The sequence below is a fragment of the Pedobacter sp. ISL-64 genome, assembly GCF_018613605.1.
Lineage (GTDB): Bacteria > Bacteroidota > Bacteroidia > Sphingobacteriales > Sphingobacteriaceae > Pedobacter.
This window is the reverse complement of sequence record NZ_JAGGPU010000002.1, coordinates 1-57,671: the sequence shown is the minus strand read 5'-3', so window position 1 is coordinate 57,671 and position 57,671 is coordinate 1. Positions and strand designations below refer to the sequence as shown.

56 protein-coding genes, 1 tRNA gene and 1 pseudogene are annotated in these 57,671 nt (G+C 40.8%); 12 read left to right on the top strand and 46 right to left on the bottom strand.

The window, feature by feature from the left end; translation table 11 throughout:
• Window positions 1–175: 175 nt before the first annotated feature.
• The 8 genes from J7E57_RS02770 to J7E57_RS02735 form a co-directional block, all read right to left on the bottom strand.
• Complete coding sequence (locus tag J7E57_RS02770) at window positions 176–586, bottom strand: plasmid mobilization protein (RefSeq protein WP_215125077.1); 411 nt, start codon at window positions 584–586, stop codon at window positions 176–178.
• 248 nt (window positions 587–834) lie between these two features.
• Window positions 835–1,107, bottom strand: coding sequence for a hypothetical protein (locus J7E57_RS02765; protein WP_215125076.1), 273 nt, complete (start codon window positions 1,105–1,107; stop codon window positions 835–837).
• Window positions 1,108–1,122: 15 nt separating this feature from the next.
• The gene (locus J7E57_RS02760) at window positions 1,123–2,073 is read right to left on the bottom strand and encodes a toprim domain-containing protein (protein WP_215125075.1); all 951 of its coding nucleotides are present in this window, start codon (window positions 2,071–2,073) and stop codon (window positions 1,123–1,125) included.
• 128 nt (window positions 2,074–2,201) lie between these two features.
• Window positions 2,202–3,026 (bottom strand): hypothetical protein, encoded by an 825-nt coding sequence (locus J7E57_RS02755; protein WP_215125074.1) that lies wholly within the window; start codon window positions 3,024–3,026, stop codon window positions 2,202–2,204.
• Between the two features lie 23 nt (window positions 3,027–3,049).
• The gene (locus tag J7E57_RS02750; RefSeq protein WP_215125073.1) at window positions 3,050–3,325 is read right to left on the bottom strand and encodes a hypothetical protein; all 276 of its coding nucleotides are present in this window, start codon (window positions 3,323–3,325) and stop codon (window positions 3,050–3,052) included.
• A 310-nt stretch (window positions 3,326–3,635) separates the two neighbouring features.
• The gene (locus J7E57_RS02745; protein WP_215125071.1) at window positions 3,636–3,920 is read right to left on the bottom strand and encodes a hypothetical protein; all 285 of its coding nucleotides are present in this window, start codon (window positions 3,918–3,920) and stop codon (window positions 3,636–3,638) included.
• A 273-nt stretch (window positions 3,921–4,193) separates the two neighbouring features.
• Window positions 4,194–5,090, bottom strand: a complete 897-nt coding sequence (locus J7E57_RS02740) for an RteC domain-containing protein (RefSeq protein WP_215125070.1) — start codon at window positions 5,088–5,090, stop codon at window positions 4,194–4,196.
• A gap of 725 nt (window positions 5,091–5,815) precedes the next feature.
• On the bottom strand, window positions 5,816–6,040 hold the full coding sequence (locus J7E57_RS02735) for a hypothetical protein (protein WP_215125069.1): 225 nt from the start codon (window positions 6,038–6,040) through the stop codon (window positions 5,816–5,818).
• 141 nt (window positions 6,041–6,181) lie between these two features.
• Here J7E57_RS02735 and J7E57_RS27220 point away from each other — a divergent pair, with 141 nt between their 5' ends.
• Window positions 6,182–6,421, top strand: coding sequence for a helix-turn-helix domain-containing protein (locus tag J7E57_RS27220; RefSeq protein ID WP_215125067.1), 240 nt, complete (start codon window positions 6,182–6,184; stop codon window positions 6,419–6,421).
• 362 nt (window positions 6,422–6,783) lie between these two features.
• Here J7E57_RS27220 and J7E57_RS02725 read toward each other — a convergent pair whose 3' ends face one another.
• Window positions 6,784–7,449, bottom strand: coding sequence for a GIN domain-containing protein (locus tag J7E57_RS02725; RefSeq protein ID WP_215125065.1), 666 nt, complete (start codon window positions 7,447–7,449; stop codon window positions 6,784–6,786).
• 744 nt (window positions 7,450–8,193) lie between these two features.
• On the opposite strand from J7E57_RS02725, the gene J7E57_RS02720 reads away from it, so the two are divergent.
• Window positions 8,194–8,682 carry a hypothetical protein gene (locus J7E57_RS02720; RefSeq protein ID WP_215125063.1) on the top strand — a complete coding sequence of 163 codons (489 nt, stop codon included), beginning with the start codon at window positions 8,194–8,196 and terminating at the stop codon, window positions 8,680–8,682.
• Here J7E57_RS02720 and J7E57_RS02715 read toward each other — a convergent pair.
• Window positions 8,675–9,403: a LytR/AlgR family response regulator transcription factor gene (locus tag J7E57_RS02715; RefSeq protein WP_215125061.1), complete on the bottom strand. Its 729-nt coding sequence runs from the start codon at window positions 9,401–9,403 to the stop codon at window positions 8,675–8,677. The genes J7E57_RS02720 and J7E57_RS02715 overlap by 8 nt on opposite strands.
• 188 nt (window positions 9,404–9,591) lie before the next feature.
• Between J7E57_RS02715 and J7E57_RS02710 the strand changes: the two genes are divergently transcribed.
• From J7E57_RS02710 to J7E57_RS02685, 6 genes are all read left to right on the top strand, one after another.
• Window positions 9,592–10,629 carry a sensor histidine kinase gene (locus tag J7E57_RS02710; RefSeq protein WP_215125059.1) on the top strand — a complete coding sequence of 346 codons (1,038 nt, stop codon included), beginning with the start codon at window positions 9,592–9,594 and terminating at the stop codon, window positions 10,627–10,629.
• A gap of 124 nt (window positions 10,630–10,753) precedes the next feature.
• Window positions 10,754–11,011: a hypothetical protein gene (locus J7E57_RS02705; protein ID WP_215125057.1), complete on the top strand. Its 258-nt coding sequence runs from the start codon at window positions 10,754–10,756 to the stop codon at window positions 11,009–11,011.
• Between the two features lie 242 nt (window positions 11,012–11,253).
• Window positions 11,254–11,769, top strand: coding sequence for a hypothetical protein (locus J7E57_RS02700; protein WP_215125055.1), 516 nt, complete (start codon window positions 11,254–11,256; stop codon window positions 11,767–11,769).
• A gap of 297 nt (window positions 11,770–12,066) precedes the next feature.
• Window positions 12,067–12,864 (top strand): hypothetical protein, encoded by a 798-nt coding sequence (locus J7E57_RS02695; protein ID WP_215125053.1) that lies wholly within the window; start codon window positions 12,067–12,069, stop codon window positions 12,862–12,864.
• Between the two features lie 399 nt (window positions 12,865–13,263).
• Window positions 13,264–13,947: a hypothetical protein gene (locus J7E57_RS02690; protein WP_215125051.1), complete on the top strand. Its 684-nt coding sequence runs from the start codon at window positions 13,264–13,266 to the stop codon at window positions 13,945–13,947.
• Between the two features lie 63 nt (window positions 13,948–14,010).
• The gene (locus J7E57_RS02685) at window positions 14,011–14,307 is read left to right on the top strand and encodes an HU family DNA-binding protein (protein WP_215125049.1); all 297 of its coding nucleotides are present in this window, start codon (window positions 14,011–14,013) and stop codon (window positions 14,305–14,307) included.
• Window positions 14,308–14,311: 4 nt separating this feature from the next.
• Here J7E57_RS02685 and J7E57_RS02680 read toward each other — a convergent pair whose 3' ends face one another.
• The 7 genes from J7E57_RS02680 to J7E57_RS02650 all read right to left on the bottom strand — a co-directional run bounded on the left by J7E57_RS02680 (window position 14,312) and on the right by J7E57_RS02650 (window position 17,248).
• Entirely contained in the window at window positions 14,312–14,605 is a 294-nt protein-coding gene (locus J7E57_RS02680) for a hypothetical protein (protein ID WP_215125047.1), read from the bottom strand.
• Window positions 14,606–14,617: 12 nt separating this feature from the next.
• Complete coding sequence (locus J7E57_RS02675) at window positions 14,618–14,767, bottom strand: hypothetical protein (protein WP_215125045.1); 150 nt, start codon at window positions 14,765–14,767, stop codon at window positions 14,618–14,620.
• A gap of 28 nt (window positions 14,768–14,795) precedes the next feature.
• Window positions 14,796–15,470: a hypothetical protein gene (locus J7E57_RS02670; RefSeq protein WP_215125043.1), complete on the bottom strand. Its 675-nt coding sequence runs from the start codon at window positions 15,468–15,470 to the stop codon at window positions 14,796–14,798.
• Between the two features lie 11 nt (window positions 15,471–15,481).
• Window positions 15,482–15,676: a hypothetical protein gene (locus J7E57_RS02665; RefSeq protein WP_215125041.1), complete on the bottom strand. Its 195-nt coding sequence runs from the start codon at window positions 15,674–15,676 to the stop codon at window positions 15,482–15,484.
• A 36-nt stretch (window positions 15,677–15,712) separates the two neighbouring features.
• Window positions 15,713–16,102 carry a hypothetical protein gene (locus J7E57_RS02660; protein WP_215125040.1) on the bottom strand — a complete coding sequence of 130 codons (390 nt, stop codon included), beginning with the start codon at window positions 16,100–16,102 and terminating at the stop codon, window positions 15,713–15,715.
• A 203-nt stretch (window positions 16,103–16,305) separates the two neighbouring features.
• Entirely contained in the window at window positions 16,306–16,602 is a 297-nt protein-coding gene (locus tag J7E57_RS02655) for a hypothetical protein (protein ID WP_215125039.1), read from the bottom strand.
• A gap of 109 nt (window positions 16,603–16,711) precedes the next feature.
• Window positions 16,712–17,248 (bottom strand): hypothetical protein, encoded by a 537-nt coding sequence (locus tag J7E57_RS02650; protein ID WP_215125038.1) that lies wholly within the window; start codon window positions 17,246–17,248, stop codon window positions 16,712–16,714.
• 746 nt (window positions 17,249–17,994) lie between these two features.
• On the opposite strand from J7E57_RS02650, the gene J7E57_RS02645 reads away from it, so the two are divergent.
• Genes J7E57_RS02645 through J7E57_RS02635 form a run of 3 tightly spaced genes read left to right on the top strand, consistent with a single transcriptional unit; the run spans window position 17,995 to window position 23,778 of the window.
• Window positions 17,995–19,224: a TlpA family protein disulfide reductase gene (locus tag J7E57_RS02645; RefSeq protein WP_215125037.1), complete on the top strand. Its 1,230-nt coding sequence runs from the start codon at window positions 17,995–17,997 to the stop codon at window positions 19,222–19,224.
• A 7-nt stretch (window positions 19,225–19,231) separates the two neighbouring features.
• Window positions 19,232–22,420 carry a SusC/RagA family TonB-linked outer membrane protein gene (locus J7E57_RS02640; protein ID WP_215125036.1) on the top strand — a complete coding sequence of 1,063 codons (3,189 nt, stop codon included), beginning with the start codon at window positions 19,232–19,234 and terminating at the stop codon, window positions 22,418–22,420.
• A gap of 11 nt (window positions 22,421–22,431) precedes the next feature.
• Complete coding sequence (locus J7E57_RS02635; protein WP_215125035.1) at window positions 22,432–23,778, top strand: RagB/SusD family nutrient uptake outer membrane protein; 1,347 nt, start codon at window positions 22,432–22,434, stop codon at window positions 23,776–23,778.
• A 52-nt stretch (window positions 23,779–23,830) separates the two neighbouring features.
• Here J7E57_RS02635 and J7E57_RS02630 read toward each other — a convergent pair whose 3' ends face one another.
• From J7E57_RS02630 to J7E57_RS02610, 5 genes and pseudogenes are all read right to left on the bottom strand, one after another.
• Window positions 23,831–24,196, bottom strand: coding sequence for a hypothetical protein (locus J7E57_RS02630; RefSeq protein WP_215125034.1), 366 nt, complete (start codon window positions 24,194–24,196; stop codon window positions 23,831–23,833).
• A 170-nt stretch (window positions 24,197–24,366) separates the two neighbouring features.
• Window positions 24,367–24,606: a hypothetical protein gene (locus tag J7E57_RS02625; RefSeq protein WP_215125033.1), complete on the bottom strand. Its 240-nt coding sequence runs from the start codon at window positions 24,604–24,606 to the stop codon at window positions 24,367–24,369.
• 190 nt (window positions 24,607–24,796) lie between these two features.
• Entirely contained in the window at window positions 24,797–25,408 is a 612-nt protein-coding gene (locus tag J7E57_RS02620) for a Crp/Fnr family transcriptional regulator (RefSeq protein WP_215125032.1), read from the bottom strand.
• A 568-nt stretch (window positions 25,409–25,976) separates the two neighbouring features.
• A complete protein-coding gene (locus tag J7E57_RS02615) occupies window positions 25,977–26,561 on the bottom strand; it encodes a TetR/AcrR family transcriptional regulator (protein WP_251029773.1) in 585 nt (194 codons plus the stop codon).
• Between the two features lie 134 nt (window positions 26,562–26,695).
• Window positions 26,696–27,541, bottom strand: a pseudogene (locus J7E57_RS02610) (aminotransferase class I/II-fold pyridoxal phosphate-dependent enzyme); the annotation flags it as partial.
• A 284-nt stretch (window positions 27,542–27,825) separates the two neighbouring features.
• On the opposite strand from J7E57_RS02610, the gene J7E57_RS02605 reads away from it, so the two are divergent.
• The gene (locus tag J7E57_RS02605) at window positions 27,826–28,743 is read left to right on the top strand and encodes a helix-turn-helix transcriptional regulator (RefSeq protein ID WP_215125030.1); all 918 of its coding nucleotides are present in this window, start codon (window positions 27,826–27,828) and stop codon (window positions 28,741–28,743) included.
• A gap of 514 nt (window positions 28,744–29,257) precedes the next feature.
• Here the strand turns inward: J7E57_RS02605 and J7E57_RS02600 are convergent.
• From J7E57_RS02600 to J7E57_RS02485, 24 genes are all read right to left on the bottom strand, one after another.
• The gene (locus J7E57_RS02600; protein WP_215125029.1) at window positions 29,258–30,805 is read right to left on the bottom strand and encodes a DHA2 family efflux MFS transporter permease subunit; all 1,548 of its coding nucleotides are present in this window, start codon (window positions 30,803–30,805) and stop codon (window positions 29,258–29,260) included.
• Between the two features lie 27 nt (window positions 30,806–30,832).
• Complete coding sequence (locus J7E57_RS02595) at window positions 30,833–31,423, bottom strand: TetR/AcrR family transcriptional regulator (RefSeq protein WP_215125028.1); 591 nt, start codon at window positions 31,421–31,423, stop codon at window positions 30,833–30,835.
• A gap of 63 nt (window positions 31,424–31,486) precedes the next feature.
• Window positions 31,487–32,356 (bottom strand): NmrA family NAD(P)-binding protein, encoded by an 870-nt coding sequence (locus tag J7E57_RS02590; RefSeq protein ID WP_215125027.1) that lies wholly within the window; start codon window positions 32,354–32,356, stop codon window positions 31,487–31,489.
• Window positions 32,357–32,370: 14 nt separating this feature from the next.
• Window positions 32,371–32,781: a DinB family protein gene (locus J7E57_RS02585; RefSeq protein ID WP_215125026.1), complete on the bottom strand. Its 411-nt coding sequence runs from the start codon at window positions 32,779–32,781 to the stop codon at window positions 32,371–32,373.
• A gap of 17 nt (window positions 32,782–32,798) precedes the next feature.
• Window positions 32,799–33,674, bottom strand: a complete 876-nt coding sequence (locus J7E57_RS02580) for an NmrA family NAD(P)-binding protein (RefSeq protein WP_215125025.1) — start codon at window positions 33,672–33,674, stop codon at window positions 32,799–32,801.
• Between the two features lie 12 nt (window positions 33,675–33,686).
• Window positions 33,687–34,151, bottom strand: coding sequence for a DUF1304 family protein (locus J7E57_RS02575; protein ID WP_215125024.1), 465 nt, complete (start codon window positions 34,149–34,151; stop codon window positions 33,687–33,689).
• Window positions 34,152–34,158: 7 nt separating this feature from the next.
• The gene (locus tag J7E57_RS02570; RefSeq protein WP_215125023.1) at window positions 34,159–34,650 is read right to left on the bottom strand and encodes a DUF302 domain-containing protein; all 492 of its coding nucleotides are present in this window, start codon (window positions 34,648–34,650) and stop codon (window positions 34,159–34,161) included.
• Complete coding sequence (locus J7E57_RS02565) at window positions 34,640–35,347, bottom strand: hypothetical protein (RefSeq protein WP_215125022.1); 708 nt, start codon at window positions 35,345–35,347, stop codon at window positions 34,640–34,642. Before J7E57_RS02565 ends, J7E57_RS02570 begins: the two co-directional genes overlap by 11 nt.
• Before the next feature lie 18 nt (window positions 35,348–35,365).
• On the bottom strand, window positions 35,366–36,169 hold the full coding sequence (locus J7E57_RS02560) for a class I SAM-dependent methyltransferase (RefSeq protein WP_215125021.1): 804 nt from the start codon (window positions 36,167–36,169) through the stop codon (window positions 35,366–35,368).
• Between the two features lie 29 nt (window positions 36,170–36,198).
• Entirely contained in the window at window positions 36,199–36,960 is a 762-nt protein-coding gene (locus tag J7E57_RS02555; protein WP_251029771.1) for an alpha/beta fold hydrolase, read from the bottom strand.
• 127 nt (window positions 36,961–37,087) lie between these two features.
• Window positions 37,088–37,675: a TetR/AcrR family transcriptional regulator gene (locus J7E57_RS02550; protein ID WP_215125019.1), complete on the bottom strand. Its 588-nt coding sequence runs from the start codon at window positions 37,673–37,675 to the stop codon at window positions 37,088–37,090.
• Window positions 37,676–38,308: 633 nt separating this feature from the next.
• On the bottom strand, window positions 38,309–39,610 hold the full coding sequence (locus J7E57_RS02545; RefSeq protein WP_215125018.1) for a site-specific integrase: 1,302 nt from the start codon (window positions 39,608–39,610) through the stop codon (window positions 38,309–38,311).
• 336 nt (window positions 39,611–39,946) lie between these two features.
• Entirely contained in the window at window positions 39,947–41,242 is a 1,296-nt protein-coding gene (locus tag J7E57_RS02540) for a phage integrase SAM-like domain-containing protein (protein WP_215125017.1), read from the bottom strand.
• A 98-nt stretch (window positions 41,243–41,340) separates the two neighbouring features.
• Window positions 41,341–42,618 (bottom strand): site-specific integrase, encoded by a 1,278-nt coding sequence (locus J7E57_RS02535; protein ID WP_215125016.1) that lies wholly within the window; start codon window positions 42,616–42,618, stop codon window positions 41,341–41,343.
• Window positions 42,619–42,858: 240 nt separating this feature from the next.
• Window positions 42,859–42,932 (bottom strand) — tRNA-Asn (locus J7E57_RS02530).
• A gap of 195 nt (window positions 42,933–43,127) precedes the next feature.
• Window positions 43,128–44,696 carry a SusD/RagB family nutrient-binding outer membrane lipoprotein gene (locus J7E57_RS02525; RefSeq protein ID WP_215125015.1) on the bottom strand — a complete coding sequence of 523 codons (1,569 nt, stop codon included), beginning with the start codon at window positions 44,694–44,696 and terminating at the stop codon, window positions 43,128–43,130.
• A gap of 18 nt (window positions 44,697–44,714) precedes the next feature.
• A complete protein-coding gene (locus tag J7E57_RS02520; RefSeq protein WP_215125014.1) occupies window positions 44,715–47,942 on the bottom strand; it encodes a SusC/RagA family TonB-linked outer membrane protein in 3,228 nt (1,075 codons plus the stop codon).
• Between the two features lie 105 nt (window positions 47,943–48,047).
• Window positions 48,048–49,208: a TIGR03364 family FAD-dependent oxidoreductase gene (locus J7E57_RS02515; protein ID WP_215125013.1), complete on the bottom strand. Its 1,161-nt coding sequence runs from the start codon at window positions 49,206–49,208 to the stop codon at window positions 48,048–48,050.
• A 191-nt stretch (window positions 49,209–49,399) separates the two neighbouring features.
• Window positions 49,400–50,719: a DUF5690 family protein gene (locus J7E57_RS02510; RefSeq protein ID WP_215125012.1), complete on the bottom strand. Its 1,320-nt coding sequence runs from the start codon at window positions 50,717–50,719 to the stop codon at window positions 49,400–49,402.
• 264 nt (window positions 50,720–50,983) lie between these two features.
• Window positions 50,984–51,628 (bottom strand): alkaline phosphatase, encoded by a 645-nt coding sequence (locus tag J7E57_RS02505; RefSeq protein WP_251029770.1) that lies wholly within the window; start codon window positions 51,626–51,628, stop codon window positions 50,984–50,986.
• Between the two features lie 225 nt (window positions 51,629–51,853).
• Window positions 51,854–52,423, bottom strand: coding sequence for a helix-turn-helix domain-containing protein (locus J7E57_RS02500; RefSeq protein ID WP_029279156.1), 570 nt, complete (start codon window positions 52,421–52,423; stop codon window positions 51,854–51,856).
• Window positions 52,424–52,563: 140 nt separating this feature from the next.
• Window positions 52,564–52,722 (bottom strand): hypothetical protein, encoded by a 159-nt coding sequence (locus J7E57_RS02495; protein ID WP_167346157.1) that lies wholly within the window; start codon window positions 52,720–52,722, stop codon window positions 52,564–52,566.
• A 414-nt stretch (window positions 52,723–53,136) separates the two neighbouring features.
• A complete protein-coding gene (locus tag J7E57_RS02490) occupies window positions 53,137–56,388 on the bottom strand; it encodes a TonB-dependent receptor (RefSeq protein ID WP_215125011.1) in 3,252 nt (1,083 codons plus the stop codon).
• A gap of 392 nt (window positions 56,389–56,780) precedes the next feature.
• Entirely contained in the window at window positions 56,781–57,350 is a 570-nt protein-coding gene (locus J7E57_RS02485; RefSeq protein ID WP_215125010.1) for a DUF4256 domain-containing protein, read from the bottom strand.
• Window positions 57,351–57,671 lie beyond the last annotated feature (321 nt).

The window sequence follows — 57,671 nt, the reverse complement described above, 5'->3', positions numbered from 1 at the left end:
ATTTAATGTTATGTAGCCTTGTTGCTGTATAGCCGGGCAGCTATGTAACTATGGCGCTAGGTAGCACTATAGCTATAGTGCCATGGAGCAATGTGTCTATATTGCCCTATAGTAACACGGCTCCATAGCTATATAGCCACATGGATCTATTGTTATATAGCTATATATCGATAGATCACCTGCCAAGAGTCCTGATGATTTTTCTCAGGGTAATCTCCAGGGCGGTCTGACCAGTAATGTAGTCTTGAAAAAGGAGGTTGAACCGCTCGGTCACCGCAGGGGAAAGAATGCCTTTTTTATTTAAAATGTTGGCATAACGGGCCAGCTGATTGATGTTATTGCCGGCCCGGCCAATTTCGGTACCGATCTCATCTAGCTCCCTTATCATTTCTTTCGCGTTTACCATGATAAGGGGAAGGTTATCCAGTAACCTTGAGCGGATGAGATCAGCACGGCTGATCCCTAATTCCTTTTCCAGATCGAGAATCCTCCGGTATTCCTCTTCGGTAAACCGGGCGTCGATCTTTCTGATCTTCTTTCCTTCCAACAAACGAGGCCGCCCTCTAAATTTTATTTTATCCTTCATAAAAGAGGAAATGAGTTGCGAATTTCCGATACTTCCTTAGCCTGACCATAGGAAGGTTAAGGCAAGATTCTTTTTGGTAGACTGAAAAAGAGCGAAGCGATTTTTTGTCGGACAAAAAGACATCTTGCCAGGAAAAAAACCATAATATATCCGCAGGAAAAATAAGTGCGGGCAGCACTATCCATCCAAGTCAAGACGCTGCTTCAACTGCTTTGACTGTTCCCGCAGGATCCGGTCATTGCATACTTTCACAAAATCCACAGGTATAGTCTTCTTATGAAAGCCTCCCTCGCGGTAAATGTCGCCGTTCCGGTCAGGGCGATTACCCCGGAGGGCTTTATGATCCGTTCATAGATTTTCCATAGCGAAGGCAGATCGATGATGTCATCCCAGGTATTTATGGTCGTCCCATAAGGCAGGTCGCAGAGAATAAAATCAATGCTCTGATCAGGGAAGTCAGCCATTACCAAAAGGCAATCTCCTTCTATCACCTTGTTGAGGTATTGCAGGATTGGTTTCATAAAGAATAAGTTGAGTTATCGTGCGAGACGGTTTTTGACATTTGAGGTATCAGGAATGCCTATCGAAAGCTCCTGGTTAATCGTATGCGGCCCTAACTGCCCGGCCATTCCTTTGAGCAGCTTACATCCAGTTAAAGGAACCGGGGTTCCCTGGACCACCATTAATTCAGGTGTCATTGTTATTTTATCGTTATAATCCTTAAAGCCGAAATAGTAAAAAGAACAGTCTTTTGCCCAGGGAATCGCTTTGCGTATATCCTTTGTGCTTTTTATGCCCGGTCCGTCGTTATCAAAGAAGATCTCGATTTTTGGAATATTCCGGAGATCGTCTATCGCCCTTGCCAGAAGCGACAGCGAATTTAAAACAATAACCGTTGGCGCTTCCCGGCGATGATTCTCTTTCAGCCAGCTCAGAAAATCCATATAGCCTTCGAAAAGGACTGCATGCCCAGGATTTCCGGGAATGATGGACAACCCTTTGGCACCAATGCTACTTTTAAACCCTTTAGTGTTAGCGAATTCCCAGTTCCCAAACTCGTTCATCCAGCCAACCGCAAAAAAACAGCCATTGCCATCGGGCATGTCCCGGCGGCGGTAATAAACTTCAACAACATGGCCAGCGGCTATTTCCAGGATCCCCCTTCTTCTTAAGTACTGCGTGAGCACGAAGTGGGAACCGAGTGGCCTGGTCCTGACCAGTTCAAATTTAAAGGCTGCTTCATCAGCAGGAGAAGTAGCTTTCTCTGATAGATAATAATTTGTTACCGGCACCCGGTCCATACTGTTTATCTCGCGTATTTTATTCAGCACTTCTACGAAGGATAAGCGCGGCCAATAGGCCACTGCTAACTGGACAATTCCACCACCGCTGATCCCGGTTTCACCAGCACCACCACGGTCCAGCCATTTACCACCGGCATCCCATACGGTAAATGAGGGTGTGTTTTTATTAGTTTCACGAAGCATACTATGGTAGAAATGCTCCTTACCGCTTTTATAGACTGGATGGTGGCCAAGACAGGCCAGGAATCCAACGATAGAAATTTCTTCCAGGGTGGACATATTCACGAAATCAGACATATCAGAATGAATTATTAGGAGACGGTCTTTTGGATAGAGGCTAAAAACTCATCTGCGAGATGGTCTTTACTGAAATAAACCGCTACCTCAGCAAATTTCGTAGCCCTGCATTTTGCGGCCTGGATAAATTCTGGTGAGTTCATTACCAGTATATTTGCACCGGAGCCTCTGTTTGCGTATATCCAGCTAAGGTAATCTGTATATTCCTCGAACAGGACAAGGCTGCTTTGACTTCCAGGAATGAAAGACATTCCCTTACGTCCCAGGCACCCGGAATAGTTCCGGCTCCTAACTTCCCAGCCACCATTTTCGTTCTGCCAGCCTGCAGCGAAGAAATCCTTGCGTCTTTGCTTCTCATCAACGACATAGTAACAAATCTCCTGGAGCTGTCCGAGTGCGATCTCCCAGATACCTTGTGATTGCAGGTATGCGGTAATCCCGGAATTGCAGCCCAGCGGCCGTGTCTCCGCAATATGATAATAGGGAATTTTTATTGCCCTGCGCTTCCTGAGGTTTTCCCTAGCCCTTGACATTTGGACATCAGGTTCCGACAGACAAAGCAGCGAAATCTTTTCCAGTACCTGTTGCTGATCAAGGCCTACCCAATAGGCCATGCCAAAATCAATGATATCACCGCTTTTTTTGGTTAAGTGGTCAAACCATATATCCAGGCGGGTATTGATTGTAAAGGATGGCTTTATTTCCGAAGCCCGGAGTACATTCAGATAAAGCGCCTCATCTGAACTGGTTTTTAAAGGCTTAAATCCCAGCCGCGCCAATAGGTTGCCAAGCCGAACCTGTTCCCGGAGGGATTCGGCACTTAAGATATTCGGAGTCATAATCGTATGTATTTAGTTTAGATTTATAAATAGCGCATAGCGTCCAGCGACTTGCGGATTGCTTCCGCCTCCAGACGGTCGATGCGCCAGGTTGCCGAGTGGTCGCCGTCTTTTCGCGCGGTGATGAAGCCCTGCTGAATCCAGCGTTCAATATTCTTCCTGCCGTAAAGACGGAAGGCTTCCGATTTATTCAGGTAGGGTTTTAGCTTGCCGGTCTTGGCAAGCGCAAGTTCTGCCCCGATTTCTGCCGCACCACTTAAGAGCAGGCTGAGCTGATGATGAGTCAGTAAAATGTTCATGGTGAAAAAAACTATGGGAAAGAAGCAAAAAGAAGCTTTTGCTTAATCAGGACTGGCAATGGGTAACGAACCCAGGCAATTCTCTTTTGCCAGTTAATAAGTCGGGACTACCTGCGTCAGATCCTACGATCCGGGCTGTCGCCTGCCAATGCGCTTTCAGTTATTGGTGCTTGATCTTATCCATGGCCCAAACCGTTTAAAACAGCCGGGCTATGGATAGATACCTAACCTCACCTTCGCAAAATTTTCCGTGGTCACGGAATAATGCCTTGTCCCCATACGTCAAAGATCAATCGTGTAAGCGCATAGCTTACCCATGCCTCTCTGCCACCGGCAGATAGGTTATTCTGTTACTGGAGGCCGCTACGGCTTCTAGTTGCTGGTACTCGATACATTTTTTGATTGGTTTACCATCCTGTGTTGCCATATTGATCAGCCCTTCGCTAATCCAGCGGTCAACGTCGCTGCGCCCGTACAACCGGTAAGCCTGGGCTTTGGTCAGGTACTGGCTCAGGACACCGTTTTGAGACAGCGCCTTTTGGGCCCCGTCACTGGCGGCATTTTTCAGCAGGGGAATCAGTTCCTTTAGTTTCATAGGTCAAAAGGAGCTGAGGTGAAATGGTAAACCTTGCGGAAAGGGAAATATGAGCACGATGCTTCTTGCCCAGGAAAACTGGCTGGCCTGTTAAGGCAGAAAGGAAAAGAGGGGAAGTTAAATTGCAGTTTCATAACCTTGTCCGTTTGCCCAGCACACCATGTGAAGGACAACGGGACAAAGTTTCAAAGGATCTCAAATTTTGATTGACAACCTGTTGGGTCGGTCCCCAAAGTTTTTTTTAAAAACAGCTTAAACGCGGCTGAAATGGGGTTAATTCTCGCGGTTTTTTTTCGCCTGCCGCTTTTTACGTTTCAGATCGTCTTCATTTTCAAGCCTGATATTGATGGACTCGCGCATCCGGTCAATGTATTTGGTGGTATTTATACGGTCTCTCCGGGCAATTTCAGTCCACCGCCGATAAGCCCGTCCAATGTTGATCTCCAGGGTATTCTCCAGCCATCTGACGATTTCTGAAATCGTCGCATTCCCGCTATTGATCTGACCTGTGAGCCAGATGCCATAGGCTAACTCGACCAGATTGATAGATTCCCCTGTCCATTTGAGGCCGGCAGCAGGACCGGGTTGTGCATTGGGCGAGTGGATGACAATTTCGGGACTGTCCAAATGTTGTATCCGTCGGATTATCTCCTGCTGAAACAGTTCATAAGCGCGGATCTTAGCAAACAGATAGTCCTGGCTGGTGGAAAATTCGGGGTCGTCCTCAGGGAGGTCGGGTATTAGCAGACTTGGAACTTCCATGCCTCTTTTGAAATATAACCCATCCAGCTCTGTTGCTCCTAAGCGGTAATACTGATAGTGAAATGCAACACGCTGAAAGAACCGCTGGACTGCCTTGAGTTCGTCCCGATAAAACTTGCGTAAGGTATCTTTATCCCCTGCGGGCACACTTGTGACCATACCATACCATTCCAGGTAATAAAGCTTTAGCGCATAAAACTTCGGCTTAACGTGCTTAAAGAAATATATCTGCTCCGATTCGTTCTTAAACGGAGTTTCATGGACGTAAGCTTTTAGCCTGGACAAGGCAGATCGGATTACATTCAGAATATTGTAGAGTATTTTAACCTGCTCATTTTCTTGATCTTTAATTTTTTTAATTTCATCCTGGAGATTTACATAAAGCTCCTCAGTCATGGTTTCTAACATAATATAAAAGTGTTTAAATGGATCCCGCTGCCTGCCGGCTATCCGGCAACTTCGACTACACGGGAGATAGGTAGCTGTCGTTCATTCTCCTCCGATCTGTTTATAGTTTTGAATAATTTCAGGTCAAAATTAGTGGAGGTGAAATGCAGCGGAAATACCCAAATCGGGTATTGTTGATACCTAAATAGTAGAACTTTTCGTGACAAACCACAAAAAAACAGGTAGTTATGATATTTTCCAGTTAATTGGGAGCGGTAAAGGAATTTAAAACAGGCTCAGCCTCTAGATTTGCTGATGACTACCAAAGTATTATAAAAATGCAGATTTAATTGTCGGGCTTCCCGCTTGAGATGCATGAGGTAGAGCTCACGAGAATGTTTATCATTTATGGCGATGTGGCCACTTTTAAGGTTATTTGTGACCGCATCACAAAAAACGCAAGGGATATGGATTTGTGGAGATGGGCAGCGCTGAGGCAGCAGAAAAACCGATCCTGGATTTAATGTAACACGCTGATGGGGAATGCGAACTGTGTTCGGCACATTAATCAAAAGAATGCGGATATGCCGTCAGGCAAACGCTTACCGGCAAAGGCTGCCCATGGGGAGGAAATAAAAGATAAAGACAGCCATTCTGGGCAATGTCCCAAAAGACCACGGATAAAGAGATCAGGAGAACAGCTAATAATGACGCAAATCGCTCTAGTACAACATGACCTTGTCACGTCATTTGTCCGCGGAATTAAGCTGTGACAGCTGATAAACATCCTCAACCATGGTCATTAATTTTACCTTAAAACATTCAAACCCTGAAAGGTCAAGGTCCGATATCCCTTTGCCCCGGTCAAAATATGCGAATATTAACCATTTAAACAGTTCTTCTTCAACTGGTTTGAACGGCTCATCGCCGAACAGATCTTCTATTTTTCGCTCTATGTCAGCTTTTGCCATACTCATGAAATAAAAAATGATATATATTTGATTAGAGTTCCATCACGTTTTGCATATAAACCAAAGCTAGCAATTGTTGTGTTATGGCACAACAATTTTGATGTTTTAATATTACAATTTTCCTAATCATTCACTAAAGAAATGATTAGGGATAAAGAAACAGAAATATTGTTAGACTTCGGCAAACGTCTTAAAGAATTAAGGATATCCAAGAACCTGAGTCTCCGCAAGATGGCTTTACTATGCAACGTCGAGTACGCGGATATCCAACGCTATGAAAAAGGCAAATTGAACATCACGCTTCTTTCATTGGCAGAACTTGCAAAGGCTCTTGAGGTTGAGCCTAAAGATCTGCTCGACTTCTCTACTCAAAATTCCTGACCCAACAGATCATAATCTTCAATCTGCTCAGATAATCGATCAATTCAAGACAGGGGGTTCGTAGAGCAAAATCTTATTTATTCCGCTGTTTTAGGTGATGGACTAATGTTGAAATACGCAGTCGGTCGTCGGGGTCATCTTTTCTATCAATAAAAGCTCGTGCTCAATATCCACATACATCCCGTTGTTCCCCTGATACTGATAAGGCGTATCTTTTTTTACTTCAATAAATTTTGACTTTTTCACATCAGTAAATCTACCATTGGGCAGGTAATAGCTATTATATGTTTTGGGTATGTGAGATGAGGCTACCTTGTTAGAACAAACAAATAGACCGCTGCCTCTTTAAGGATTTCAATCAACTACTTTTTAATTACACGCCCAGAGCCTGAATAAGCAGTAGTTAAATGGGGATTTCCAAAATAATAGACATTTCCACTACCCGAAATTTGTGCGTTTAGTTTATCAGTAACTGAAGTGGTGATATTCCCACTTCCAGAAATCTTAAATTCAGCATTTTTAACCAGAATTTTTTCAATATTTAAATTGCCCGATCCCTCAATTTCTGCTTCAACCTTGTTGGCTTTTAATGTTCCACTAAAAGTTATATTGCCAGCTCCATAAGTGTATGCTGTAAATTTCTCTTGATCTGCAAAATCGCCAGAAATTTCGTAAGATGATGCTCCATTCGTTTTAACGCTAGTTAAACCAGGCATGGTGATGTAAATGTGAATATCATCGTTATTCACATTTACATCTCTGTATTTCAGCAGCAGCTCGTCTCCCACTACTTTAGTTTCAAATTTTGCAATTAAATTATCAGAGCCTTTTAATTCTACTTTAAAATCATTTCCATGGGAGATAAATACCGGCGAAGCACCAGCAACATTAACCGATTTAAACGGCCCGGTTGTTCTAATTTCTGTTATCTGATTGCCGCTGACCGTTATGCGTTCCTTGCCACAACTTACAGCAACCGCTGTAAACAAACAAAACAATATTGATTTTACTATCGATTTAATTTTCATGCTATAAATTTTAATCTCCAAATCTCAACAATGAAATCACTTATCTCAAAAAAATTAGGTAGACAACCAGAACTACGGGTTGAAATACATTTTTGCGTTATAAACGACCTGAACTATAAGATCAGCAATTTATTTGTGGGCTGTGTTGATTTATCCGAAATCCAAATGAGGCTAAACTGCCTGATGATTTTTAATGCATTCTGTCGACTGACTTAGCTTCCTAGCCAACCTAACGACGCTAGGGGTCTTTAAAAAGTTACGCTAGAGAAAATGATTTTGCTGACATTTCGGGAGCGGTAGTTGAACTTATAGATGACCAGGAGCCACCATGTGACGTACCGTAAGTACAAACAAAGATGGCGGGTTAAATGAGTGGCTTTACAGTTTAACAGGCAGTCATAATGCTTGGTCTCCACTATTTGGCATTCGTCGAAATTTTTGTTTACGGAATTAATTAGTAAATACCTTTGTCGCTAGCATATTGTGTCAAAAAATAAAACTATGAAATCATCACAAGCAGCCACTTACAAAACGAAATGAGCAGAGCTTATGGTCGCTTCATTACCGTTAAAAAACAGTTTATGCAAATGGATGAACCCGATATGATTAAAATAATCATTAACCACACTGGCGCATGAACCGAGCTTGCGAGCTTATGAATGCCATTGAAGGCAATAACTAACGGATGAATATTATTTTAATCATCAAAGGCTCATCTGACAATTAAAACATAAAAATAAACAGATGAAAAATAAGATGAAAATTGCTTTTTTTTACTTATCGATAGCGGTCACTGTTGTGCTGTACCTGTCTTGCAAGCCATCTAGAGGGAATAGTGGTACCCAGTCTGCTTCTTTCGTAAACAAAAAGTGGGAAATGAAAGCGCTTTCGGTTGCTCCAGCAATTGATTGGGATTTAGACGGAAAGAAGGATACTGATATTTTTGCGCTTATGGAAGGGTGTGAGAAAGATGACGTATTAATATTAAAAGACGATAAGATCGTTGTTCGCAATGCAGGAAAAATGAGGTGTGATGAAGAAGAGGCTCAAGAGCACCAAACAGGAATTTGGTCTTATGATGGGGCTAGTAAAAAATTAGTGTTAAAAGAGGATCAGGTAGCTCAGGAATTAACTATTGTAGAAAATAGTGCCAATAAATTAGTTGTAACTTACAAATGGAATGCTACTAATGGCACATTGCATAAAATGACCGTAGTATATTTTACTAGATAATAAGGTACTTTATCGCAGATAAATAGCTACGGCCCACGTTAAATTCAAGCCCATTATCTAACACTAAGAACGTCTTACCAATATCTCGGTATAGCTCTCTTACGCAACTAATATTGACAATAATGGAACGGTGAATGCGTACAAACTTATTTGGATCAAATTTTTGAGAAACAGCACTTATGCCAAATGAACTTAAATATGACATATCTTTTGTAAAGATCTCGGTATAATCGCCATTTGCTTTGAGGTATAAAATATCCTGAACTGCAATGTTCCGAAAGCGTTTTTGATGTTCAATCATGATCCTTTCGGGATAATTATTTTGCATTGTTGCATGGTTAAATGCCAATTGAGGAAGGGCAACAGATTTATTTTCTAAACGGGCCATCGTATGATCGAAACGTTCGCGGGTATATGGCTTCAATAAGTAATCGATGGCATTCGTCTCAAAAGCTTTAATAGCGTATTTATCAAAGGCAGTCGTAAATATCACATTAGGAACGTGGTCTATTTGCTGTAACACTTCAAAGCCGTTAGCGCCAGGCATTTGGATATCTAGAAATATCAAATCAGGTTCTAACATATTGATAAATTTGATGGCTTCTACCCCATTTTGACACTCGCCGGCTACAAAAAAATTAGGATAAGCTTCCAAATATTGTTTAACCAATACTCTCCCATGATCTTCATCATCTATGACCAAAACAGATTTTCTAGACATAACTTAATTTTAGGTAATTGATTGACGAAAGCCAAGATACGCAGAATAGCAGAAATAGCCATCCCTTTCGTTCAACACCAATTAGAACCGTCGAGCAGCGAATTGGATCGACAAACAGAACCCATTAGAATTATGTACATCTGCACAGAAAAATTAATTAAAATTGCATATCGAAATACTATCATATAATGATGTACACTAAACAAAACACTACAAAAAGAGAGGTATTTCTTTTTTCCTTCTGCTTAATAGTAATGAGCATTCTTTATGGAACGCCCAGGCTATTTTCACAAGGATTTAGCAGGGGCTTTCTAATTGAGCTTATTGTAGATTGTTCAATAATGGCAATTGCCTGCTTTCCAATATGGTGGTTACACTTTCGTAAATTAGCTCACCTGCCTATTAAAAGAAGATTTGCACTACATATTTTTACCGCATTTGTCTACTATGCCATTTGGATAGGTTTGTATTATGTATACAATCAAATGGTTGGACTGCCTATTATGAATGGTTCACAGGTTTTTCAGAATATTGGACCCAATCTCTTATTTTACATACAGGTTTTTAGCTCTTTGCATATTGATCTTTTTTTTCGAGAACGAGAAGCTCAGCAAACTCGTGAAAATGAATTACGCCAGTTAGCATATAGGGGCGAGATAAATGCTTTGAAGGCACAAATACAGCCTCATTTTTTGTTTAATACACTCAATAGCATTAGTGCTTCTCTACCGCGGGAGCAAGAACACATTAGGGTTCTTATCGCCCGGTTGGCTGATACTTTTCGCTATGCGCTTCGGTCTACACAACAAGACCTGGTGCCCTTATCACAAGAATTGGATTTCATGAGAACTTACCTTTCGTTGGAGCAGACAAGATTTGGAAAAAGACTTCATTTTACAATCGAAAGTACTCCGGAAACAGACCATGTATTTATCCCTCCTATGCTGCTCCAGCCATTAGTAGAAAATGCAATAAAACATGGCGTAGAGCCTGCAATTGAAGGAGGCACAATCACAATTAAATGTACTTCCAAAAGTGATAAAACTTGCATTCTTATTGAAAATACCGGGCGTCCTTATGCCGGAAAATTGGAAGACTTATTTCTAGGGCAAGGAGTAGGACTTAAAAATACCGCGAAGCGATTAGAAAACCAATTTGCGGAGCCACTACATGTTTCCCTGAACGAAAAGGGTGGACTTGTCATTAATTTCTGCATTCCTTTTTAGCGCATATTATCAATTCAAAATTATCTAGAAAGATTAAACCCTCGTTTTATGTCTTTTAACTCCTTTTAGAGCGGTTGGTAGAAAAAATAGCTCCCTAATGTTGGTCTAACATAGTTTTGACGCTATGAAAAGAATAATGTTGTTGGGCAATACTGTATGGCTCGCGTTGTTAATATTCAGCTTAGCATCGTGCAGTAAAGATAGTGATCCACTTATTAACGAGGAGGAAATTACCTTCAGCTCTATCAATCGCATTCGCAATGAGCATAGCTTTGGCTATAGCGATGAAGAAGCCATGGGCAATGCCTTCCAATTACCAAAAGGTTTACATCTCGCACAACGTCTCTTCATCCATTCGATCCAGCTTGCCTTGACAACGTAGCGTCCATACTATCCGATTACGACACCCCAGATTGGATGATGCCATACAAATGATCTTTTGGACACAGATGGCACGGGGAATTCCATAAGCGATATGGATGTTTTAGGGTGCAGGGCGTAATCGTTGCGCAGGTAAACACCCCATCTATTTGATAAACTACCTGCAGGTGTCTGTATCGTTAAAATTGTGAAAACCAAAAATGAAAATATAAAAAAATAATAATTAAATAAGAGAAAACAACAATGAAAATCACAAGAAAATTGACAATAGCGGTTGCGCTATCTGTGTTCGGAGCATTACCAGCATCTGCTCAAACTTACAAAAAGGGAGACAAATTAGTAAATGCAGGCCTGGGGATAGGTGGTGGTTTTGGAATTCCAATTGGTGTAAGCTATGAGCATGGTTTTACAGATAGAATTAGTGGAGGTGCCTATTTGGGTTACGCGGGTAAAAGCGAGTCATTGGGTGACTGGGGCAAGTGGAAGTATACTTATGTGCTAGCAGCAGCAAGAGCTTCATATCATTTTAAGGTAAATGATGAAAAATTTGACCCTTATTTGGGTGCAGTTTTAGGTTACAACATAGCTTCGGTAAAATGGAAAGGTGAAGAAGCAGCGCCGGCATCTTCGTCAGCAGGAGAGGTGATTTTTGGCGGACATCTTGGGGCTAGGTATTGGTTGGCAGAAAAAGTTGGCATCTTTAGCGAATTGGGTTACGGCGTAGGGCTGTTGAATTTAGGTGTAGCTTTTAAACTATAAATTGATTGGTTTAAGCTCAGTAGAACGTGGCTGCAAAATCATTAAATACCATGGAAATAGCAGTTCAACGTTACTTTTTAAAGTTAAGGCACCTATCGCAAGCCATTAGTTTCTTTCTCGAGTGCCTGGAGCTTGAGGTCGAACAGTTTATCTGATGAAGAGAGTTGTTTACCGATGGAAAAAACCAGGAACATCTTGTTAAATTAATTGGACCGCTGATTTTTGTCGTTTAACGCTGTTTTGAACGGTTCAAATATTTTTTTTATCACAAACAATTTTAGAGTCTATTTTCAAAAAATGAATAAGATAATTTTTTATACTGGGTTAATAATAACCATGTTATTTGGTTTAGCGAGTTGTAAAAAAGGGGAAAAGAATATTCTTAAAGAAGAAGAACTTCCTTTTACCAATATTGGTAGCGTTAGCAATTTGCCGGGTTTTGGTAATGATGATGATATGCCTGAAGGCATTCCATTTGAACTACCAAAAGGATTAAGGTTTGTATCAAGGCCTGATCATCCATTTGACCCTGATTTAAGTAAACTACATGGCAACATGAATACTTTTTATGTTGATGTAAATATAGAGAGAGATAGTAGCTGGAAGGAGGACAAACTTCTGACATTCCCTCCTGGTTTGGTAATGCTTAATGTTTCACCTAGCAGAATTCAAAATGGGATGTTAATGGGTAGGGTAAGAATTAATGTACCGCCCAACGGAAGAGGACCTGGGGGTAAAAAGGACACTTTAACTGTATATTTAGGTGTTGCCTGCATGAATTCTTCCAAAGGTTTACCTTGGGAGGATAATCAGGAACCAGATACCCGTAATTATGTTATTGGAAGGGGTACTCATATCCCGTATGTAGTTGCCACCAATGCCGAAGTTTTAAAGTTTTTGTCATTATTTGAAAATAAACCCCACTTAAATCTTACAAGGCATCAAAATCCTTTGGATGTTTATGATCCTGATTATGTAGAACCCGAATGGATGAAACCCTACAACACCATACAAACCATGTTCTGGAAAATAACCGATGGACAGGGACTGACCGAAGCAGACCTTAGAGAACTACTTGAAGCAATTAAAGAGTAAGTAATTAATTAAGGAATGGTTAAAAATTCTTTTATCGAAGTAAAGTCGAATTATGTTAACCAAAACGGAGGTCAAATGAATATTAATGAAAACACGAGGCTAATCGATTTGAAAGTATAAGATTTATTAACCATAAAGGAGGCAAGCCCACCTACAGTAGTTAACAGGCCTACAGAAGCGTCTCCAGGAGAAGATGAGATTGAGAGTGTATGAGGTAGCTGAGAAAGTTACCGGATATGCTCGGCAAACACTCTACCAGTTGAAATCCGAAGACAAGATTTCATATATAAGATTGCCAAATGGTGGTGTGAGGTTCATAGAAATTGGCTTTTGTAAGGTCAAATATTTAACTAAATTCTTTACTTTTGTTCTAAGCAGTTAGAGTCAATGCTTTAAAGCATGAATAAAATCTATGATAATTTAACCAATAATGGCTTCGCAGATGCAACTTTGCTTTTTGAACCCGCCATTATTGAAAAATTATTAGACGCTCTAGTGGTTGCAGGAGCATTTGATTACGACAAACACCTGGACATTCCGCTCCTGAGCCTATCAGAAGTTAATGTAATTGCTCATTTTGAGCAATTACTTAGCCTAATAAAACGCTATTCCGGCGAAACGATGTTTCCGGTTAAAGCCTTTATTCTTGATAAAACTGCCGAAAGTAACTGGGAAATTCCCTGGCACCAGGACCTGAAAATTGCGGTCAACCAACAGCTGAAAGTACCGGAATATATCAATTGGTCTATTGAAGCCGGAATACCCCATGTCCAGCCACCGGTTGAGGTCATGGAAAAACTAATCACCCTACGTATTCATCTGGACCCCTGTGATGTAGGGAATGCAATCCATATTAGTCCAGGGTCTCATAAAGACGGAATACTTACAATGCATCAAATTCAAGCTTTGCTGAAGAACATTAAACCGGTTATTTACACCGCCGCGAAAGACAGCATCATGCTGATGAAACCACTCGTATTACATTATTCGCCAGCATCGAGTTCTGTTCATCCTCGTCGCATTCTTCAAATTGAATTCGGTTATGACCTTGACAATGGAATTACCTGGCATGGTTTAGATTGATAAAAGTAGTTCCAAACAATTCCTAAAAAACAATAAATATAAATTCAAAAACGAATATTAAATATGACCAAATCAGACATAGTTATCCAGATTACTACAAAAACCGGGATCGACAGAGCAGAAGTTTCACAAATATTAGAAGTCTTTTTTAAAGCAATTAAGAATAATTTAACTGATGGCGAAGCGGTATACGTACGTGGATTTGGCAGTTTTACCGTAAAGAAAAGAGCAGCCAAAACAGGGCGTAACATTTCAAAAAATACCGCGGTACAAATCCCCGAACATTATATCCCCTCGTTTAAGCCTTCAAAGGAATTTGTAGCGCGGGTAAAAACGAACCTTTCAAAGGAGGTAGTTTAAATAATTACAGTTCTACATCATTCCAAGGAAGATAGCCCAGGTTATTGCAGCATTTGGCTACTTCTGCCCCAATATGGCTGGAGACATCACTAACAATCTTCCATTGCACAGCGTATTTATTGTTATAACCTAAATAGATCACCAAGTCTTCAACCCCCCTTTCTCCTGCAAATATTTTATAGAGGTATGTTTGCAGATCGGAGGCCAGCGCAGTCAGCCTGTTGTTCATTAGTCTGTCCACCGCATCTGGGGTTTTTAGCGAGGTATCAAATACAGCAAGGACGGTTATATCTATCATTATCAGTGTTTCCTACTTTTCTTTCTTCACCGTATCAATCTTCTCATAGATCAATCTGCCTATTACCACTTTATTTCCAGAGGTATTAGAAAGGCTTTCAGCAGGTTGAACTTTTGTACTGATCCTTTTCCTTTTTGGCTTATTTTGTTTTGGAGCTTGCATGTTGATTTATACGGGGCAAATATAAAATTTATACATCAAGATCGTACAGGTCATTATGGTCATTTCGGTACCGCATAAATTCGTAAAGCACAAACTCGATGTACTCCGCAGGTGTATTGACAAGCTTCTTTATGGCCTCTATATCATTGTCGTTATATTTGTGGAGTGTCTTCAGGAAAGTACCCTTGCCGATTCTCAAACCAATATCGTCCCTTAACCAATGGTGCAGGCTGGTCTGCCAGTTGTGCAGAGTAGAAGTATATTTATCCAGATCACCAGTCCGATGTAGGTATGCTTTAAAGGGGCGGTCTCGCAATTTTACCCTGATGGCGACAGGCAGCCAGCGCAGGGAGGTCGTATGGAAACCCTGACATTTTACACAATAATACACCCGCCTTTCTTTCCGCCTTTCCACATCAGCAAAAACAAAATTGACCGCAACCAGTTGCAGGGCTGTATTTCTGTTCAGTATCTTCTTGCCGCAGGCGATTTTTAAGTACTCTTCTGGACTGATCTCTGCCCGCTTAATGATCCTTAGCGATACGGTTTCAACATAAGGATTAAAGGTATTGCTTTGCTTCCGGTACATTTTGACATCAAGGGAGTGCTGGCGCATACTGACTACGATACCGAGCTGTTTATTCCGGTTTAGCCGTACCCAAATAAGGGTATCCGCCTTTATCGTAGCATCCCCCAAATCCATTTTGCTATAGTTTAATAAATGATCAGAGATACATCTTTTTCAAATTTTATGACCTGTTTTTCATTCATTCTGGAGATTACAAGGTTGAAAAAATTGTCCTTTTCATCGATCTCTAAAATTACACCCAAATTTACAATAAATGTACCCACTTGGATATCAGAAATCTGTATTTCTTGGAGGTTGTGGAGGTTGTTGGATTGGGGCATAAGCGTTTTTTTATGATAGGTATTATATGGCAATCATCAGTACCCCGGGCTTAGCTCGCCAAGTGCAAATGCGCCTGAAATCTTTCTGTGTTTTGTTAAATATGGATTGAGCTTTCTTAAAACGGTTCTTGCACTGGCTATTACCTTTTTAAAATAATTACTGTAAAAATCATAATCGGGATACTGATCGCCGCCCCTGATGGTATAGCCGTTTTGGGCTAATTCCGTAAGAAGGATTTTAAGTTTTTTAACCCGCTCTATAGCGTTTAGTATATCATCCCGCAGGATAGCAGGTGTTTTTTCATTTACACAAGCGCCTTGGTTTGCAATGCTCCACTTTGCCAGATCGGTAAGGTAGCCTAAATAATCACTCTCCTGCTCTGAACAAATGGCATGGTACAATATGTCATTTTTAAATTGCTCCATAATGGTAGTCAAAAATTTAGAAATGCGCATATCTAGTAGATACCCTGATATTAAAAAAACGGAGGCAAGCCAGAACGACTTTACCCCCGCACTAACGCTCTCTTGGGCAAATTTAACATTTATTCGTCAATAACAATAATTGCGGTTGCGGGTAAAAACACAGTTAATGTTAAAAAACAAAAACACTGCATTTTTGAAGTGCCTTAATATAATATGAATGGTAACACGTGGTCAGCGGCTTGCTTTAAACCGAGACAGGTATTCCGACCATCTGCGGTCAAAGCCAAACGGCCATTGTCATTCCAACGGAAATAGCCCCCTTCCGCTAATTCGTCGCCTATGGTATTAAATTCTTCAGCGGTCAGGTGATATTGATATTTTTTAGTCAGGCCAACCCTCACCACTCCCTCGACCACAATATCGTTTATGCCCGGTTCCTGAATTCGTTTCCGAAGGGAAATGAAGATTTCGTGTTTAATTTGTTCTATGGTTGGCATCATGCAGCTATTTGAGGTTTATTCTTTCCCGTGGATCGTATTTCAATAGCTAATTTAATAGACTTTATGCGTAGTGGCTTTTTGTCGTTTACAATACTGGTTATCTTTGCCTTTAATGTTTCTTGCTGCTCTTATTCTTTTCCAAAAGCCGGAGCCTAGCCTCTTCTTCAGATGTGTTAAGCTCCAAATCCTTGTAAAGAACATTAAATAATGTTCCAGGCTTGGTTTTAGTAGCAAGCTCTATCAAATAGAGTTCATGCGCCAAAGGATTGACTTTATTGTTTTTAATATTTTTGAGACGATACGGTGTTAAACCAGTTTTATCAGCAATTTCTTGTATTGCATCACCTTGGATATATTCAAAGAAACCTTTGAAATCGTCAAACTCTGTTATTTTTGTTTTAGTAATTTCTCTTCTTAATTTCAATTGAGGGTAAACGTTTTCGAGCATTTCTTTTATTTCTATTCCGCCAGCTTTGGCGATCAAAAACAATTTTTGCGCACCTATACTCTTTATTGAGCCTTTTCTTAATTGGCTTAATTCTATAGTCGAAATCCCAGTTTTTGCATGAATATCAATACTCGTTATATCTTTTAATGTGAGAAAAGGTCCAAGATCATTCTTGGGAATATCCAATTTATTTGCCATATGAACCTTAAAGGTAAAGAGCCACATTAGTAGAACTAAGACAAGTTGATTTACTTTGACATTTACTTGCTAATAATTTGCATATATCAAAGTATTTTTACTATATTTGATTTGTCTTCTGTTTTGTAATGCACTGCTTTTTATGCAATTGCAATGCTTATCATTAGATAATAGGTATTAATAAAGAGTCTCGATCACAAATTCCAACGTTTGCAATCAACCGAGACGGTAGATTAATGCCCATGGCAATATTATGCGTACTTTTGTACGACTATAGGTCATGGGCTCTATCGTGAAACCGGGTTGAAGGCGTTGGAACCTTGTGATACGGTGGATCGATAGGGCCCTCTATAGTATGGTACACCTAATGATATATCTGAGACTCGTTGATAAAAGAACGAGTGATGAACAAACTAACTCAAGTTATTTTCTTTAAAAGGATTAAAGTCTTTTTTGAAAAAAGAGAGAATGGTTTGTTTATTTACTTAAATAATGGCATAACATCTTCTGTCAACCCAAAACAAAACCTTAATACCACACACCAATGTCGGTGCCGTTTGATAAAGGTGGTACTGACTAATTTATGTACACCTGTTTTTTCCAAAAAAGAATTGTTCAAATTGATAATAAAATCACCCGTTTAAACGGCAAAATTAATCAGCAGACGGCGCCATATCAAATAGGGAGATGTGCGTCGTCTCGCTTTTTTTTGATCAACTGACCAACTTATTATTTCATAAAAACTAATGAAAAAAATTATACTAACCATAGTACTGGCCACGCTTTGCCTTTTTTTTAGGGCCAAAGCGCAAAGCCAGAACAATAATATAAAGCCTCTAACCATCGGCGACACCATTCCCGAAGCCGTTTGGAGTATGCCCTTACAGGTTGTCAACCATCCAACTGGTAAAAAGACTATTACCCTAAACGACTACAAAGGCAAACTGATCATACTGGACTTTTGGGCGACGTGGTGTAGTGCTTGTATTGGAAATATTCCAAAAACAAGCAGTCTACAAAAAAGATTCACAAATGATTTAGAAATAATCATGGCAACGCGTGAAGACCAAAAAACGGTTCAGGCTTTCGTAGAAAAGATACCAAATCGTACCAATGAAACAACGATAGTGAATGATACGCTTTTTACCAGTTTGTTTCCACATCAAATCATTCCACATTATGTTTGGTTAAGTAAGAGCGGCGTTTATTTAGGTGCAACTGATATTGAAGCATTAAATAATGAGCATATTAATAACCTGTTATTGCATAACAGCAAATTGATCCATCTGAAAAAGGACATGGATTTGTCGATACCTCTTTATGGTAGTCCGGATCTCCCCATTGAACAAACCGTGTTCTATTCCATCCTTGTTAAAGGTTGGAATCCTGGTTTACCATCGGGATCAAGAGATATTATCAACAAAAACAATGTCATCATAGGTAAAATCATGACGAATTCTACCTTTCAGGATATCTATTATAGAATTGCATATGGACTTTTGCAAGAAACCAATACACCAAGCCATCCATCGTCGATTAGGATAAATATTAAAAATGACGACTTGTTCAAAAAGGAATACTTCAATTACGAATACAGGAATATTACGGAATCTCACACCAGCCTTTATCAAGAATTAATTCGGGATTTAGCTAAATATTCTCCTTACCAAGTAACCTTTAAGAAAGAAAATAGAATCATTCTCGCTTTGGTTAGTAAAAGTAATTCACATATGACTGATTCAAAACCGGAAGAGAAGATTAGCATTAATCTGAAAAGGGTTATTGCAAGATTGAATAATCTGTCAAAGGAAATGCCAATAGTTAATGAGACAGGTATAACAGGCGAATTTAACATTAGACTAAGCAAAAGCATAAACAACCTCGACGAGGCAAACAGAGAACTAAGCGATTACGGATTGAAACTAGTTAAGAAATCTCGTAAGATGCACCTATTTGTCCTTACTAAAAAGATTTAGATCAATTATGAGAATTACTATTTACATATTATTAATATTATTTTCGGTATCACTCAATGCCAATTCACAAACGGTACGGGGAAGAGTTACATCAAAAGCCGACAACCTCCCTTTAGCCGGAGTACTGATAACAGTGAAGGACAACATCAACAAATCAGTGACAGACAGCTTTGGACATTTCTCTATAGATCTGGTAGAAGGCGATTATAGTCTAGTCTTACATTTACTTGGCTATAATGACCTTATTGTTAATGTGAAAGTCCCATTAAAAGAAACGCTAGAAGTTCAGTTGGCTTCTCGCATTATGAACCTAAACGAAGTTACTGTTTCTACTGGCTACCAGACCTTATCAAAAGAAAGAGCGACTGGCTCATTTACGGTCATAAATAGGCAGCAATTGGAACAACAGATAAGCACAAATATCCTAGATAGACTGGAAGCAGTAGCTGGCGGTCTAGTGATAAACAAGAGTCAGACGGATCAAGGAGCCATAATGATACGGGGACTTAGTTCTATTGTAGGGCCTAAAAGCCCACTTGTAATCTTAAATAATTTCCCCTACGAGGGTGATTTAGGCAACATAAATCCTAATGATGTGGAGTCGATTAGCATTTTGAAAGACGCTGCAGCGGCATCAATATGGGGAACAAGAGCAGGTAATGGTGTAATTGTTATTACTACAAAAAAAGCCCATTATAATCAGCCACTTAAAGTTAGTCTGTCATCAAATGTCAGCCTACAAGGCAGACCTGACCTATTTTATATGCCTTTAATATCATCCAATGATTTTATAGAGGTGGAAAAAATGCTCTATGGAAAGGGTTACTACAGGAGTAGGATAAATACCTTGGGCAGCCCATTATCACCGGTAGTAGAGATGCTTGTCCGCCATGACAATAATCAACTGTCAGCCGAAGAAATGGAACAGAGAATTGGCTATTTGGAAACCATCGATGTTCGAAATGAATATGATAAACTGGTTTACAAGACAGGTATAAATACCCAACATGCATTAAGCATGTCTGGCGGATCTGAGTACTATAACTGGAGGATAATGGGAGGGTATGATAATAATAGAACTACACTAAAAGAGCAAATGGAGAGAATTACAACGGGTTTCGAAAACAGTATCCATCTCTTTAAGAACCTGACGGTGATTTCCTCATTGAGATACACCCAACAAAATACCGCCATGGGAAAACAGGGTTATGGAAGTTTCGCCTCTGCCTATAACGAACTATACCCATATGCCATCCTACAAAATCCGGACGGCAGTTCAGCCCCATTTTATCAGTATAGACAGCCTTATCTGGAAACTGCTGGAGGGGGAAAGTTGTTGGACTGGAAATATTACCCCCTAGAAGATTACAGGAACCTGGATCAGAAGTCTAGACTGCAGGACATACTTCTCAATCTGGATCTTAACTATAATGTGGGTAATGGAATAAGTATCTCGGCCAAATACCAATATGAAAACCAGAATGTTGAAGGAACTTCACTGAAAGACAAGAACAGTTATTTTGCAAGGGATGTTGTTAATTCGTTTACGCAAATTGACAAAGATGGAAATGTACTATATATAGTTCCTAAAGGAGGCATCCTGGATAAGGATTACTCTCGTACCAACAGTAACCAGATTAGGGGACAGATCAATTTTGACCAGACATTTGGAGATCATGAGCTCCATGCCCTGGCCGGCGCGGAGTTCAGAAACAATGTAAATTCAAGGGCATTGAGCAAAAATTATGGTTTCAATGATGACCTGTTAACTTTTGGAAATGTGGATTTTACAAGAACCTACCCAAACTTTATTACCGGGCGTAACGCATTTGTTCCATCCAGCGGAACCATGTACCAGACCCAATTGTATTACCTGTCCAATTTTTTCAATATGGCGTATACCTACAAGAATAGGTATACACTATCTGCAAGTGCAAGGCAGGATGCAACCAACTTGTTCGGTGTAAATACAAATGATAAGTGGAACCCCTTATGGTCAGCTGGGCTAAGCTGGCAGATTTCAAAGGAAAGCTTTTATAACATCAATTCTTTGCCCTTATTAAAGCTCAGGGCAACCTACGGGTTTAGTGGCAATGCCGATCCATCGAGATCAGCTGTTACCACGATTTTGTATGGGGCCAATTCACCATACACCCAAACCCCCTATGCGACCTTTAGCCAATTCGGCAACCCTGAGTTAAAGTGGGAGACAATCAGGACAATAAATTTCGCTCTGGATTTTGGTTCCAAAAATAGCCGTATAAGTGGAAGTCTTGAATATTTTAAGAAGAAGGGAACTGACCTTTTGGGAAACTCCCCCCTTGATCCTACCACTGGGTCTGGACTCAACCTTCTAAAAAATGCTGCGTCCATGAAGGGCAATGGCGTTGACATAGAAATACGTGCAATAAATTTTAATGGTCGATTTAAATGGTTAACGAATCTGAACTTGAGCCGTTATAAGGATAGAGTAACGGATTATTATCTGAGCTCAATCAGGGCAAGCAATTTCATGACATCTGCGATTGGTATAACCGGAAAAGTCGGATTGCCAGTTTATAGCATTCTTTCCTATAAGTGGGCAGGACTTGATCCTTCCACTGGAGATCCACAGGGATATCTCAATGGAGTAGTAAACAAAAATTACGCAACATTAACGGGAGCAACTGCAACAATTGATGACCTCACCTATTGGGGGTCCGCTATCCCAACCTATTACGGAAATCTTGGAAATACTTTTTCTTGGCAAGGGCTGTCCTTAAGTATAGCACTAAGCTATAAACTCGGATATTTTTTTAGACGACAAAGTATTGAATATAATGGGTTATATACAAACGGCAAAGGCCATAAAGACTTTGCAGAGAGGTGGCAAAATCCTGGAGACGAAAAATGGACAAGTATACCTTCACTGGTCTACCCAGCTCCTACAAACAGGGAAAATTTCTATAAGTATTCCGGCGCCCTGATTGAAAAGGGTGATCATGTTAGGATCCAGTATATTAATATTGAGTACAGCCCGAAATTATCATTCTTGGCCAGACTGAAAATTAGCGATTTCAACTTATATGCCAATATGAGCAACGTCGGCCTGCTATGGACTGCCAATAAGAAGAACATTGATCCTGACTATTCAAGAAATCTAACCTCTCTTCCTCCTTCAAAAACAATCTCTTTAGGCCTAAGGGCTGGATTTTAATTATTAATCAAATGAAGACAGAAAAAAAGATGATAGTGTGCCTAATGGTTTTTTCTTTGGCTATCACAGGATGTAAAAAATACTTGGAAACCAAACCTGACAGCAGGCTTGCCGTACCTGGAACCGCTGAAGACCTACAGGCAATGTTAGATACCTATTATAAGATGAGCGAGCAGGAATCGGCACTAGGAGAAACAAGTGCCGATAATTTTTACCTTACTACAGAACTCTGGAAAGGACTTGCCAGCGAGGATGAAAGAAATCTGTATATCTGGAACAAAAATGTTGTTTTTTCCAACCCTGTCAACGACTGGTATAACCTCTATGAAAAAGTAAACTATGCTAATGCTGTGATTGAGGCTTACGATAAATTTGAACCTTCAGAGAAGTTCAGAAGTAGAGATATACTTGGGCAGGCATTGGTATTCAGGGCATCCGCTTTCTTGAACGGTATGGGCATTTGGGCAAAGGCATATGATCCTGTTACGGCAAGCTCAGATCTTGGAATACCCATCAGGCTGAATACAAATTTTAACGAACCTACCAAAAGATCAAATGTTCAACAATGCTATGATCAAATCATAGACGATCTTAAAAGAGCAGCAGGACTACTGAATATAAAATCTTCCCATGTCATTAGGCCGTCCAAGCCTGCCGCATTCGGTTTCCTGTCAAGAACCTATCTCTTTATGGGTGATTATACAATGGCCGGTAAATATGCAGACTCATGCCTACAGCTAAGAAATGATCTGTTGGATTACAACGAGCTTGATACTTTGGCAGCTTTGCCCTTTTCAAGATTTAATACAGAAGTAGTCTTTGAACTGGCTTCAGGATCGACAACGTCGATATTTGTAGGGAACATAGATAGCACGCTATATTCCGGATACTCCGCCTATGATTTGAGAAGGACTTTATATTTTAAGAAAAACACAGATAATACTTACAAATATAAAGGAAGCTATGAATCGCATAACTCAATGCTGTTCTGGGGAATAGGTACAGATGAAATGTTCCTGACAAGAGCTGAGTGTTTCGCTAGGTTGAACAAAATACAGGAAGCCTTGGCAGACCTTCATCGACTTTTGTCAAATCGCATTGTGAGAAAAAATTATGTTGAATATAGTAATACTGACCAGAAAGAATTGCTAAAAACTGTGTTGTCAGAGCGACGGAAAGAGCTTGTTTTTAGAGGATTGAGATGGTCAGACATCAAACGACTTAACAAGGAAAAACCAGAAATTATCCTGCGTAGGAAATTGGACGGAAGAACTTACGAGCTTTCTCCCAACGATCCTAGATATGCGTTGCCGATTCCGGAAAATGTAATAGAAATTACCGGTATAACCCAAAACTAGAAAAGGTGCAATATCTGCACCTTTTCGTCTAACTAGCATCAGGTCACTAACTTCAGGGTTTTTTGCTTATAGACTGGCTATAAACCTCTGATGGTTCATCGTGAGCTGGTTCAAGAAAGTAAGCTTCTAGATCTGATTCGTTTTCTACATCATCAGGAACGCTGATCTGACATGGCAATGTCGGATTAGGATTTCCACACGTAGAAATTTGACCGGGACTAGGTGTTCTTGTATATTGACTGGCGTCAGTGGCATCGGCCAGATCCGTGCCAATAAAATACCAATTCACAGCGCGTTTGCTTAACAAAGAAGTTTTCTCTTTATTCACTCCGTCTGCTTTAAAGGCAAAAGTTAATATTGTTGTTAATACTAGTGCGATTGCTGCAACCGCACCCATTATTTTTTTTGTTAGTGCCATAAGGCGGTAATATGCACTTTAGGATAAATGCGAACCTTAAATTATACATCTATTTAGGTCAGACGTCTTACCTATATTTTTATTGTCTCATTAGTTGTGTAGTTGTGGATTTTTATGGTCGGCCAAACCAGAAATGCTGCCTACTGTCAGGGGCAATTCAACACACTCTATTAACCGCCGTAACGCTGGAACAGTGCAAATTTACGATCATGAGCGATTCTGTTTCGGGTTCTCTTTCGGGCGTAAGGGCAATTGAAGCCAGTCCGCATTGATATGGTAGTATACCATATCCGATTGGGCAAGTAGGAACTCATGAAACGGATGAACAGCAGTGCCAAATAGGCAAGCATTACCGCTAAGGATATGATCCTGGCAATGTCTGTTATTTTCGCCGCATCTACAATTTTCATGGTAATGATTTAAGTATAACGCCTTTTTCTTTGAGAAACCGGTGACCTGAATGGCTAATTAAAGCTACATTCTTGACTTCTAAATTAAACTACACTTATGTGGTAAAATGATGTAACCTAGGTTGCGAAATAACTTAACAGACATTCATAAAAACATTGACATGAGTTGATTGTAAAAGTGCCACACAGGCTAGAACCCTCTGTTTTCCTTTAATATGCGACTAAGCGACTGCGGCGCAACGTTGATATAGGATGCGATCATTTCTTTGGTGACCTTTTGCTCGATGCCAGGATGACGGAGGAGAAGTTCCTGGTATCTTTCCCAAGCGGATAAACTAACCAGATCATGGCTTCTTTTGATAAAATAGCTTGTATACCTTGAAGCCATACAGGCGGTGAACACGTTTGCATAAGCGAACTGCTCATAGAGCGCAAGCAATTGCTTATGGGAAATGACCCTAAGAATACTCCCTGACATGACCTCTACATTAAGATCAGCGGGTCGCTTTTTAAAGAAGCCTGAAGGGTCGGTAAATATAGAGCCTTCATCCCAAAGAATAACAGTATCCTCTCTGTGCCTTTCAGCGTCGTAATTGTAACCCCTGGCAAGGCCTTCCTCTACAAAATAAATATACTCCGCTTCCTGTCCGGCACTAAATAATAACTGAGTATGCGTATGCTGGCTTGAACCGATAATGCTATCTAAGTATTGTGCCAATCTTATGCGTTCTTGTTCATTCTGAAGTTCAGTCGGGAGATGCTCCATACCAAACAATATGTTATATAATTTTTTGGCTGTCATAGAAATGAGATTAAATGCGCATGGTTGCTTTCCAGTGCTGGTTAAAAATTAAAATGTGATGTAAAATTAGCCGGCCTTCCTGCAACTGTAAATACTCAATTCAGGTAATAGACATTACTAAATAGTGGTATTTTCTATGACAAAACGTGCCTAAAGCCGTTAAATGCCTACAATTTTGCGGAAGGGAAAATATTCTCAGGCTTTATTTGAGATCTCGAAATTATTTTGAACGGTGAAGCAATTTGTCAGATGGAGGTGCAATGGTCGTCATCAAACAACGTTCGCTGGATTTAATAAATGGAATGGACTAAGCAATAGTAATGCAAATCAGACATCTATTACTTAGCCAAAGTTAAATCGGAAAGTGTCGCTTCTTGAGAGCTTAAGGTAAAATAAGCAGGGGAAACTAGAACAGTTAGCCCCCGCAAATTAACGCTCTCGGCACAATTTTACACATAATCGGTAATGGAATAATCATACGTAACCCAGTTAATACCTAAACGTCTCTGTCGTATAAAAACTCTCTAAATCTACATCTCTAATCGCTGGAACTTATTGCAACCGAATATCAGGATTCATAGGTCTTCTTGAGTAACAAGCTAATAGCATTTTTTATCCTTTCCATACCTTCCGGTTTATTTAGGTCTACTTCACAGAATAACACGTCGGTGGATTTTGCATGCAACACTAGGTAATAAATGCCCGCTACAAGTATGGCTGAAACCGCTCTCAGATCAATATTCCTTCCTTCTAGTTCTTTATCAGACAAAGCAAAAAAGAATTTGCTGAGCAGCTCCCTTTCCTCACAAACCTCGGTCATGATCTTGGTTCTTTCACTGATTTGCCAAAGAATAGTTTTTTGCATTTCCTCATTACTGAGAAAATAGTCCAGTTGATTTTGTAAAAGGCAATCTAGGATATTCCTCGTATTATTTCCATTACTTCTTTTTATCATGTCAACGGCATCGCCGGCTGTGGCCAGCCAATAATCCTTACCACGTACATAGGTCTCGATCAGATTCTCGATGGTGTCGAAATACTGTGTGATAAGCCTTCTGCTCAGACCTGCGGCCTGAGCTATATTGGTAGCACTTAGACCGGTATATCCTTTAGTTTTGATAACTACCCCAACGGCATCAATTAGCTTCTGCATAGACCGTTCCTTGTCGTTTGACGGTCCCTGATATCTTTTTTTTGTCATCGTTTCACTTAAATGCCAACTAATTTAAACATTTTTAATTCAGTGACATCATTTTTACCATAATGGTAATTGTGTGAAATACGCCGCTATTCGCCTTTAGCAATTTGTAGCCTCTGATTAACATATTCAAATGCGTTGAGTACCTTGTCTATGTGCTCACGGGTATGGGTAGCCATCAGGCTGGTTCTTATACGGGCATCCTTTCGGGAAACACCCGGATAGACAATGGCATTTACGTACACTCCTGCCTCCAGCAGTAACCTTGCGGCATTTCCGGTCTTATGTGCATTTCCGATTTTAATTGGTATGATCGGCGAGGCGGTTGTGCCGATATCAAGTTTCAGATCCAATAGCCCCTTTTTATAATATGTAACGTTATCAGCTAGTTTGATGCGCCACTCCGGTTCTTCATCTATTAAGTCAATGGCCTTCAGCAAACCAGCTGCGGCAGGCGTTGATGTTGAAGAAAATACCTGTTGGCGTGATTGAAATTTCAAGTAATTAGCGACCTCTGGCTTGGCAATCACAAATCCTCCAATATGCCCGAATGCTTTGCTTAACGTTCCTGAAATAATATCTATTTTATCCAACAAGCTAAAAATCTCAATGGCACCTCTTCCGGTTTGTCCCAGAACTCCGATCCCATGTGCATCATCTACCATTAGAAATGCCCCATATTTTTTGGTCAGCTCGTAAATTTCTTCCATCTTGGACAGGCCACCATCCTGTGAATAAACACCGTCAATGACCACTATGCGCGTAAGGTATTTAGATTGCACGTCAACTAGGGCCCTTTCCAAATGGATGAGGCTGTTATGGGGGAACCGCTTTACATTCGTTTCATACAATCCTTCATACACACTGGCGTGGACGGCCATATCGACAATAGCACAGTCTTCCGCTTTCAGCATAGACAGTAAGGTAGAACTGTTGGCAGTATAGCAAACAAAATCTAACTTCTATGAGCAACGGCTGGGCGACTATGAATACCGAATTTGGTTAACCAAGATCTTTGCTGACTTTCGTAATTGAACCGTCACATTTTTCAATTATCCCATACGCGGGGTATTTACTCGTATCTTTATATGCACATACGTTTAATCTTTTCTTAACATACAGGTAGTCCTGGTTAGCCAATGCATATAAGAAGATTAGGCTTAATTAGTAAAAGCCACCAAACGTATTTATTTATGTATTAGGTAAAAAATATGCGGACATGGCTACACAGATACATATCGTTACCCTCATTTGTATTGGGTTGGAAACCGTTATGCTTATCTGGCAAATTGCGCGTTATTTTTATCGTCCCCAAGATGCTCACCAAGGCAAGTATTGTCTATTGTTGTTTTTGCTGGTACTCTTTAACATCTCTATTGGCTTTTTACCGAATGCAGAAATACAATTCCCAGTACAGGTGCAGATAATGATCACAAATGCCACAGGCTTTTTATTGGCTTCCTACTTCCCGTATTATTTTTACAGGGAATTTGAATTGGTTTCAATCCGCTGGCACGCAACCCGCGGTGTGTTTTTATTCCTACTATTGCCTTACTTATTCTTTTACGTTATCCTGTCTTCGATTAACGGACAACTCGAAAAAGATACCAAATATGGATCAATCATACCTACTGTTTATTTCTTTGTGATTCTATGGGATATCCTGAAGGCAATCAGGCAACGTTATGAACGAAACCGGCAGGACCGCTTCTATGCAGAGGAAATGATGGTTTATTGCGCAGTACTCCCTTGGTCAGGGATGACTTTTCTGAGCTGGTTGCAGGCTGAGCAATTCGCTTTTGTCCTGTGCGCCAATTTAGGTTTCATTATTATCACCTTGCTGTTTTTCGTTAAATCGGCCAGGAGGGCGAGATTGGAATATATGCAAAAGGCCCATATAACAATTGGTAGTACAAGCCTGATGCTATTTTATGCGAACTGCCTGCATTACAATCTCACCAGAACGGAAACACTAATCATACAAAGGCTATATGAAGGAATGACTAATAAAGAGATCGCCGTCAAAATGGACATTTCAGAGGAAACTGTAAAAAAACACATCCAAAATATTTTCCGAAAAACGAAGGTAAAAAACCGTGCTGCGCTGATTCATAAACTGCAAAACAATCAGCGTTGAAGGGGTTAAGTGATTTGAACAAACAGTTGCCGTCTTGCAAGACCAGCTGGCCTTTTTTTTTACTTGAAGCCAGATAAAATTGATTAAAGAACCGGAAGGACTGACTTTTGGTGGTAGATACAAAATAAGGGTGCAAGCTTTCTTATCATCGGAGAGCCATACCTCGCCGAACAGGGAACATACCTCGATGGAGTAGTCCATTAGAGCGCGAGTGCGCTCCGGCTTTTTGGCATCCTGAGGGATAATGTAGTTTACACTCTGGTTGTCCTCAAAGGACTTTGCCAACAGTTCGATAATTAACTGCCGGTCGTCATCATTGCCTTAATCATATTTTAAGAATTAAGTTTGCTATAATTTTATCAGCGTATTTGTTCATTCAATTATTTACATTCAAAATCAATAGAAACTAGACATAAAAATCAAATCTTTCTGTGTAGAATTGGCTAAAGCAATAAGCTAAAAATATCCAGCTATAATCTCCGCCGATTGTTTAATACTGAACTAGCCCATCTCCTTAGTGGTCGGCCGATGCGATCACTATAGGCCCTTTTCTCCTTTTGGCTACCAGTAACAGTAAAGGAATAGCCAAAGCAAAGAAGATTCCAATAAAGAGATATCCGTCAATGTAGCTTAACAGCAAAGAATGCTTTTGTACGGTGTTGTCAATTACTTTCATTGCCCGCCCGTATGCTGCTGATTGGTCGAAACCACGTTGCTGGAATGTTTTCGTTAAATTGTGAATTCTTTCAGTGGCTATGGGATTGTATTCTGTGATGTTGCTGATCAGATCAGTCCGATGGACACCCATCCTTCGAGCTACATAGGTGTTTAGGATCGAAATTCCGAACGAACCACCAAGTTGACGCATCATATTATTCAGTGCGGCTCCCTGAGGCATGTCTTTAGCTTCGAGTGAGGATATTGCCAGTGTGGTCAGCGGGACAGTAAGAAAGGCCATACCTGCCGCGCGGAAAATCAAGGCAATGGAGATGTAAGTGGACGAGGTGTTCAGGCTAATTTGAGACATGGACCAGTTGAAATAAATGAAGCAAATAAATCCAAACAGTACAATTAAAACGGGAGAAACTCCTTTCTGTAAAATCTTGCCAGATAAAACCAGTACAAGAAGGGCAACAAACGAGCCTGGCAGCAGCAATACTCCAGTTTGCGAAGGTGAAAAAGAGAGCAGACGCTGGGAAAGAACCGGAGTGAGGTAAATGGAAGTGAACATCCCAATTCCGGTAATAAAGGTTAATACCGCGGCTATTGCTAGCTCTTTGCTCTTCAGCACCCGCAGATCGACTACAGGGTTACTGACGCGGAGTTCCCAGTATATAAAGCTTGCAAGCGAGATCACTGCAACTACGGTTAGGATTACAATATAACCGGTGTCAAACCAGTCCTCCGCCTGGCCTCTCTCCAAAACGGTTTGCAAAGCGCCTATGCCGGTGGCAAGAAGTCCAATTCCTGTCCAGTCCACTGCTGTTTTCTTACCCTTCAAAACTGGCTCTGGCAACAACATATAACATGAAAATGCTACAAGGACTCCAATAGGCAAATTGATGTAGAAGATCCAGGGCCATGAAGCAAATTCTGTAATGTACCCACCGAGTGTCGGTCCGATGGTTGGTCCAAGGAAGATGCCTACTCCAAAAATGGCGCTGGCAGTAGCTTGCTTTTCTTTCGGGAAGAGTTCATAGACTACAGCTGCTGACACGGAAAGCAAAGCCCCGCCGCCAAGGCCTTGCAGGAACCGAAAGCAGACTAATTCCCAGATATTGGAGGAATTGCCACACATGAAGGAGCAGAAAACGAATAGTACGACTGACCCGATATAATAGTTGCGGCGGCCTAGATTAGTGGTCAAAAAGCTGGTCATGGGGATAATGATCACATTTGCGATGGCATAGGCGGTGATTACCCAAGAGGTATCCTCCAGTGTCGCGCCAAGGTTCCCGCTCATATGAGACAGTGCGACATTTACAATGGATATATCTATAAGTTCCATAATTGCGGCAGCTATTACCGTGAGCAGGAGTATTGTTCTATGTATGGGTTTCATGTAAACTATATATGGGCAATTAGTAAGTTAGTCTAGGTCTGTGATTAGCTTGGTTACAGAATCCATCACCAGCCCTAATTCGCTGGTTTTTCCGGATAACATCGAAACCATTACAGCACCCTCAATGGCGGATATGATGGTTAGCGCAGTCCGTTCGGGATCAATTGCTCTAGCAGAAAACTCCCCTCTCGCTATGCCTCCTTCAATGAAACCGATCAGTTGTTTTTTCCAAACTTCAAGTGCATCTCCGGCCAATTTTTTCAACAGGGGATGCGTGTCATCTGCTTCAATGGCAGTGTTCTGGATAGGGCAACCTCCACTTCGCATCAAATGCTCGAAATATCCCTTATAGTGCTGAGGGTAGGCCAGTAATTTCTCTTTAAAACTGACCTTCGCTTTCAATTTTTTGTTAAAATTGTCCTGCAGCCTCTGATGGTTGAACCGGAAGGCGGCGACCATCACCTCGTCTTTTTTCGCAAAACTACCGTATATGCCTCCTTTGGAAAGGCCGGTTACTTCCATGATGTCACTCATGGTCGTTCCGACATAACCTTTCCTGTTAAATAAGGGTGCCGTTTTCTCAATGATGTATTGACGTGTTCGTTCTGCTTTTGACATATCTATTATAAAAGGATGTTTTGATGACGCCTCAAAATGCCTGAGTAATGGAATTAGTTAGGATTATTTGAAGAGCGCAATGTTTTTCTGAATGTAATCCCTGATGGATATGGGATATTGGCCGGTAATCTGTTCAACGTGTTTGTTCATCCCACCTGATATGCCGCTCTTGAAGTCTTGTGCAACTCCCCCAATGTGCTGTACAAAATATGGAGTAAAATATTGTTTTAAGACTTCTCCGAAAGCGTCTATCTCCATCGGGATATAGGTAATTTTTCTTCCCAATACCTCCGATAACTGTTCTGTAACCTGCTCCTGGGTTAATTCCTCCGGGCCATACAACTCTAACGTCTGTCCGGCAAATGATTCTGGATCGGCAAGAATAGAGGCGATCACCCGGCCGGTATCTTCTCCAGCGATCGGGGCATAAGCGATATCAGTAAACGGAGAGATCAGTCTGTTGTTCCCTTTTATCTCACCGGCGAAATAAGAAAGCCATTCGGCAAATAGTGTTGGGCGTAAATGGGTTACGGGTATTCCTGATTGGTCAAATAAACGTTCGGAGATCCAGTGGTTTTGCGCTGCATGACTAGGGGAATTTCTCCTTGCAGTTCTTTGGGACATGTTTACGATATGACCAACATTTTCTTCTAATGCGGCCTGAATGAAATATGCCGTCGCCTCGATCAAACCCGGAACTTGTATCGGGTAGACAAAATAGGCAGCGCTAATTCCTTTTAAAGCGGCACTTACCGAGTTTAGATCTGATAAGTCGCCTTCCACGATCTCAACTCCCAGGGCGGCAAGTTCAGCAGAACGGGCATCTATTTTATGAACAAGTGCCCTTACAGGGATGTTCAGTTCAACGAGTTTGATGATGGCATTTTTGCCTGTAGCGCCGGTAGCGCCAGTGACTAATACTTTTGTTTCCATGATGGTTTAATTTTTTAAATGGTTAATTGTTGTATAATTTTATCAATAGTCTGGTGGTGAAGGCTTTCGTGGAACAATAGAAACTGTAACCGCTCTTTGCTGACAGTCGCTTCGGGAGCTCCTTTGAAAGTCCGGGCAGTTTTCAACAATGCCTGACTGATCTGAGATATTTCCTGTTCCAGGACAATATGCTCAGGCTTAATGTTCCTGCCGAATTGCGCGATCTCAAAGGGATGTACTGGCCTGCTGTGCGGTGAAAGTTTATACAATATGTTTTCACTTACAACAAGCATGTGACCCATATTCCAGATGATGTTATTCTGATGCCCCGGAGGTACCCAGTTAAGTTGTGCGCCGGTAAGGCTCCGGGTGCGCTCGTTTAGTGATGCTCTGTTTGCCGTTAATGCTGCTAGGTATTGTTCCATGGCCGTTGGTTTATTCTTTAAGCGAATGCTGCTTTGTTTTTATGAATAAATTCTGATATCTCCATTGGTTTCTGTCCGGTTAGGGTTTCCACCAAATCATTCATCCCAGCCGCCCTGCCTTCCTTGAGGTCCTGACCAAGCGATGTCACGTGCTGCAGGAAATAAGGGCCTGCGTTCATAGCCGTTTTAACAATGCCGACGAAGGTATCTGTATCAATTGGGACGTAGGTCACTGTACTCTCCAGCTGCTCGGAAAAGATGGCTGCGATCTCTGCCATATTTAAGATTTTTGGCCCAAACAAATCATAGCTCTTGCCGGCGTGGGGAGCTGGTTCTGCCAATATTGCCGCCACCACACGTCCGATATCTTCGGTAGCTATCGGCGCATATCGGGCATCGCCAAAAGGAAGAAAAAATTTGCGCTGTGAGCTGATCATCGTCGACTGGTATAGGAACCATTCTGCGAACAGGGTTGGGCGCAGCTGCGTTACTGGTACCCCAGACCGTTCGAAGACCCTCTCAGCAATCCAGTGGTTTTGTGCGCCATGACTTCTTACATGACGGTGCGCCCCAAACTGGGAAAGGTTCACAATATGTGCTACACCATTTTCTGCGGCGGCCTGCGCAAAATATGCCGTAGCCTCAATGATGCCTGGTTGTGTGATTGGATAGACAAAGAATGCGCTAGAGATGTCTTTCATGGCGGCACTTACAGATTCCAGATCGGACAGGTCACCTAACACCACCTCAACTCCTAAAGCAACAAGTGCATCAGATCGGCCATCTAGTTTATGGACTAGTGCCCTGACAGGAACGCCTTGTTCCAAAAGGTATTTTACGGCATGACCGCCGGTATTTCCGGTAGCCCCGGTAATTAATACTTGATTTTTCATTGTCATTATCTTTTAATCGTGATTTATTGAATTTGTGAGCTTTTGAAATACCGGATACAAGCGGATAAGTGCCAACAGAGACGGCGCAGCCTGAAGGACTGCCAAGATATAGGCCTTTGTACTTAATGCCAGGACGACCCCCGCTCCGGCGGCAGAAAAACACAACAAGATTAGTACTGCGTATCCTTCTGAGACTTTCTTCACCTGTAGAAGTCGTAATCCCCATACCCCTGCGCAAACCAGAAACAGGTTGTAAAATCCCTGATTGATGAACAGATTTTTTAAAGTCAATGCCTGGACGTATACCGTTGATGACACTGGGTTATTCAACTTTTCAATCAATACCGTATGAACCTCTGGCATCATCCAGAAAATAGCTTCCAACAGAAAGAATAACAGGTGTACAATAATCGCCAGGATGACCAATGTTCTGTTTAATCTGCCAAGTTTGGCTGTATTTTGATTTGCAATTTCCATCAGTTACCTATTTTGATGCACGCAGGTCGCAGGCTGCAATCAGTCGTTCCAGTTTTCCATCCAAGCCCAGGCCCGACTTGGTAATCAGTTCAACCCCGAACCTTGAAAATTGGGAAGATGGGAGTTCATATTCGACGTGTGCGCTTCCGTTTTCCGTTTCGTATACCAAAACACGAAGTGGTGCATATAAGCCAAGGCGGATGTCGCTGCTGATGATCTGGGAGGCACGCTGGTAATTACCGACAAAATATCTTTTGCCTGTTCTGGGTGGTCCGTTTAAACTGAGCAATTGGCCCAGGTCTTCCAAGTTAAACAACGTCATTCCTTCTTCGCCCTGCATCGCCATAATCGCTAGTTCGGTGGCTTTGGAGTCATGCCCTGCCTTGGCAAGGGCAGGCAGATCGAGTTTTCCAAGTGCCTTTTCTAATTCCTGTGTAAAAGCCTGATAGTTGGATTTAAGCGGTACGGACAGGTGGGTAACGAAGTATTCAGTTTTCATGATTTTGATTTTTAAAGGTGAAATTTTTGTTTAAAACGAGTTGCCTGATGGCAGCAGCGCCCGAGAATAATGCCAGCGGAACAAGCAAGGCAGGAAGCAAGAGAAAGGGAAAGAATCCGACACCAATGTTGGGCTGTTCAAAACCAAACTGGTTGTATCTTTCAGGAAGGGATAAGACAGCGCTAGTTACAACGCTTAGCAACAAAACTATGCAGATGACATTCCAGATGATCATTGCAGTTTTGCCAAGACTCTTTTTGACGAAGGCAAAATAGTAGATTACAGGTGCTGAAAGACCTGAAAGGATATCAAAGTTCCTTCCTTCAAAGGTCATGGCCTCGGGAATAGCATTTCCAAGGAACAAGAACAAAAGGGTAACTTCCACCGGAATTCTGATGATGTGGAATATGGTTAGTGTTTTTAGATCCAACCCATCAATAAATGCTTTTCCGCTTACTGTAAAAAACCGCGAGCCCAGGAACAGCACCGGTGGAATGACAAGCAGGGGAAACCGGGAAGTCAGTGAATCGGTATTACTGTAGAACCCGGATAAGCCAAGCCCGGACTGGATTATTGTCCAGACAATGATCATAATGATGCCGGTTTTAGAATAACCGGTTGCCTTAATGAATAGCCACGCCGAAAGGACAACCGTTGCTGAAAAAAGTACGTATACGTACCAAGCTATATTTTCCATTTTTTTTTGTTTTAAATTTTATTTAACGTTTTCAAACACTAAGGCCCGTAACGGGGATATTAGCGGATGGTTACCTAGAGTTGATTCCAGTTTGGATTCCAGTGCCTTCACAATTTGAGACACCAGTGCAGGATCTCTTTTATTGATTGCCATAAAGACCGGAAGTCCCTGTATCATGCCACCGGCTGACATCGCTGCGCTTTCAATGGTGCCATTGTGAGCGACTGAAGTAACCGTGCTGTTTTCGAAACCTGCTTTTTCAAGCAGATCAGTCGCGTCATCTTTGTTTGCCAGGGAAAAAGGACCGGGATTTTGGAGCATCGGGTTGGCTCCTAGAAAGCTTTCGATAACTTTCCCACTGATCTCCCAAACCGCATTGTCCTGGATATCCGCCCAAACACTAAACACCAGCCTGCCGCCCTTTTTCAATACCCGTCGCATTTCCGTAAGCGCCTTTAATTTATCCGGCACCAGCATCAGGCCGAACTGGCAAACAATCAGGTCAAACTGCTCGTCGACATAAGGTATGCTGGTCATATCCACTACGTCCCAGGATAAATGTTCAGACTCGAGTCTTTGACTTGCCACTTCCAGCATACTGCGTTCCAGATCAGTAGCCAGTAAATGCGCTTCGGCTGGCAACTTTTGAAGTAAATTGTAGGTCAGGCTGCCTGTTCCACTGGCCAGTTCCAGCACGTCGCGGACACCCACAAAATTTATCCGGTCAACCAGATCTCGGGAGAAGCCGTCAAATAGAAAAGGCGCTAGCAGCTCCTGGTAGTGTTGAGGAATGAGTCCGCTGAATTGTAGGTTTGAGTTCATTGTACTTTAGTTTTGAGGAATAATTTTTGTTACTTGGCTTCGCCTGCGATAATAGCGGCAAGCGTGAGCGGCATAGATACGAACGGAGTATGGCTCGAAGGCAACCCGTAAAATCGGGTAATGTCAGTTGCTTTAACCATTTTTTGCTGCAACGCTAAGCTATTTACCTGGTCATTATAGGTATGGATGTAAATCTTGGCGACACGCCCGAAATTGGCTGCACTAAGCATAACCGGAGAAGCCAGGGGCACTAAGGGCTCAGCCCTGAAATGCGTAGTTACATAGTCTTGCACACCTTTGGGTGCATCAGCTACGAAAGTGCTGGCAATTCCTTCTTTTGCAATGCCCGCGATCCCAGCCTTTTCGTCAATTTGAAGATATTTACCCACTTGGCTTGCTGCATCGGTATTGGCGATAGTAAGCAGACTCTCGCCGTTTTGCGGGATATAGGCAGCCACGTAAACGAGTTTTTTAATCTGCAATGGAATCTGTTCAGCAACAGCGCTAACCACAATACCTCCGAAGCTATGGCCTACCAAAACGATTTCCTTGCTTCCATTGATGGCTTTTTTAACTGCATCTACATATCCCTGGAGACTAATGGAGGTGATGGAGGTTTGGTCGGTTCCATGTCCGGGCAGGTTAACTACTGTCACCTGATTGCCGTCTGCTCTTAGTTTAGCGGAGACAGCCTCCCAGTCAGCAGCCGAGGACCACGAGCCGTGAACGATCACGATGTTGGCGGGGTTAGCATTAATTGTGGTTTGCGCAAAGGCAAACGTTGTGGCCAATAGAATGATGGCGAAAATGGAAGTTAACTTTTTCATGTTGTTCTTGTTTTTTATGGTTGTTATTTGTTGACTTATTATTTTAATTGGTTTTTAGTCCGACCGGTCGGACTAAAACTTGACAAAAAAATCAGCTTAGCTCTTGACTGATTTCTTTTTTAAGGATCGCAATAATGGTTTCCATTTGAGTATTGCTCTCCAGCACGCGTCCAATCAGTACTCCCCCCTCTATGAGGGTCATCATTTTAATAGCAAATTCGCTGGCGTTGAAAGTGGATTTAAATTCTTTTCTTGCGATCCCATATTCAATAATCGCTGCGATCCTGGCCTGGGCACTCAAAATTGTGGCTTTAACTTTTGACCTGACAACTGGGTTCGTGTCGTCAGATTCACTCCCGAAATTCACCATTGGGCACCCCCCCTCTACAGGAAATTGCATTGGAGTAGCAAAAGTGTCCAGGAAAGCCAGAAGCTTATCTTTTGCTGAACTCTCCCTATTCACCGCCTGTTCAACTCTGCCCACCAGTTTTGAAAGATTAAAATCTACGACTGCATAAGACAGCTCATCTTTGCTGTCGAAGTGTCCGTAAAGACTGCCTTTTGCCAATTTAGTAACCTCCATCACATCACTCATAGCGGTTCCGGCAATCCCCTTGGTATTAAATAATGGAGCGGATTGTTCGATGATAAATTGCTTGGTTCTTTCTGATTTTGTCATTTCTGAATTAAATTGATAGGTCAAATATAGACCGTTCGGTCGGAATAACCTAATTATTTTTTATATTTTTTTTTTGCTTCGATTAATCGACCTGAACATGATTAATTATTCGTAAATCTAGTTTAAGCTCGATTGTTTGAATGCTAGGTAAATCTTGAAGATCTTACTTCATATGACATAGGCAGTCAGAAGGAGTATACAATTTGTATACTTTTGATCAGCATTGGAATGCTGGCTTTAATTTGTGCTTAAACATACGAGAACAGCTGGACAGAGTTTTAACGTAATTGAATATAGATATCATTAGCTGTCTCCATTTCTCGCTCAATTAGAATTACGTGTCTAGCGATTAAACAACTTATTGGTAAGTTAATCCTGTAGATTCATTTTATTGAACAAAAAAAGCCAATCTCCATTTCCGGGCTATCCGGTAAACAAAGAGCATCCACACGCCGAATGCCACAATAAAGGCCGGCAAGGGATTTTTCATAGTTGTGCCTGCCAGAAATGCCCCGTGGCAATAATACTAGTCAGGAAAAATAAAATCAGATTTTTCATGATATTCAAATTTGGGGTTTTAAATTAATAAACAAACCTGCACGGTCCAATAACTAGACCATGCAGGTGTCAATTTTACGCAGCCTTTTTTAGTGATGCTTCTTTCTTTTGTTTTGCAGCTACCTTTATGACTAGCTTCCTTAATAGGCCTATAACTTTAATCTGTACGTCATCAACGATACTCCAATCTTTTTCAATATAGATATCTGTCGTGCGGTGCTCATCGTCTACGTGGTTAAGGGCTAGAGCCACATCATCCTTACTAATGCGGCATGCGTTGCGTGCTATAGTTGCAAAAGTATGTCTAGCCCAATACAATGTAAGTTTATCAATGCCTGTAAGTTTCCGAAGATGTTTCATTCCCATTCCCAAGGCCCTGTTTAGTCCATCAGAATCAACATAGCGGACTGAAAGTTTTTCAATATATTTTTCTAACAAAGGTTTGGCTTCCTCTACGATCTTTATACTGATAAAGGCATTATCCTTTCTTCTGCCTTCTGTTTTTGAGCGGTTGTAATCGATCCGGCCGTTTTTGATGTCTTTTTTATCTAGGTAGTACAAATCAACTGCATTAATGCCGCACAAATAGAACGAAAGCATGTAGAGTTCTTTTGCTAATTCCGCACGGCTCCCGGGTTTTGTTATACTGTATCTTATCGCCAACACCTGTTCCAAAGTGTTGTTTCTTTTTTTTGTTAAGGGAGCACTACCAATCTTGTACTTTTTAAAAGGATAATGTTTGATCCGGTAAATCCCTAAATCCTCGTCGTTGTAAAGGTTTCGTGCCGCATTGAATAGGGTTCGGAGGTCGCGCATATGGTTATGCAGTCCACTATCAGATAGGCCTTTTACTGTTTTTTCTTTGGTCTGACCATCCTTTGTAACAGCGCGTGTCATCGTGCGCTCACTCCTTAGATACCGTTCATAAGAAGCTAGCATGTTTGAATTGATCTCGTTAATCGAGACAGAATCCCTTTTAAAATAATCGATCAAACTATTGCGTATTTTGCGATGGTTATGTGCTGTGCCGGTTCTTCCTTCTTTAAACGTCTGCTCAATATGCATAGCGCAGAATTTAATGAAATCGACATCACTATCCTTTTCACGGAGGTAGTCCCTTAAAGATTCCGCATTAAAGAAATTGAGTTTTTCCCCCAGCTCGCTGATAACCTTGCGATAGCCTTTTAGTTGATCGTCAATAAGGTCATTTACAAAATTGTCTTTGACCTTCATTTTTGCCGTTAATTGTTTTTTGACGACATAGTGGTTAGTGTCAATAAACTTTCTTTGGTCTTTGTGATGGACGCAGATTTTGACGTTATAAGTTCCATCTGCTTTTTTGTGGTGTTCGTACACCTTGGCGCTAACAGTTGCCATAATTCTTTAGGTTAGCACGCAAAAATTTCCGTTACGTATTTGTTACGGTTTTGCGTAAAGTTTAACAAAAAATTATGTAAGATCTGCCAAAAGGACGACTGCCTTAGCCAGCTTTGCTGATCAAAAATCAGCTCAGAGAAAAACAAAAAACCGCCTTCAAATTTCTTTGTAAGGCGGTTATAGGTGGGCCCACCTGGGCTTGAACCAGGGACCTACGGATTATGAGTCTTCTAGTCTAGATATACAAATAAATACGCATTTTACTCGTAAGAAGGCAGATTTTAAGGCTTTTTTGAATACCTAAAAATTTTGCCCAGTTACATACTTGTTACAGTTTTAGTAATAATATTCTTCATATTGCGGTTCTTCATTCATTACCAATTGAACACCTGCAGCTCTATACAATTGAAGAACTTTTAACTGTACTTCATCAACAATCTTCCAATCTCTCTCAATATAAACATCTACCATACGGCTTGCCATATCCACGTGGTTCATTGCCAATAAAACATCATCCTTGCTCATTCTACAGGAATTTCTGGCGAGATTTGCAAAGGTATAACGTGCCCAGTAAAAAGTGACCCCATCCAGTCCTGTCTTTTTACATATTTCTTTCATTCCCTTACTCAGCGCACTATCAAGTGTTCCATAGGTGGCATAACGTTTACGGAGTTTGTCAATATATTTCATCAATAAAGGCTTGGCTTCTTCTACTATTTTTATGCTGATAAAAGCATCATCCCTTCTTTTCCTTTTGGTTTTTGATCTATTATAATTTATACGACCATCTCTAATATTATCCTTTGTGCAACTGTAAAGATCCACCGCATTCATTCCACAAGTAAGAAAGGAAAGTATATAAAGTTCCTTTGCAAGTTCTGCCCGACTTCCAGGCTCTGTTACACAATCTCTGATTAAAAGTACTTCCTCAATCGAGTTGTTTCTTTTTTTTGCCAATGGAACTGGCCCAAGTTTGTATTTTTTAAAAGGATAGTGTTTGATTCGGCAGAATTCCAAATCTTCATTATTGTAGAAATCCCTAGCAGCATTAAATAATGTCCTTAAATCTTTCATTTGATTATGAACCCCTCTTTCACTCATAGCTGGCTTAATGGTCACAACCATTTTTCCTAATTGGTTTATCCTTGACATTTTTCTTTCTGATTTCAGGTAACACTCATAAGAAATCAGCATAGCCGAGGTAATCTCTGTAACAGAAACAACTTGTCTTCTAAAATAATCTGTAAGGCTATTTTTAATTTTACGGTGATTATACGCGGTACCTTCTCGGCCTTCCAATTTTGTTTTTTGAATATGTTCATCGCAAAATACAATAAAATCGATATCTGCATCTTTATCCCTAATATAATCCCGCAATGCTTCAGCGCTAAATGAACTAAGCTTATTACCAAGTTCGCTAACTGTTTTCCGGTAATCGATCAGCTGTCTTTCAACAAGATCGGCGATAAACTTGTCCTTTATCTTGAACTTTGATGATAACTGTTTGCGAACCAGATAGTGATTGGTGTGGATGTACCTTCTTTGGCCTTTGTGGAAAATACAGACTTTTACATTGTAGGTTCCATCAGCTTTTTTGTGATGCTTGTAAATTTTTGCACTTATTGTTGCCATATTTTTTTGTGCACACAGCGGGTTGATTATAATAATTGGTTATTCATATGAATGGTGTGCTTACTTCGCATGGAATAATTAATCCAATCATTTATCTTTTATTCTTTGTCAGACTCCTTTTCCTCCAAAAGTTTTAGTACCCTTTCTTGTAGCTCATCAATAATACTCCAATCCTTATCTACATATATATCTGTAACCCTTTTCCCCTGATCTACATGGTTCAATGCAAGTCCAACATCGTCTTTGCTCATTCTGCATTTATTACGTGCTAAATTACCAACGGTATGGCGGGCCCAATAGTAGGTTATTCCCTTGGCATCTATCTGTTTGCACAACTCTCTCATACCTGCACTTAAAGCCTTGTTCAAGCTTCCAATATTGCCATATCGTTGGCTAATAGTTCCTATGTATTTATTTATAAGCGGTTTGGCTTGAGCTACGACCTTTATACTGATAAAGGCGTTATCCTTTCTCTTATCTTTGGTTTTTGAACGATTGTAATCCAGTCTTCCTCCAACAATATTAGACTTATCTACCTTAAAAATATCTACAGCATTAATACCGCACATGTAAAAAGACAGCATGAATAAGTCTCTGGCCAGCTCTGCTCTACTTTCCGGCAAAGGGCTACTATCCCGGATGAGCTTTAATGTATCAATATCTGTATTACGTTTACGAGTTAATGGTGCTTCAACGATTTTGTACTCATCAAAGGGATAGTGCTCAATCCTGATGATGCCCAAACTCTTTCTATTATATTTTTTTCTAGCATGGTTGAAAAGCCCCCTTAAGTCACGCATATAATTATGCACACTGGCATCTTTTAATGGATGCTGAAAAGTTGAGATTGGCTTTTGAAACTGGTTCAATCTAGTTATTACCCTTTTTGACCTAAGATAACGCTCCCAGTCACCAAGCATATCGCAGTTGATTTCCTCGATGAATATCCTTTCCTTACCCAAAAAATCTATGAGGCTGTTCTTAACAGTTCGATAGTTTGCTGCGCTCTTGCCTCTACTGCTTTCTTCAAGGCCAGCTATAAACCCGTTACAGAAAGCTATAAAATCAATCCTTTCATCAGTCCTGGTCAGATATCTTTTGAGTTCATCGGCACTAAAAAGGTGAAGCTTTGGACCAAGATTGCTAATAGCCAATCTATAGCTATCCAATTCCGAATTGACCAGTGATTTAACAAACTGGTCTTTAATTAGAAACTCCCGCTTGTTTTCGGGATGTCTTTTTAACTGTTTGTCGCAGAGAAAGTGAGTTGTTTCGATGAACCTCTGCTGGTTTTTGTGGTAAATTCTGATTTTTACATTGCACGTACCATCATTTTTGTAATGGTGAACGTAGATTTTTGCATCAACTGTTGCCATTTTAACTTGAAAAAAATTGCGTTTACGGATACCGGAAGTCCTAAATCGCGGGATTTTCTTTGTTAAATATTTGTAAAAGTCATACGTTAAATTCGACAGTTTTTCCTGTAAAACTTAACATAGATTGGCTATTGAAAAGACAAAATGGAGGTAGGAAACTTCCTATTATGGAAATAAAAAACCCCATCCTATTAGCTAGAAATGGGGTTTTTAAATGATTTTCAGGCTTGAAAATCTTTGCTCCCTCTGCTGGGCTCGAACCAGCGACCCTCTGATTAACAGTCAGATGCTCTAACCAGCTGAGCTAAGAAGGAGTACTGGTCGTTTCCTTAAACGAGGTTTATTTACACTTTGCAGTTAAATACCCTTGTTCGTTTTGGGAGTGCAATATTAGCGCTTTTAAACTATTTATGCAAAAATTAATTCAATTATTATTTAAGGAAACGATCCTCCCTCTATGGCGGAGGATCGTTTTGCGAATTTAAAGTTGAATATCAGATCGTTAACAATTATGGTTTAACGATCCACGGCGACAGATTAATGTCGTCAATTCCGTTATATTGGCGAAGTAAAGCCTGTTTTAGGTTTTCGCCGTTGGTTGTTCTTTCAATATTAGGGTACTGAAAACGCTTGGGAATCCTGTTACTATTACCTACGCCAGGACCTAAATCGAAAGTTGGCACACCTGTTCTGCGGTACTGATAGTAAGCTTCGAAGCCCGAATTACGGAAATAAGCCAGGTATTTCTGCGTCAGGATCTGCTTTAAACCATCGGTTGTATTACCGGCATATTTAACCGCAGTCTGCGAATAATAATCGCTTTCGAAAGAGAAATTAACATTAAAGTTTTCAAATTCGCCCAGCTTCCCATCCTTTTTCAAAAAGGTGACCACATTAATACCATCTTTAATACCATAGAAGCCAATAGAAGCCTGAATCCCTTTTTTATACCAGCTTTCGGCATCGCCAGTAGCCCAACCGCGGTTAATGCCCTCTGCTTTGATGAAACAAAGCTCAGGATAAGCAATGATAAACGTATTTTCGGCTGTATAACCACTATAGTAGCGATAACGGCCAATCAGCGAATACAACCCCTTCTGTACCTTATCCAACATTACCCCTTGATCTTCACCTGTAGGTGCACCAATAAAATTGCGGTAATCGGTAATGGCGTAACCGTTGGCTTCTGCTATACCCCTTGCCGGCTCAGCTACCATATAGGCCCGGGGATCTTTAAGGGTCGAAAGCGTATTTAAATACGTACCCGCCATATTGTAACGCAGGGCATCATTACCAAAATTATCTTTATTGTTCGGATACTTATTAAAACTCTCGTTATACACAAACTGAAGATTATCGGCCATACTCTCCATAACCGGATATTTGGTCGGGTTGCCCAATACCGCAGCAAATTGTTGTTTTACCTGTAAGTCGGCATCGTCTGCTTTTGTGCTCAAATTGATCAAAGTCCGTAATTTAAAGGTATTCACCACCTTTTGCCAGGCTGCAAGGTCATTTTTAAGGTAGATATCGCCTTTTAATTCCTTGTTGCCTGCAACAATTAAAGCCGATAAATCGTTGTTCGATTCTTCTAACCAGGTTAACGATTGTTTAAAAGTATCTTTTTGGGTATCGTACTTCGGGGTTAAGTTGGCGAAACCTTTTAAGGCTTCGGTCATCGGTAAATCGCCCACTTTCAAACTCATTTTCACAAAATAATACGCTTTAAAGAATTTAGCCAGTGCCAGGTAAGGCTTAGCTACCGCACCGCCTAAACGGTTGGCTTCCTCTTCCATTTTTACCACATTTTTTAAAGTCGTATAATCTAACGAAGCGCCTGTCCAGTCGTAGTTATTGGTTGCGTAATAGAAATAGTTGGCCGCAGTGTACTGGTTCCATCTTTCTGAGCCCGAAAAAGGTGCCTCGTACATATCGAACAAAATACCGTTCAATAATAAGTTTGGCGGAACGGTTTCGGCCTGGTTCGGATTTTTAAAATTTTCTTCAAATTCTTTCTTGCACCCGCCACAAACAGCAACGATGATGAAGAGGAACAGGATTTTATATATTGATTTCATAATACTTATTGCTAAAGGTTAAAAAGTAACATTCAGGTTAAAACCTATACTTCTTGTAGTTGGTGTTTGCAGTGTAGAGGTACCTTCTCTGCCCGAGTACTGATCTACATCTACATCGTTATAAGTAGAATTGATAAAGTACAGGAGATTACGCCCTACTACCGAAATATTGGCCGATTTGATAAACGTGCGCTCCAGTAATTTCTTAGGCAATTGGTAGCCAAAAGTTACTTCGCGCAATTTGGCATAGGTGCGGCTCATCATGGTGTTCTCTTTGGCACCATAAAAAACGCCCAGATAATCCTGCAACAACTGCGGAGTGGTATTCGGCGCAAAAGTTAGGTCACCATAATTGGTAATTACACCCGTAACCGGATCGAAGTTCAGTTTACCGCCATTGGCAATAACCACACCATCGCCTACCCAGGTACCTTTGTAAGTAGGATCGTTTACACGCAAATAATCCTGATATCTGGCATCGCCCATTTTACCCTGGATGGTTTCGATCTGACGACCGCCCTGGAACGATTTTAACCTCACATAATCTTGCATTACCCCACCCACTTTACCATCTAACTGGAAACTGAATGAGAAATTCTCATACCTGAATTTGTTACCAATGCTCCATACCCAGTTTGGATCGGCATGCCCCAGCAGCTGGTTAACCGGTAACGAAACCGGTGTTCCGCTTGAAGTATGGATCACCTGTCCGCTTGGTGTTTTAGCTAAAACAGAACCATATATATTGTCGATGCGATCACCGGTTTTAAAGAATTGATCAACCGATGTTTCGCCTGGCGCAAGTTCTTTGTAAATCTGTTTGTAGGTAGACCAGTTGATCATAACATCCCAGCCAAATTTGTCGGTCATAATTGGTGCGCCTGATAAACTTAACTCCACTCCACTGTTTTGCGTTTTACGGCCGTTGATGGTATTGGTTTGGTAACCTGTTGCTGCTGAGATATTTTGTCTGATAATTTTCGGTCCATCGATATACCTGAAATATGTAGCTTCAAAACCTAACCGGTTTTTAAGGAACTTCAGATCGATACCACCTTCGTAATTGGTTCTGCTCTGCGCTTTTACCGCGTTCAGATCGATAAGGTTGTTGGTATAATAGGCACCTGTTTGGTTATTGTAGGTTGGCCTGATGCTGTAAGGCGAAGAAAGACCATAACCTGGACCACCGTATGACGAAGTATATTCTGCTCCATAACCAATTGGATAAGTTTGCAGAGGCGTTGCACCAATAAATTCCTGTGTGCCCAAACCTGGATCTTTAACGTTTGCATACGATGCCCTTACTTTTGCAAATGAAATAAAAGCAGGCATTTTTACATAATCGGAGATTACCGAGCTTAGCGAAACCGAAGGATAGAATGCTGAATTGTTGCCCGGAGGAAGTGCAGAGTTTTTATCTACACGGCCAGTGGTATTGATGTTCAGGTACTTTTTAAAGCTCAAATCAACTGAGTAAAATGCACTTAACACCAACATTTGTGAATTGAAATCGAATGCTTTTACCGGGTTTTTAGAATTCGAGAAGTTATATACATTTGGAACATTTAAATAATCGGTTGTGGTAAAGCTCGAATTGTAACTGAAGTTACGGGCATTACCGCCGCCAAAAGCACTGATTTCGAACAGGTCGCCAATGTTTTTATTGTACTTTAAAATCAATTGCGTATTGTTTTCGAACATGCTACGGCGGTCTTCCCTGTAATCGCCTAAGCCTTCTTCACGTCCGTATGGGTGAGCAGAAAACGGCATTTTCTCCGTCCTTAACTGATCGTAGGTAGAGATCTGCGTTTTCAGTAATACATCCAATCCTTTGGTTACATTGTAGTTTAATGAAGCATAACCGTTAATATCGTTCTTTTTATGTCCGCGTAACCACTCGTAAGATAAAAAATAAGGATTGTGGTAACGCTGATATTCGGCGTAAATAGACTGGATTCCTTCTTTGCCTGGCTGCCAGTAGTTTTTCATGTCGTCGATATTCCAATCGGCACCGCCCCAAAGGGTCATGTTATAAATCACACTGTTCGGTCCATAGTTCACATCAGGTATATTATCAGAAAACTGGCGGCTATAATTGATATAGGCTTCAGCTCTTAATTTCGGACTGATGTTATACGAACCACTTACATTAAAATTGTTGATATTTAATTGTGTGTTCGGTATAATTCCTTTTTGATAATTATTGGAAATGGAAACCCTTAAATTATACTTATCTGTTGCAGAAGATAAGGCAACGTTGTTTGCAGAAAGCAATCCGGTTTGGATAAAACGCTTTAAGTTATCCTTTCCACGGGCTACCCATGGCGTACCCTGGCGCACGCCGTTCACAATCGGACTATCATATTGAGGAATCAACTGACCGTCGAATTTTGGGCCCCAGATATCGTAATCACCATCATTTAAGCCACCACCTTTTCCATCACCAAAAGCATAGGCACTGTGCTCGCCTGGCCCGTACTCGTCCTGGCTTTTTGGTAAAGCGATAAACCCTTTGTTAAATTGTGTGCTCGAATTTAGCTCCACCGTAAAACCTTTGTCGCTCAGTTTACCTCTTTTAGTGGTGATTAATAATGCACCATTATAAGCCTGATAACCATAAAGTGCCGCTGCTGCCGGGCCTTTAAGCACGGTATAAGTATCAATATCATCGGGATTGATGTTCCAGGTATCCGAATTGATCGGCACCCCATCTACCACTACCAAATTAACATCGTTACCGCGAAGGTAAAGCGACGAACGGCCCAAAAGTTCTGAAGATACCCCAACAGTTAAACCGGCAACCTTACCCACCAATCCGTTTACCGGATTAGCTTCCCTGGCTTTTACCAGATCCGCTCCTTTTACTTCCTGAATGGCATAGCCCAGGTTTCTTTTCTCTTTACGGATACCGAGGGCGGTAACCACTACCTCGTTTAAATTTTTCGAGTCTGTTTTTAAAGTTACGGTAAGGTTTGCGCCAGTAACCTGAACTTCTTGTGGAAGAAATCCGATCGAACTAAAAACAAGTGTTTCACCTGTTTTGGCATCGAGTGTAAAGCGGCCCGACAAATCGGTAGAAGTAGCTTTTTTAGTCCCCTTTACCATTACGCTAACGCCTGGAACCGGCTGTTGCGCATCGTCTTTAACCAGACCAGCTATTTTTGTTTGTGCCCAGGAAAAATAAGGCGTGAGACACAGTAACAGCAAAGCTACCATGCACATCTTCATCTTGTAGAGATGTTTCATTTATCTATAATTTTTTTAGGTTTTATAGATGCAATGATAAGATGTGTATGTTAGCCTAATGCCAACTTTTAGTTAACAAAACCTCCTATTTTTGTTTAGTATTTGTTAACTAAATATTTTCTTAATGCTTTCTGCGGCATAACCTGCGCTGGCAGTCATTCCTTTACCGCCAATAGCCGTACGGATGTGGATGCGATCGTCGAGATCGTAAGTTACAATATGTTTTGTTGCGTGCTGCGGATAAAATCCGGCCCAGGTACTTTGCAGTTTGCGCACATCGAAATCAACTATCCGGGCTGCTTCTTCTAGCATGAGCTCATTAACGTGGTGGCTTAAATCGAAACCAAGATCGTCGAAATGGTTTATATCGGCATATACATGCGAATCGCCAATAATAATCGTATTATCTGCAGCCTTTTTAAACAGGATATGGATACCCCATTTTTTTAGTTCTTCGTAATGCTCAGGGGTTTTAATGCTTTCGAAAGAAGGGCAATAGTGCTCAAAACTCTCGTAACGCCTGGTGGTTAGCCCTGTTAAAATATTACCTGCTAAAGCTACTTCTGGCATAGGTATACTGCGCATCATTTGCAGCTTACTTACCACAATGCCGCTTTCGCTAAACAGGTCGGGATAAAGCAGTTTAAATTCGTAACCGTTACAGATAATGGCTTTCTCTGCCGTAAAAAGTTCGGCATTGTTCCTTAAACCTACTTCAACACCAGTGCCTTTGCTTTCGCAGGCGGTAACCGGACTGTTGTATTTAAGTGTGTATTGTGCAAACTTAGTCTGCATATATTCATGCAGACGGTAGATCATTTGATCTGGTGCCACACTAATTTCCTGAGGAAAAAAGATGGCTTCTTTGGCATAAGAAGATTTAATAGCAGGATATTTCTTTAAAACCGCTTCCCGACTAAGCAATTCGGTCTCGTAACCGATGGTATCGTAATGTGCTTTCAGCTCGTGGATTAAGGTCTGCTCATCGTTATCTGATGCGATGTACACACTACCATTTTGCTGCACGGAAATATCGAATTCTTGCTGAATGGATTTATAAATATCTAAACCGGCCACACCATATTCGAACCACTCGGCTTCCATACCCGAGGGTACCACCTGACCAAAATTGCGTACCGTAGCGCCAACCGGAAAATTGTCTTTTTCGAGCTGCAGTACCGATTTGCCCGAAAATAAAGCATGGTAAGCATGGAATGTTCCTAAAATCCCTCCACCAATTACAATAAGATCGAAATGTTTATTCATTGTTTATTTTTTTGTGAGATGCTATTAAAAATCATCTTCGTTAATGTTGTTTTTATCACGTTATCTTCCATTATTCCAATTATAAGAATGGTCGTCATCTCGACTGGAACACAGTGGAATGGAGAGGTCTATTGAAGCAGATTTCTCGACTGCGTTGCACTCCGCTCGAAATGACGATGAAGCAAGGCATTTCATTTCCCTGTTAAAACCATTTTCCCCGTTGCCTGCATCTTTTTATTTGTAACCAAAGTTTTTCTTCTGAAATAAATTAACGAAAGTACACTACACACCCCGCCAATTAATGGTATGGCAAACAAACACTGTTTAAAAAAGTGCATCCAGCTGGTACTCGTTTCGCCAAACTCATGAAACAGGAGTATTGAAAAGCTACCTACGTAACCAATAGAATCGGCCACATACATAATAAAACCGATGTTGCTCTTGTAATGAAAATTGGCAATCATCCGTTCAAAAAAAATAGCATTATAGGGAATGTAGGCCATATACAGTCCCATTCCCAGTAAAGCCATCCAGCTAACAGGCCCAATGTAGCCCCTATCAAAAAAGAATGTACTTACGCCAATTAGCAAACAGCCCGAAATAATCATGATATGGATCACGGTAAAAGCTTTGAGGTTATCTTTAATCAGGATCAAAAGCCCCATCATCACCAATACCACAACCGAAATCAGGGTATCAATCTGCGTATAGATATGGTTGTTGTGAATACCTAAGCCATTCCAGATTTCTACTTCGAAATTATCGCGCATATCGCGGATACAGGTAAGCAGCACGTAGATGATAATGGTTAAGATGATACCCGGCAAAAATGTGGTGATAAACTTTCTGCGCTGTTTCGCATCCATTGGCACCCGCTTGGTACGTAACTCCTGATCTTCTTTTGAAGGCGGCGGAATAACCTCCAGACAAAAAACAAACAGAAGCAACGGAAGCAGAAAAACCAATCCGGTAAGAAAAGGCATCCAATAATCGCTTACCGAAGCTAACGACATCAGCGTTCGGGCTACAGTTTTAACAAAACCTGAGGCAAATATTAAACTGATTGACATTAAGGCCCCCATAAATTCGGTTGTTTTTCTTCCTTCCAAATAACTGAATACCAAACCCCAGATCATGCCCAAAGGGAAGCCATTGAGGAAAAGAAATACAATATTGTAGGGAGCAGGTACCAAAGCAAACCCAAGCAGGGCAAGCCAAGAAAAAAGAATCAGAAAAATGATGCTCCTTGCCCGCTTACTTTTCCCCGATTCGGAAATAAAACGGATACCATAAAACTTACTTAAGGTATAACCTATCATTTGTGCAATAACCAACCAAACTTTATAATCGATATGCAAAAATTCCTGATGCTCAAAAGTAGCAGAAGCAAAAGCTTTACGAAAGGCATACATACTGGTATAACAACCAAATGCTGCTATACCACCAAGCATTGTAATTAACCAATAAGGCCAATTAAGTGCTTTTTTGCGGGCAAGATGAAGCAAACTCATCCTAATATCAGCTTATGTTGTTTATCATACCGAGCACCACTGATTTGATTGACATATGTATTTTCTAAAAACACAATAGTAAACATTGTTTATTATTAGTAAACAATATCAAGATTATCAAATTGTTAAGTTTTTACCATGTAGGACTTGTATTTTATTTCGTAAAAGCCTCTAATACCGGCCTTCCTCTCCAACTTTGCGGTTGTTGCAGCCTCATTAACCAGGCCAGTGTTGCGGCTGTATCATAGGTAATAATCGCATCTTTTAATTCGTGGTTTTTACGAATGCCAGGGCCTGAGATAATCCACGGGATCTGCACTTCATCAAGCGATTTACCCCATGGCCTCTACCCTTACCACCGTGATCGGCAGTAACCAGGATAACGGTTTCATCAGCTATGCCTGCATCGTTAACCGCTTTTACAATTTTACCTATCCGCTGGTCTACCAACTCCAGTTGTTTATAATAAGCCAGTGTACGGTGACCGATTGAATGCCCCGTACCATCAGGCTCGTCTAAATGCAGGAAGGTAAAATAAGGTTTTTCTCTTTTGATAATCGCAACAGTGGTATCGGTGCAAAAATCATCTTTATCGTTTCCACTAACGATAATGTTTACTGCTTCTTTTTCAAATAAATAACCAATCCCGCTCCAGCTATACACAATAGCCGTTTTAGCTTGTTTTTTTTGATCTCTGATTACACTAAATATCCCTGGAAACAAACCATAAGATGTTTTGGTGATAGATGGAATTTCGGGCACTTTACTGTCCCATTCGGTATAACCATGTTCGGTTGGTCCAGCACCCATTAATAAGGAAGCCCAGTTTACAGCGCTGGAAGATGGCAGTACACAACGTGCCTGTGTAGTCCACGAGCCGTTAGCCATTAGTGCTTTAAGATTAGGCATATTCGCCTCTGGCAAAGCGTAGCCACCAAAACCATCGCAACCAATTAAGATTACGTGTTTAATTTTTTTAGATTGTGCCTGGGCAAATACACATAAACAAGTAGCAGTAAAGTACTTTTCAAAAATCTTTTCATATTCATATTTTCTATTACCAAACCTAAGATTGGTTTATAAAGATGAAGATAAGTATTTGTTAAGTATTAATAAACTTTGTTTACATAAATGTTATTCAAAAAAATAAATCACCAGCATTAGCGCCCTGCTATCGCCAATGTTGACCGGAGTGTGAGAAAGCCTTCCATCGAAAAGCATAGAGTCTCCTTTTTCGAGTATAATTTTCTTTTTCGAAAACTGATATTCGACCTTACCTTCTATCATGTATTTAAATTCGAAGGCTTCGGTTTTCACCATTGGGCGATGCGCATTCACCTCGAGCTCGAGCAGTACAAAATCGGCAGTCGAAAACTTAATATTCTTGGTTAAAATACGCGAGTAGTTAAAACCTACGGCCTGTTCTTTTTCGAACTTCTGGTACTGATCTTTTCGTTTCACCAGAACGGGGGCATCTTTTTTATGAAAATTGATATCCTTAAAAAAACTGTTCAGATCTATCTGCAGACTTTTAATAATATCCATTAATACCATTAAAGACGGAATGGTACGGCTATTTTCGATTTGAGAGATCAGCCCCTTGCTTACCTCCGCTTTATCTGCAAGCTCCTGAACGGTAATCCCCAGCTCTTTACGTCTTTCTTTAATTTTAAGGCTAATCTGTAAAAGAATTTCTTCTTGCATATGCTAAAATCGTGTTAATAACGCTAATGTATTATTTTATTCCTACAATCTAAATCAACAATCGCATTAGTTACGGAATTACATTTTTAACATGCTTATAAAAACAATCGCCGCCTTTTTATGGCGACGATTGCAAAAATTTAACGGTAATGTCCGGGTACCCAATACCGACCGCCATGAGGGCCAATATTATAATGCCCGCGCACCCAGTGTGCCCTTGGTGCACGTGCGCTCACCACGCATGCACTAAAATTAACCGCCATAACCAATAAGAGCAATGCATTTACAATCCTTTTCATAACCTAACTTTTTAAATTGAAAAATAAATCAAGCTTTATGCTGTGTGTTTTATTTTGACGGAGGAAGGATAGGAAAGGTTTAATTGGTATTGCTTTTACTTAACCTGAACTCGATTAATAACATGCCTTTAAAGATCTTCTGTAGATATTTTCGCCTCACCGTCATCGCCCTGACCTGTAGCGCAGCGGAAAGCTACGTAGTAAACCGAGCCTTAAGCGAGCTCACCGAAGGTAATTTATTTCAGGGTCTATCTAGCAGGAAAGATGCTGACCACGTAGTAGCTATTAGACCTTTAAAAACAATAAAGGTGACTAATAAAATAAATCCGATAGCCATCGGATGAGGGTGACGCCTCACAAAAAACGGCCCAACCTTATTTAGGTCAGACCGTTATATATTGATATTAAAAAAGATTAGAAACTATATCTCAATCCCAATTGCATTTGGTAGCGTGAGGCAAAGAAATCTTTTGAATAAGAGGTTACATCTTTCTGTGCAAAGGTATACACCGGATATGCGGCTGGTGTACCTGCAGTTGCCACCTTAATCCCTACACTTGCCATTGAATTATAAGTATTAGGAGAAAAATATTGAATTCCCCAATCTTTATTTACCAAATTGGTCAGGTTAATAATATCGTAAGTTAAAGTAAGTACATGTGGATGCTTTCCTTTTGCCACCTGAATATCCTGAGAGAAGCGGAAATCGGCCTGAACATTCCAAGGGGTGCGTGCACCATTACGTTCTGTAAAATCACCACGACGTGTACTTAAGTATTTATCGTTATTGATATAATCATCAAATGCGGCAGCTTGCGCAATTCCTGCTGCGTTGTTGGCAAAGAACTTTTGTGTTTCGCCTACAGCCGGAATATACATCAAACTTACGGTTTGGCCAGTTCCATTGATCCTGGTATTCACTAAACCCAATGAATAAGGAGAACCTGACTGGCCGCTGAAGAACAAGGAGAAGTTAGATACATATTTACCGTTTTTAGCCCAATCTAATCTGTAATTGATGGTCGAAATAATCCTGTTACGGATATCGAAATTAGAATATGCCAAGCCTGGGTTATTTGGACTAAGGGCCTGGTTTAACTGCCAGTTAGATTCCATTGAATTACGGATACCATTGGCAATATCTTTCGATCGTCCGTAGGTATAAGCCACCATCATATCTAAACCGACAGGAAGTGATTTACTCACCTGAGCGGTTAAGCTATATTTATATCCTTTATCAGTGTTTGATAATAGGTAGGCATTGGTATATAAAGGATTAATTTTGGTACCTGAATAAATAGGCTGCTGTTTCTGGGTATCATAAGCCATGTAAGTAGGATTATCCACATAGTTGATCTGCTGAAACTGCACATCTTTAATCACCTGACTAAAGATTCCCTCCACTGTAAATTTCCACTGGTCGTCTGTTCTATAATCGAAGGCTAAATTACTTCTCCATGCTTTTGGCATTTTAAAGTTGTTATCCACCAAATCTACCTGTGTTGCACCTTTAGCATCTTTAACATTAACACCTTGATTAGTAACATAACCTGCTTCACCATTACCTGTTAAAGCATCTCTGATCGGATCAGTACCCGCTACAGGCGTTACAATTTTGCTAGGATCAGCATTGGCATAAACATACGATTTATCGAAAGCGCCATAGTTTACGCCATTGTTGTAATATGCATAACCGATCCATGCAAAAGGAACACGGCTGGTAAACAAGCCGGTACCACCACGCATAATCAAACTTTGGTTACCCAGCACGTCGAAATTAAAGCCAACACGTGGAGAAACCTGGATTTTGTTCAGGAATTTCCCGGTAATTGATGATGGTTGTGTGTAAGTATAGGTTGTACCGTAATTTGCATCAACCGGAGAATTGGTTGTTTTTGGACTCAATGATGGCATATTTGGTAAATCAGCCATATCGAAACGTAAACCCGGTGTCAATTTGAAACGATCGCCGATACGGATTTCATCCTGACCATAAACACTGTACATGTTTACATTAAATTCTGCAGTTGGATTCTCAATAATATGATCGCGCGTATTATCATCGTAGTTATAACTTGTACGTACCCTGTTTGGTTTGTTGGCCAGGAAATCGGCGATGCTGCTATAAGCCACACGGCCATTCCATGAGTTTACGAAGCCATAGTTGATGTTGTAAAACTCATTGTGTGTACCAACGGTGAAAGTATGGATACCCGAGCTGTAAGTATAGTTATCGGTAAATTCGAAAGTATTCTGCTTCATGTTGAAGATACTTGCCTCACGGTCGGTACCCAAAAACAATGTTCCCCCGTTAGAAGCAATCTCGATCTGCGGTAAAGCCGGATTAGAAAGTGGATCACGATAATCGTGAACGGTAGAATAACCTACAATTAAATTGTTGGTAGCTGAATTTCCGAAACGGGTTTTAAGATCGGCAACAGTTGATGTCTGATTATTGTTCTGTCTGAAATCGATACCACCAAACCTGAAGTTAGACTGATCTCTTTCTAAGTTTGTTGCTTTCGAAATGATGGTATTATTTCTGATGGTTAGCTGGGTGCTTTCACTGATGTTCCAATCTAAGCGGTTAAAGAATTTGTTAGACTGCGAATAGATGTTGTAATCGCCAAACGAACCGGCATCTACACCATACACATTTTTCATGCGATCAGAGATCTGTTGTGCCTCACTTAAGGTAAGCAATTTCATATCAGATGATCCTGCGCCTAAAATTACCGGATCCTGACGGCGGGTAATCTCTTCATTGGTGAAGAAAAACAATTTATCTTTTATAATCGGGAAACCTACACGGAAACCCGTTTGGTAATCATGAAAAGCGGAGGGCTCTTTGCTGTTATCGCCGATTTTATTTCTACCGATCAATGATGCGTTACGGCCATAACCGTAAATCGAGCCTACTACCTCATTGGTACCACCACGCGTAACAGCATTAATACTGCCACCTAAAAAGTTACCCACTTTAACATCGTATGGAGAAAGTAAAACGGTAACATCCTGAATGGCATCTAACGAAACCGGATTAGTACGTGTACTGCTTCCAGGCATACCCGAGCTTCCACTTTGCCCACCTAATGAGGGACTAAAACCAATGGCATCATTATTAATTGCACCATCAATAGTCACGTTGTTGTATCTAAAGTTTGTTCCTCCAAAGGTATTATCTTTACTGCCTTGAGGAGTAACCCTTGTTACATCCTGCAAGCTGCGGTTCATGGTTGGTAGCGTTTTGATCTGACCTTCGCCGATACTTGTACCTGCACCGGATTTTGTTCCACCTTTTTGGCCTTTAACACTTACTTCGGCCAATTGATTACCTTGCTCCTGAAGATCAAGATCGAGCCTTACATCCGAACCTAAGGTTAAATAAATATTCTCTTTTACTACCGGGCTATAACCCACAAAGGTTACGGTAATTTTGTATGGCCCGCCTGGGTTTAAGTTGCCGATACGGTAAAGTCCGTTCTCGTTTGACGAACCTTTAGATACAGTACCTGTTGGAACGTGCATCATCACAATGGTTGCCCCCGGGATGATACCCTTATTATCCTTAATCTTTCCATTAATACTAGATGTTGTAACCTGTGCCTGAGCAAATGTGACCAAGAGCAGCAGAATACTTACTAGGGATAGTATGCGTGATTTCATTTTCTGTTGTTTTATTTTCATGCAAAACAACAGTCCTAATGTTAATTCAATATTAACACTAAATTAAGTTTAACACTACCTTAACAATGTGAAAATCAGAATAATACAATAAGAAAACAATTCCTTAACAACCAATATTTCAGGCCGGAATATAATGAAGAATAGAAAGCCCAAAGATGAAAACGAAAGATGAAGATTTGATGAAGTTTCAATTAGCTCGAAGTCCTTAGTCGGGAGTCCAAAGTCGATTAACTGGCCATGTGTTTAGAACCGGGCGTTTAACGATAATAACCGGTTTGAACAATTAACCACAGAACAAATTTCTTCTCCCTGTTAACTAATGAACCAATGACAAATGAACTAGTGGACTAATGAACCTATATATCATCAGTTTATACTTTTAACAAACCACGAAATGCTCTTGCGGCATAATACGATTGTGCACCATTGTGGTAAACAAATACATGATCGTAGCGGCGATCGCCGAAAAGGGCACCACCTAATTTTCTAATCTCCGGAGGGGTAACAATCCAGCTTGATGTTTTGGTATCGAATTTTCCGAGTTGCTGCAAAAAGCGGTAATGTTCTTCTGTTAAGAGTTCTACACCCATCGTAGCAGCCATATCAACAGCATTATTTTCCGGTTGGTGCTCTTTTCTCGATTCCAGCCCTTCCAAATCATAACAAATACTTCTACGGCCTTTGGGGCTTTCTGCCGAACAATCGTAAAAAATATATTCGCCTGTTTTTTTATCATAATCAACAACATCGGGCTCACCACCAGTTACCTCCATTTCATCAAGTACCCATAGTTTTTCGGGCCGGGTAACTAACCTTTCTTCTACTTTAGCCCATTCAATACTTTTATGGCGGTCCATGTTTTTCTCGAAACGGACTTTTAACGTATGAAGGAGTTCTTGCACCTGTTCTGCAGATAGTTCTTTTTTATTTATTTTGCTCATATTGTGATATTGAATAAATTTTAGTCTCTTGTTATAACGTCTTTTTAAGAACATGGTTCTTGCATTTCAAAGTTTTGAAAAATACCAATTTTTATTCGGAGCGCAATACCCGTATTAAACACTAAGTTTCTTCCCGTCTTCTGCTTTTACGCTTCGCTGCCTCGTACCTCGTTGCTGCAGGGTAACGCTTCAACCGGGGCTAAATGGCTAAGGCAGTTTTTCATTTTGGGGGTTGCAGGGCGCACAAACCCTTGCTCCTAAACCGGATTGCAGCGAACACGAAGTGTAACGGAGTAAAGCGAAAAGGTACTGTCTTTAAAA

Coding starts and splice junctions, on each gene's coding strand:
- J7E57_RS02650 (WP_215125038.1), bottom strand. CDS start 17,248: ATGGCAAATAAATTGGATATTCCCAAGAATGATCTTGGACCTTTTCTC.
- J7E57_RS02740 (WP_215125070.1), bottom strand. CDS start 5,090: ATGTTAGAAACCATGACTGAGGAGCTTTATGTAAATCTCCAGGATGAA.
- J7E57_RS02765 (WP_215125076.1), bottom strand. CDS start 1,107: ATGAAACCAATCCTGCAATACCTCAACAAGGTGATAGAAGGAGATTGC.
- J7E57_RS02585 (WP_215125026.1), bottom strand. CDS start 32,781: ATGGAACAATACCTAGCAGCATTAACGGCAAACAGAGCATCACTAAAC.
- J7E57_RS02500 (WP_029279156.1), bottom strand. CDS start 52,423: ATGCAAGAAGAAATTCTTTTACAGATTAGCCTTAAAATTAAAGAAAGA.
- J7E57_RS02640 (WP_215125036.1), top strand. CDS start 19,232: ATGAGAATTACTATTTACATATTATTAATATTATTTTCGGTATCACTC.
- J7E57_RS02595 (WP_215125028.1), bottom strand. CDS start 31,423: ATGTCAAAAGCAGAACGAACACGTCAATACATCATTGAGAAAACGGCA.
- J7E57_RS02600 (WP_215125029.1), bottom strand. CDS start 30,805: ATGAAACCCATACATAGAACAATACTCCTGCTCACGGTAATAGCTGCC.
- J7E57_RS02655 (WP_215125039.1), bottom strand. CDS start 16,602: ATGATGCCAACCATAGAACAAATTAAACACGAAATCTTCATTTCCCTT.
- J7E57_RS02580 (WP_215125025.1), bottom strand. CDS start 33,674: ATGAAAAATCAAGTATTAATTACCGGGGCTACCGGAAATACCGGCGGT.
- J7E57_RS02675 (WP_215125045.1), bottom strand. CDS start 14,767: ATGCAAGCTCCAAAACAAAATAAGCCAAAAAGGAAAAGGATCAGTACA.
- J7E57_RS02760 (WP_215125075.1), bottom strand. CDS start 2,073: ATGCTTCGTGAAACTAATAAAAACACACCCTCATTTACCGTATGGGAT.
- J7E57_RS02725 (WP_215125065.1), bottom strand. CDS start 7,449: ATGAAAATTAAATCGATAGTAAAATCAATATTGTTTTGTTTGTTTACA.
- J7E57_RS02735 (WP_215125069.1), bottom strand. CDS start 6,040: ATGGCAAAAGCTGACATAGAGCGAAAAATAGAAGATCTGTTCGGCGAT.
- J7E57_RS02490 (WP_215125011.1), bottom strand. CDS start 56,388: ATGAAATCACGCATACTATCCCTAGTAAGTATTCTGCTGCTCTTGGTC.
- J7E57_RS02750 (WP_215125073.1), bottom strand. CDS start 3,325: ATGAACATTTTACTGACTCATCATCAGCTCAGCCTGCTCTTAAGTGGT.
- J7E57_RS02705 (WP_215125057.1), top strand. CDS start 10,754: ATGAAAAGAATAATGTTGTTGGGCAATACTGTATGGCTCGCGTTGTTA.
- J7E57_RS02535 (WP_215125016.1), bottom strand. CDS start 42,618: ATGGCAACAGTTGATGCAAAAATCTACGTTCACCATTACAAAAATGAT.
- J7E57_RS02525 (WP_215125015.1), bottom strand. CDS start 44,696: ATGAAATCAATATATAAAATCCTGTTCCTCTTCATCATCGTTGCTGTT.
- J7E57_RS02485 (WP_215125010.1), bottom strand. CDS start 57,350: ATGAGCAAAATAAATAAAAAAGAACTATCTGCAGAACAGGTGCAAGAA.
- J7E57_RS02570 (WP_215125023.1), bottom strand. CDS start 34,650: ATGAAAACTGAATACTTCGTTACCCACCTGTCCGTACCGCTTAAATCC.
- J7E57_RS02495 (WP_167346157.1), bottom strand. CDS start 52,722: ATGAAAAGGATTGTAAATGCATTGCTCTTATTGGTTATGGCGGTTAAT.
- J7E57_RS02510 (WP_215125012.1), bottom strand. CDS start 50,719: ATGAGTTTGCTTCATCTTGCCCGCAAAAAAGCACTTAATTGGCCTTAT.
- J7E57_RS02615 (WP_251029773.1), bottom strand. CDS start 26,561: ATGCAGAAGCTAATTGATGCCGTTGGGGTAGTTATCAAAACTAAAGGA.
- J7E57_RS02590 (WP_215125027.1), bottom strand. CDS start 32,356: ATGGAAACAAAAGTATTAGTCACTGGCGCTACCGGCGCTACAGGCAAA.
- J7E57_RS02755 (WP_215125074.1), bottom strand. CDS start 3,026: ATGACTCCGAATATCTTAAGTGCCGAATCCCTCCGGGAACAGGTTCGG.
- J7E57_RS02645 (WP_215125037.1), top strand. CDS start 17,995: ATGAAAAAAATTATACTAACCATAGTACTGGCCACGCTTTGCCTTTTT.
- J7E57_RS02660 (WP_215125040.1), bottom strand. CDS start 16,102: ATGGAGCAATTTAAAAATGACATATTGTACCATGCCATTTGTTCAGAG.
- J7E57_RS02670 (WP_215125043.1), bottom strand. CDS start 15,470: ATGGATTTGGGGGATGCTACGATAAAGGCGGATACCCTTATTTGGGTA.
- J7E57_RS02715 (WP_215125061.1), bottom strand. CDS start 9,403: ATGTCTAGAAAATCTGTTTTGGTCATAGATGATGAAGATCATGGGAGA.
- J7E57_RS02515 (WP_215125013.1), bottom strand. CDS start 49,208: ATGAATAAACATTTCGATCTTATTGTAATTGGTGGAGGGATTTTAGGA.
- J7E57_RS02720 (WP_215125063.1), top strand. CDS start 8,194: ATGAAAAATAAGATGAAAATTGCTTTTTTTTACTTATCGATAGCGGTC.
- J7E57_RS02710 (WP_215125059.1), top strand. CDS start 9,592: ATGATGTACACTAAACAAAACACTACAAAAAGAGAGGTATTTCTTTTT.
- J7E57_RS02565 (WP_215125022.1), bottom strand. CDS start 35,347: ATGGAAAATATAGCTTGGTACGTATACGTACTTTTTTCAGCAACGGTT.
- J7E57_RS02520 (WP_215125014.1), bottom strand. CDS start 47,942: ATGAAACATCTCTACAAGATGAAGATGTGCATGGTAGCTTTGCTGTTA.
- J7E57_RS02770 (WP_215125077.1), bottom strand. CDS start 586: ATGAAGGATAAAATAAAATTTAGAGGGCGGCCTCGTTTGTTGGAAGGA.
- J7E57_RS02685 (WP_215125049.1), top strand. CDS start 14,011: ATGACCAAATCAGACATAGTTATCCAGATTACTACAAAAACCGGGATC.
- J7E57_RS02545 (WP_215125018.1), bottom strand. CDS start 39,610: ATGGCAACTGTTAGCGCCAAGGTGTACGAACACCACAAAAAAGCAGAT.
- J7E57_RS27220 (WP_215125067.1), top strand. CDS start 6,182: ATGATTAGGGATAAAGAAACAGAAATATTGTTAGACTTCGGCAAACGT.
- J7E57_RS02625 (WP_215125033.1), bottom strand. CDS start 24,606: ATGAAAATTGTAGATGCGGCGAAAATAACAGACATTGCCAGGATCATA.
- J7E57_RS02550 (WP_215125019.1), bottom strand. CDS start 37,675: ATGACAAAATCAGAAAGAACCAAGCAATTTATCATCGAACAATCCGCT.
- J7E57_RS02575 (WP_215125024.1), bottom strand. CDS start 34,151: ATGGAAATTGCAAATCAAAATACAGCCAAACTTGGCAGATTAAACAGA.
- J7E57_RS02505 (WP_251029770.1), bottom strand. CDS start 51,628: ATGCCTAATCTTAAAGCACTAATGGCTAACGGCTCGTGGACTACACAG.
- J7E57_RS02695 (WP_215125053.1), top strand. CDS start 12,067: ATGAATAAGATAATTTTTTATACTGGGTTAATAATAACCATGTTATTT.
- J7E57_RS02620 (WP_215125032.1), bottom strand. CDS start 25,408: ATGACAGCCAAAAAATTATATAACATATTGTTTGGTATGGAGCATCTC.
- J7E57_RS02690 (WP_215125051.1), top strand. CDS start 13,264: ATGAATAAAATCTATGATAATTTAACCAATAATGGCTTCGCAGATGCA.
- J7E57_RS02665 (WP_215125041.1), bottom strand. CDS start 15,676: ATGCCCCAATCCAACAACCTCCACAACCTCCAAGAAATACAGATTTCT.
- J7E57_RS02560 (WP_215125021.1), bottom strand. CDS start 36,169: ATGAACTCAAACCTACAATTCAGCGGACTCATTCCTCAACACTACCAG.
- J7E57_RS02680 (WP_215125047.1), bottom strand. CDS start 14,605: ATGATAGATATAACCGTCCTTGCTGTATTTGATACCTCGCTAAAAACC.
- J7E57_RS02630 (WP_215125034.1), bottom strand. CDS start 24,196: ATGGCACTAACAAAAAAAATAATGGGTGCGGTTGCAGCAATCGCACTA.
- J7E57_RS02635 (WP_215125035.1), top strand. CDS start 22,432: ATGAAGACAGAAAAAAAGATGATAGTGTGCCTAATGGTTTTTTCTTTG.
- J7E57_RS02540 (WP_215125017.1), bottom strand. CDS start 41,242: ATGGCAACAATAAGTGCAAAAATTTACAAGCATCACAAAAAAGCTGAT.
- J7E57_RS02605 (WP_215125030.1), top strand. CDS start 27,826: ATGGCTACACAGATACATATCGTTACCCTCATTTGTATTGGGTTGGAA.
- J7E57_RS02700 (WP_215125055.1), top strand. CDS start 11,254: ATGAAAATCACAAGAAAATTGACAATAGCGGTTGCGCTATCTGTGTTC.
- J7E57_RS02745 (WP_215125071.1), bottom strand. CDS start 3,920: ATGAAACTAAAGGAACTGATTCCCCTGCTGAAAAATGCCGCCAGTGAC.